Source organism: Ferribacterium limneticum, assembly GCF_020510565.1.
Classification (GTDB): domain Bacteria; phylum Pseudomonadota; class Gammaproteobacteria; order Burkholderiales; family Rhodocyclaceae; genus Azonexus; species Azonexus limneticus_B.
Genome location: NZ_CP075189.1, coordinates 682,988 through 738,781, shown reverse-complemented (window position 1 = coordinate 738,781; position 55,794 = coordinate 682,988). Strand labels below are relative to the sequence as shown.

Here is a 55,794-nt window from a genome sequence, read left to right as displayed (position 1 = left end):
CCGTAGCAAACCGTTTAATCGCGACCATTTATTTCTCCACCGCCCGGGCAAAGGCGTCGATGATCGGTTGCAGGGTGTCGCGCTTGACCTTGAGCGAGGCCTGGTTGACCACCAGCCGGCTCGAAATATCGACGATATGTTCCACCGCGACCAGCTTGTTGGCCTTCAGCGTACCTCCGGTCGACACCAGATCCACGATAGCATCGGCCAAACCAGCCAGCGGAGCCAATTCCATCGAACCATACAGCTTGATCAGGTCGATATGGACGCCCTTGCTGGCGAAATGTTCGCGCGCGATCTTGGTGTATTTGCTCGCCACCTTCAGGCGATTACCCTGACGCACAGCCCTGGCGTAGTCGAAGCCTTCCGGCACGGCGACCATCATCCGGCACTTGGCAATCTTCAGGTCCAGCGGTGCGTAAAGACCTTCACCGCCATGTTCGATCAGCACGTCCTTGCCGGTCACACCCAGATCAGCGGCGCCGTACTGGACATAAGTCGGCACATCGGAGGCGCGAACGATGACGACGCGCACATCCGGGTTGTTCGTATCAATGATCAGCTTGCGGGAGGTTTCGGGGTTTTCGGTCGGAACGATACCGGCTGCAGCGAGCAGCGGCAGGGTTTCATCGAAAATACGGCCCTTGGAGAGTGCGATGGTGATGCCGGTCACGGTATATCTCGTGGCAAAAGAATGATTTTACCGCAAAGCCGCAAAACGGCCGGCCACAAAAGCAAAAAGCCCGGCAAGCCGGGCTTTCTTTGAGTCAGGCGACTCCGCGGACTTATTCAGCCGGGCGGATGTTTGCAGCCTGCTTGCCCTTCGGGCCATTCACGACGTCGAACGTCACTTTCTGGTTTTCGGCCAGGGTCTTGAAACCGTTGCCTTGAATTGCAGAGAAGTGAGCGAAGAGGTCTTCACCACCTTCGGACGGGGAGATGAAACCAAAACCTTTGGAGTCGTTGAACCACTTAACGGTACCGTTTGCCATTTGATAGCTTCCTAAAATAAAAATACGGGCTTGCGCCACAAAAACACGAGAACCAAGACCGAGGAGAGCTGACAAACCGTGGTACGGCGCAGGAACAAAACACTGCCTGGAAATCCCGAGGCTCGGAGTATGGGCCAGCATTTGGAATACGCCAAGCCTTTTTTGCAACTTTCTGCAGCCAGGCGCAGAAAATTGCAAATTTCAGTCGCGCAACAACCGCCGCCTAATGAACGCGCCTGACCGAAGCGCCAAGCTTGGCGAGCTTTTCCTCGATGCGTTCGTAGCCGCGATCCAGATGGTAAATCCGGTCGATAACCGTCTCGCCCTGGGCGACAAGGCCGGCAATGACCAGCGACGCCGAGGCGCGCAGGTCGGTCGCCATGACCGTAGCACCTTCCAGGCGATCGACGCCACGCACGATGGCGTTGTTGCCTTCGATCTGGATGTTGGCCCCGAGACGCATCAGTTCGTTCACATGCATGAAACGGTTTTCGAAAATGGTCTCGCGAATCGTCGCCACGCCGTCAGCGATGCAGTTGATGGCCATGAACTGCGCCTGCATGTCGGTCGGAAAGGCTGGATACGGCGCCGTGCGCAGGCTCACCGCCTTCAGGCGCTGCGGCGCCACAAGGCGGATGGCATCGCGTTCGACAGTAATTTCGCAACCGGCATCCATGAGCTTATCGACGACCGTATCGAGATAGGCTGCCGAAGTTTTGAGCAGGCGGATATCGCCACCCGTTGCTGCGGCGGCACACAGATAGGTGCCGGTTTCGATGCGGTCCGGCATGATGGCATGCGTTGCACCATGCAATTTGTCGACACCCTGGATGCGAATGACGTCGGTACCAGCACCGGAAATGCGGGCGCCCATCGACACCAGGCAGTTGGCCAGATCGACCACTTCCGGCTCGCGCGCGGCATTTTCGATGATCGTTTCGCCTTCGGCCAGACAGGCCGCCATCATGAGGTTTTCGGTACCGGTCACGGTGACCATGTCGGTGCAGATGCGGGCACCCTTCAGGCGGGTCGCCTTGGCATGGACGTAGCCCTGCTCGACCTTGACCTCGGCGCCCATCGCCTGCAAGCCCTTGATGTGCTGATCAACCGGCCGGGCGCCAATGGCGCAGCCACCGGGCAACGAGACGCGCGCCTCGCCACAGCGAGCGACTAGCGGGCCGAGCACGAGAATCGAGGCACGCATGGTCTTGACCATTTCGTAGGAGGCGACCGCATTGGTCAGGCCGCCACCGTTGAGCTCCATGCCATCGACGCCATCCATCGTTACGCCGACGCCCATGTCGCCGAGCAGGCGCAGCATCGTCGAGATGTCGTTGAGGTGCGGCACGTTAGTCAAATGCAGCGGATCAGCGGTCAGCAGCGAGGCGCAGAGAATCGGCAATGCGGCGTTCTTGGCACCGGACATGGCCACTTCACCTGAGAGGACCTTGCCTCCTTCAATCAACAACTTATCCACGCTGGGAGCTCCATTCTTCCGGGGTCAATGTTTTGAAGGAAAGGGCATGCAACTCGCCCGAGTCGAATTTTTCCTTCAGTATTTTGTTCACATGCTGCTGCCGCTGCACGCGGTTCTTGCCGGCAAACTCGTTGCTCACCACGGTCGCCATAAAGTGCTGGCCGTCACCATCGAGTTCGAGGTGTTCGCAGGCCATGCCGGCGAGTATCAGTTGCTTGATTTGTTCAGGATGCATCATGTTCAGCCTCTCAACTTCCAGCCCAGCTTCAATAGGCGCAATGTCAGCATGGACACGGCGACGAAGCAGGCAACGACGACCGCCAGACTGATTTCCGGCGCCACGTCGGAGACGCCGAAAAAGCCATAACGGAAGCCGTCAATCATGTAAAAAACGGGATTGTAATGCGACAGCCCCTGCCAGAATGTGGGCAGTGTGTAAATCGAGTAGAAAACGCCTGACAACATGGTCAGCGGCATGATCAGGAAATTCTGGAAAGCCGCCAGCTGATCGAACTTCTCGGACCAGATACCGGCAATCATGCCGAGCGCTGCGAACAAGCCGCCACCAAACAGCGCAAAGACCAGCGTCCACCACGGCGCGACGACCTTCAGTTCGGCAAACCACACAGTCGCCAGCAAGACGCCGACGCCAACCAGCAAGCCACGCGCCACGGCTGCCAGCACGTAGGCCGCGAAAAAAGCACTGTACGGAATCGGCGGCAACAGAACGAACACGATCGAGCCGGTGATCTTGGCCTGGATCAGACTGGACGACGAATTGGCAAAGGCGTTTTGCAGCACCTGCATCATGACCAGACCGGGAACCAGAAAGCTGATGTAACGGACGCCATGGACCTGCACATGTTCGTCGAGGACATGGCCGAAAATCAGCAGATAGAGCAAGGCAGTCAACACCGGAGCGGCAACCGTCTGAAAGCTGACCTTCCAGAAACGCAGGAACTCTTTTTCGAACAGGGTCAGAAAGCCGATCATTGCTGCATCGTCCGCACAAAAACTTCTTCCAGCGAGGCACCGGGATACGCGGCCATGAGATTTGCCGTCGTATCGAGCGCGATCACCCGCCCCTGTTTCATGAGCGCGATGCGGTTGCACAAGGCTTCGGCCTCTTCGAGATAATGCGTCGTCAGGATGATCGTATGGCCTTCGCCATTGAGGCGGCGAATGAACTGCCACAGCCCCTGGCGCAATTCGACATCAACCCCGGCCGTCGGCTCGTCAAGCACGATAACGGGCGGCTTGTGCACCAGGGCCTGGGCCACCAGTACGCGCCGCTTCATGCCCCCCGACAGCCGGCGCATATTGACGTTGGCCTTGCTCGTCAGGTCGAGGTTTTCGAGGATCTCATCGATCCAGTCGTCGTTCTTGCGGATGCCGAAATAGCCGGACTGGATACGCAGCGTTTCACGGACATTGAAGAAGGGGTCGAAGACCAGCTCCTGGGGCACGACACCGAGCAAGCGACGCGCCTCGCGAAATCCACTGATAACGTCGTGGCCCATCACCTTGATCGTCCCGGAATCCGGACGGATCAAACCGGCCAGCGAGGAAATCAGCGTCGTTTTGCCGGCACCATTCGGGCCAAGCAAGCCGAAGAATTCACCCTGCTCGATGTCAAGCGACACTCCGGCCAGCGCTAGCAGCGAGCCAAAATGCTTGACGACGTCAACGATGGAAACGGCAGGAATCATGGAACGCCCCTCAGGCGAGGGGCAGCAGGTCGGTCACGCCGTACAGCTCAGCCAGCGAAACTACACCATTTGGAATTTGGGCAAATTTTACGGTTGACCGTGAGAGTGCAGCGGCGCGCAACCAGCCAAGCATCACGGCGAGCGCCGACGAGTCGGCCTCGGTCACTTCGGAAAAATCAAAGACCTGCTCGCCCGGCTGCAAAGCAGAACGGCCTGCTTCGAGCAGGCCGCGCGCATTCGCCATCACCAACGGCACCTTGATGACAAGGCGCCCCATTTCTCGTTCGATCATTTCTTCGAATTGGCTTCCAGAGACTTGTTCTTGGCAGCAACAGAAGCGATCAGACCATCAATACCGCCGTTGCGCACCTCCTGGCCGAACTGATCGCGATAGTTGGTGACCAGACTGATGCCGGCCACCACCACGTCGTAGACCTTCCAGCCCGACTCCAGCTTCTCCAGGCTGTAATCAAGCTGAACCGGCTTGCTGCCGGGCTGCAGCACCTCGGTCCGGATCAACACATCCAAATCTGCCGGTGCCATTTTAAGCGGCTTGTACACCACTTTCTGGTTCTTGTAGCCAGTCAAGGCGTTGGCGTAAGTACGCACCAGCAGCGTCTTGAACTCAGCCGTCAACTGCTGCTGCTGCTGCGCGCTGGCCTTGCGCCAATCCTTGCCGAGCGCCAGTGCAGTCATGTGCGAGAAATTGAAATGCGGCAGCACCTTCTTGTCGACCAGCTCAATGACCTTGTGCGTATCGCCGTTCTGAATATCCCTGTCCTTGCGAATAATCTCCAGCACATCGTCGGTTACGCGCTGAACCAGCACATCCGGCGCCTCCTGGGCATAGGCGGCGCTGGCAACGAATCCGGCAAACAACAAGGCAAATAACTTTTTCATCATCTATTCAGTGAGTAATCAATCATCCAGCCGCGGCGGGCGGCCATCGAAAATCTGGCTGCGACGACGTTGCAGATACGCGTCGCGAATATAAGCATATTTATCGAGCGCTGCTTCCTCGACCACCTTGTCGGACGGCAACAAACTTGCCCGGACGTCGACAAAACGCAACGCCGCCATGCTGTTGCGCACCGAGACCGGACGCACATACATCACCGGGTCGGCATAGGTACCAACCGCAAAACCGACCGTATCGCGCACATTGCGCGGCCCGATCACCGGCCAGAACAGGTAACCGCCACCGCCCACGCCCCAGACCGCCAGAGTCTGGCCGAAATCTTCATCGTGCCGCTCCAGGCCCAGTTCGCTGGCGACATCGAAAAGACCGAAGATGCCGACCGTCGAATTGATCAAAAGGCGGCCGATATCGATGCCGGCATCGCCAAACTTGCCCTGCAGGGCGCTATTGACACCAATCCACAGATCGCCGGCATTGCCGAAGAAGTTGCCAACGCTGGCCTTGACCGGCAACGGAACAGCGTTGTCATAGACTTGGGCAACCGGCTTGGCAGCATATTTGTCGATTGCTTCATTGACCGCGAACATCGGACGATTGAAGCCCTCGTAGGGGTCGTTAGGATTTCCGTCAGCCACTGCACCGGAGCAGGCAAAGGCGAGAGCCAGCGCGCCAACAACCCGGCGTTGAGCCCGACGCACTGCCGATGCGCAAAGATAATCCGTCATTTCTTGTCCTGTCCGTCCGCTGCCTTGCTGAATAAAAACTGGCTGATCAATTTCTCGAGAACAACTGCCGACTGCGTCTTGGCAATCGTATCACCGGCCAACAACATCTTTTCATCGCCACCCGCATCGAATCCGACGTACTGCTCGCCGAGCAAACCTGCCGTATTGATCGACGCAAAGGTGTCTTTCGGAAAGTGGTAACGGCCATCGATGGTCATGCTGACCACCGCTTCGTAAGTTGCCGAATCAAACTGGATATCGACTATCCGCCCAACCACGACCCCTGCACTTTTGACCGGACCACGCACCTTCAGGCCGCCAATATTATCAAACTTGGCCTTCAAAACGTATGATTCTGACAAATGTGACGACGAGAGGTTCCCTACCTGGAGCGACAGGAAGAGCAGGGCGGCCAAGCCGATTGCCACGAAAAAACCGACCCACAGGTCGAGGACAGTACGATTCATCAGGCTCCCCGGAACATGAACGAGGTTAGGACAAAATCCAGCGCCAGAACTGTCAGCACTGAAGTCACCACGGTACGCGTAATGGCGCGCGAGACACCCTCGGCTGTTGGCACCGAGTCATAACCTTCAAAAACGGCAATCAGGGAAACGGCGATCCCGAAGACAAAACTTTTCACCACGCCATTCCAGATGTCGTAGCGAAAATCGACGCTGGCCTGCATCTGCGACCAGTAGGAACCGTCATCGACACCGATGACCACGACACCGATCAACCATCCGCCAAGAACCCCCATGGCGGAAAAAATCGCAGCCAGCAAGGGCATCGAGATAACGCCCCCCCAAAAACGCGGTGCCACGACACGGGCGATGGGATTGACGGCCATCATGTCCATCGCCTTCAGTTGCTCGGTCGCCTTCATCAGGCCGATTTCCGCAGTCACAGACGAACCCGCACGCGAGGCAAAAAAGATGGCGGCCAGAACCGGCCCCAATTCTCGGGTCAGCGAAAGGGCGACCAGCGTCCCCAATGCTTCAGTAGAGCCAAAACGTTGCAGGATCTCATACCCCTGGAGCCCAAGCACCAAGCCAACGAACAGCCCGGAAACCATGATGATCAGCAATGACAGCACGCCACTGAAATAAATTTCGCGCAGGGTCAGCGGCAGGCGACGGAAGGAAGACCCCGAATGCATCAGCACGGCCCACAGGAATCGTGCAGCGAAGCCGAGCCGCCAAATACGGTCGACCGAAGCGTGGCCCAGCTTTCGGATAATGGAAACCGGATCAAACATGCGCAGCCACACCCAGAAACTCGTCGCGCACCAACAGGGCGGGATAATCAAAATGGACCGGGCCATCCGGCGCAGCGTGAACGAATTGATGAACGAAGGGATCGGTCGAGGCGCGAATTTGATCCGGCGTGCCTTCGGCAACCACCCGCCCGCCATTCATGAAATAAATGTAGTCCACGATAAGCAGGGACTCCTGAATATCGTGGGTCACCATGATCGACGTTGCCCCCAAGGCATCGTTCAACTTGCGAATCAGTTGCCCGATAACGCCCAGCGCAATCGGGTCGAGCCCGGTAAATGGCTCGTCGTACATCACCAGCATCGGGTCAAGCGCCAAGGCACGGGCCAACGCCACCCGCCGGGCCATGCCGCCGGACAATGCGCCCGGCATCAACTTGTGCGCACCGCGCAAACCGACCGCCTCGAGCTTCATGAGGACCAGATCGCGGATCATTTCATCCGACATGTCGGTATGTTCGCGCATTGGAAAAGCGACATTCTCGAATACGGTCATGTCGGTAAACAAGGCGCCAAACTGAAAGAGCATGCCCATCCGGCGGCGCAAACGATACAGCTCCGCTTCCGACATTCCACAGACCTGATGCTTTTCCAGGCGAACGCGTCCTCCGGTCGGCCGCAACTGGCCGCCGATGCAGCGCAGCAGCGTCGTTTTGCCACAACCGGAACCACCCATGATGGCCACCACCTTGCCGCGCGGAATCTTCATGTTGATTCCCTGCAGCACCGGCTGGCCATCATAGGCAAAATGGAGGTCTTCGATATCGACAAGGATGTCGTCAGACAAAGCGTATTCCCTGGAAAAAGTCGGGCGATTTTAGCAGAAAGCCCCACCATCACCGGGAAACGACGAGGCTATAATCGGTAAAATTTCACATGGAATGTTGTGCTCTTGCCATCAGCCAAGCCACTCTTGTTGATTGTCGATGATGATTTGCTCATCAGCGAATCGCTCAGTTTCGCTTTTGCGCAGGAATATGACGTTCTCACCAGTCAATCCAGAGGGCATGCCCTGACCCTGCTCCGGCAACTCAGGCAACCGCCTCAACTGGCCCTGGTCGACCTCGGCCTTCCGCCTCTCCCGCACCGGCCTGACGAGGGTTTTGCCCTGATTGGCGACCTGCTGGCCTTGTCGCCGGACATGAAGATCATCGTTCTTTCCGGCCAGAGCGACGAGGGCAACGCCCGCCATGCGCGCACCCTGGGCGCCGTCGACTTCGTAGCCAAACCATGCGACCCGAGCCGACTGACTGAACTTTTCCGTCAGGCGCTACGTTTTGGCAACGAGCCCCGGACCGCTCAGGCGGGTGGGCTGATCGGGGAAAGCCTGCCCATGCAGCGCCTTCGCCTGCAACTCGGCCAATACGCCAATCTGGCCTACCCGGTATTGATCGAAGGCGAGTCAGGCAGCGGCAAGGACATCGTCGCCAGCCACTATCTGCACCGCCTGACCGAGCGCCACGACAAGCCTTTTCTTGCCTTGAACTGCGCCGCCATTTCGCCAACGCTGCTTGAGCCGACTCTTTTTGGCTACGCCAAAGGTGCCTTTACCGGCGCCACCAGTGCCAAATCGGGCTATTTTGAAGACGCCGATAGCGGGACGCTGTTCCTTGATGAAATTGGTGAATTGCCACTCGATTTGCAGCCAAAACTGCTACGCGTTCTCGAAAATGGCGAATACCAGCGCGTTGGCGAAACGCAAACCCGGGTTTCCACAGCACGTATCGTCGCCGCCACCAATCGCGACCTACGCCAGGAAATGCGGGCCGGGCGCTTCCGGGCTGACCTTTTTCACCGACTTTCCGTGTTTACCGTAGCGGTTCCACCACTGCGCGAAACAGGCCTGGATCGCCTGCTTCTTCTCGAGCATTTCCGCAGAAGCTGCGCCACCAGCGTTCACGCCGATCCCTTCCTGCTCACCCCGCCCGCCCAGTCGCTCTGGCTGGATTATGGTTTTCCGGGCAATGTGCGAGAACTGCGCAATATCGTCATCCGACTGAGTGCCCGCTACCCCGGCCAAGGGGTAAGCGCCGACCAGTTGCGCGCCGAGTTCGACCACTTTGACAGCATCGAACCAGCGGCCAGCATGACCGGACTCGCCGCCGATGATCTCAAAGACGCCAAGCTGGCGGCCAGTAAGCACCTCGAAAAAGCCTCCCGTCTCAACCTCGACGCGACGCTTGAACTCTGGCAGCGCGGCTACATCGAGGCCGCCATCGAACTGAGTGGCGGCAACATGAGCGAAGCCGCCCGCCGCCTCGGCATCAATCGCACGACACTCTACAACCGCATGGAAAGCTGGACCCGCCGATGAGCCTTTACCTCGAACACTTCGGCCTGCGCGAGCCACCGTTCCGGATCACGCCGCACACCGACTTTTTCTTTACCGGGGCGAACCGCGGGCCGACGCTCGACGCCCTGATCTATGCCATTACGCAGGACGAAGGCATCGTCAAGGTCACCGGCGAAGTCGGCAGCGGCAAGACCATGCTCTGCCGGATGCTGCTCGAACGCCTGCCCGAGAACGTCGAAACACTTTACCTCGCCAACCCGTCGCTCTCCCGGCAGGAAATACTTGGCGCCATAGCCGACGAACTTGGCGTTCCGGTCGAGGGCAAGGCCACGCACTCGCTGACCCGCGCCCTGCAGGACGCACTCATCGAACGTTACGCCGGGGGCAAACGCGTCGTCCTGCTGATCGACGAAGCGCATGCGATGCCCGCCGAATCGCTCGAAGAAATCCGCCTGCTCTCCAACCTCGAATCCAAGGCTGCCAAATTGTTGCAGATCGCGCTCTTCGCCCAGCCTGAACTGGAAGAGCGCCTCGCCGCCACTGACATGCGCCAGCTCCGGGAGCGAATTACCCAACATTTCAACCTGGCGCCACTCAAACAGAACGACGTCGCGGCCTACATCGAATTTCGCCTGCGCGCCGCCGGGTACCACGGGCCCAATCCTTTCACCGCCGAAGCGGTGACGATGATTGCCAAAATCTCGGAAGGCTTGTCGCGACGCATCAACATTCTTGCCGACAAGGCACTGCTTGCCGCCTATTCCAGCGGCACCCATCAAGTAGGCAGCAATGAAATCAAGATTGCAGCCCAGGATGCGCGATTTTCGCCGCTCAAACCCAAAGCCCCCTTCAACCCCAAACCGCTGCTTTGGGGCGTGGCCGGAGCCGGCGTTGTTGCCCTGCTCGCCGCACTGATCGCAGGCTCGCCTCCCCAGGCCTTCCGGGAGGCCGATCCCGGCAACGCCTCGCCCCCCTCGGCGGTTCAACCCCAGCAAGCAGCCCAACCCGGCAAGCGCCTGCAACCATTAACCTTGCGCGCCGACGCCCAAGGCCCCGCAAGCACGCAGGACAAAATCCGCTTCGCCCCTCTGACTCGCCAGCATTTCAGTCAGTATGACCAGTGGATCGCAGATGCCCAAAACAACCATTATTTCATCCAGCTACTGGCCACTGACGCGTCGCAGACAGGAGAGATAGAAGGCTTCCTCAGTCGCGCGACAGCCGTACTCGACGCATCGCAGATTCGCGCCTACCGCTCCAGCCTTTCCGGGCGAGACCGGGTCGGCGTGATTTTTGGTGATTACGACAGCCGGGAAGAGGCCGTTGCAGCCATGCAGACCTTGCCGGAATCAATCAAGGCAGCCCAGCCTTTCCCAAGGCAGGTCAGCAAGTTACGCTAGCCTGCCAGGCAGGAGCCAAACCGTGTTGCCATGACAATTTACGTGCTAGCATCATAGCGATACGCCGCAACCCGTGACCGTGACTATCTAGCTCAGACAAGGCAAAACCCGATGAAAATCGGTTTCATCAGCACAACGCTCGTTTCTTTCCTGCTGGCCGCCTGCGCGGCACCCACCCCGCGCGAACCGCTGAAGGGGCATCTCAATACCGAAAGCACGGCACCATCAGCCGCTGCAAACATTCCCGCCCCGGTCCAGCAAACACTTGCCCTGCCCAAGCCGCGCACCACCCGCAAGGCAGAAACCTACAGTGTCGTCGTCAATAACGTTCCGGTTCGTGATCTGCTCTTCGCCCTGGCCCGCGACGCCAAGGTCAACGTCGACATTCACCCCGGCATCACCGGCACGGTCACACTGAATGCCATCGACCAGACCTTGCCGCAACTGCTGACCCGGATTTCAAAACAGGTCGACATGCGTTTTGAGCTGGATGGCCCCAACCTTGCCGTCATGCCCGACTCGCCCTTCCTGAAACACTACAAGGTCGATTACGTGAACATGGCGCGCAACGTCACCGGCACCGTCTCGACCAACACCCAGATTGCCACCGGAACCGCCGGCGGGAGCTCGGGCAGCACAAGTGCTCCTTCCACGGGCGGCGGTGGCAACATTTCGAACACACGCATTGAAAACACCTCCCGCAATCAATTCTGGGAGTCGCTGGAAAAGAACATCAAGGACATCCTGCGCGAAACCGACAAGGTCTTCCCGGAAGGGTCGAGCGAAACCGTCATTGAAAAATCCACTGCCCAAGCCTCGACCGGCGCCGCCGCCCTGCCTCAGGGAGTCGGGCAGCGAGCCGCCCAGTCGATTGCCAACGCCTTGCAGGGAAACCCCAATCCGAACTCGGCCAGCCAGGCGACCGGCACCTCCATTGAGCGCCGCAGCACTTTCCGGGAGGCGGCATCGGTCATCATGAATGCTGAAAGCGGTGTCATCACGGTGCGCGCGACGCAACGGCAGCATGATCGGATTCAGGAGTTTGTAGACCGCGTCAGCAACTCGGCAAGGAGGCAGGTGCTGATCGAGGCGACCATTGTTGAAGTCACATTGAAAGATGGTTACCAGCAAGGCATTAACTGGACTCAACTGGCTGGTGGCGGCACGATCAGTTTTGTTGGCAATGCACTTACCAAGAATGCGGCCAACCTTACCTACACTAGAGGCGGCAACCCTGACTCCCTGATTACGATGCTGGACACTTTCGGGACTACCAAGGTGCTCTCCAGCCCCCGCGTCTCGGTCATGAACAACCAGACGGCGCTATTGAAAGTTGTTGAAAACTACGTTTATTTCAGCGTCAAGGCCGACACGACTACCACTGCCAACGTCGGCACAACAACCACTTACACAACAACACCCCAGTCCGTTTCTGTTGGACTCGTGGTCAGCGTAACACCGCAAATAAGCGATGGCGATGCCGTGACACTCAACGTCCGCCCGACCATTACATCTGTCGCCCGTGAGGTGCTGGACCCCAACCCCGACCTCAAGAAAAACGAAATCAGCAATCTGGTTCCGGTTATCCGAACCCGCGAAATCGAATCGGTGATGCGCGTAGCCAGCGGCAACATCGCCATTCTCGGCGGTCTGATGGAAGACAAGATCGACTATCAGAACCAACGCGTACCGCTACTCGGACAAATCCCGCTGGCCGGTGAACTGGTCAATAACCGAAACAACGCAGCCCAGAAGACTGAGCTGGTCATTTTCCTCCGCCCCGTCGTCATCAAGGACGCCAGCCTGGACGGTGACTACTCGGCCTTGCGCGACCATCTTCCCGGGCAAAATTTCTTTGCTCAGCCGAATGAAGCCCAGCCCTTCAATATCACCCCGAGCCGCTGAGGGCCGCGCATGAGCCTGCTGATGGATGCCCTGCGACGGGCGGAAAATGCCAAGCAGGAATCGGCCCGCAACTCGCAGGACGGGATGTTGCCAACGGCCAGCGACCTGCTCAGCCTGGAACCGATTGGATCGGAACCGGCCAGAGGCACTGCCAATCCGCTGCCGGACCTTGCCTCGCACCTTGCGGCAGTCGACGCTGAACTGGCCAGTTCAGCGCTTCCCCAGCCCCGCCCGGCCGCTCCCCAAGCCAGTGAGACGCCGCAAGCCAGGCCGGCCGAACAGCGCGAGGCTGTGCGCAATGCCTTTGCCGCCAAGCAGCCCGCCGCGACGCCTTCACGGCTGCCGCTCTGGCTGGCCTTGGGCACGCTCGGCGTTGCCGGCATCGCCATCGGCGGCTATGTCTGGTATCAGATGAATGCAATGAACCGCGGATCGTTGGCCGCCGGCACACCGGCGGCGATGACGCAGCCAGCCCAGCCCTCGCCCCCCCGGGCGGCGCCGGCAGTGCAACCCGCCCCGTCTTCTGATTTTGCCCCTTTTTTCCGGTCGACCGTGGGAGTCCCCCCCGAACCGGCCGCGCCACCGCTTTTCCCGCGTCGGGAGGCGCGCCCGGCCCCGATGCCGGCGCCCGAAGACGAGGCCGCCCCCCAGATTCGCCTGACGCGAACCCAGCCGGAGCCTGACGCCAACCTCGCTCGCGGTCACGCCAGCCTGCAACGCGGCGAGACGGAACTGTCGCGCCGGGAGTTCGAACAGGCGCTGCAACGCGATCCGAACAACACCGACGCCCTGCTCGCCCTGGCCGCCATCGCCCATCGCCAGGGGCGTGCTGCGGACGCCGATGGTTTGCGCCAGCGGGCGCTGGTCGCCAACCCGAGCGATCCGGCAACCCAGGCGGCCGTCCTCAACAACCTGTCGGTCAACGCCGATCCGACCACAGCAGAAAGCCGCTTGAAGTCGCTGCTCTCCAGCCAGCCCGAATCGGCGCCGCTCAATTTCGCCCTCGGTAATCTGTATTCTCGCCAGGCCCGCTGGGCCGAGGCCCAGCAGGTCTATTTCAACGCCGTGGCGGCCGATGGCGACAACCCTGACTACCTGTTCAATCTGGCGGTCAGCCTCGATCACCTGCGCCAATCGCGCCTCGCCGCCCAGCATTACCGGCTGGCCTTGGAAGCGTCGGCCAAACGCCCGGCCGGCTTCGCGCACGACAAGGTCGAGCAACGTCTGGGCGAGTTGCAACCCGGGCTGCAACGCTGACCGCACCATGAGCACTTCCGCCCTCCAGCGCCGGCCACTCGGCCAGATCCTGATTTCCGAAGGCATCCTGTCGGAAGATCAGCTGCGTATCGCGCTGCTCGAGCAAATGAAGCAGAACCAGCCGATCGGCAAGCTGCTGGTTTCGCTCGGCTTCGTCACCGAGGCCACGCTGCGCCAGGCGCTCTCTGAAAATCTCGGCAAGCAGAGCATCGACCTCTCGCACGCTGTCGTCGACCCGCAGGCGCTCAAGCTGGTGCCGCGCGACATGGCCAAACGCCACCACCTGCTGCCGCTCGACTACGACCGCCCGAACCGCCGCCTGACGCTGGCCATTTCGGACATCAACGACATCGTTGGTCTCGACCGGGTGCGCGGTCAACTCGAAGAAGGCACCGAAATTGAAACCCTGCTCGGCGGCGAATCGGAAATCGACCACGCCATCGACCAGTATTACGGCCACGAGCTGTCGATAGACGGCATCCTGCACGAGATCGAAACCGGCGAAATCGACTGGCAGAGCCTGTCCGCCACCGATGACGAGTACAGCCAGCCGGTCGTTCGCCTGATCGATTCGATCCTCACCGACGCGGTCAAGCGCGAGGCGTCGGACATCCACTTCGAACCGGAAGCCAATTTCCTGCGCATCCGTTACCGCATCGACGGCATGCTGCGCCAGATTCGCGCCCTGCATAAGTCCTACTGGCCGGCCATGACGGTGCGCATCAAGGTGCTTTCCGGCATGAATATCGCCGAAATGCGGGCGCCGCAGGATGGACGGATCAGCCTCACCGTTTCTGGCCGCCCCATCGATTTCCGGGTTGCCAGCCAGCCGACCATCCATGGCGAAAACATTGTCCTGCGCATTCTCGACCGGCAAAAAGGCATTGTCCCGCTGGAAAATCTCGGTCTGGCCGAGGAGCACCTGCACCAGCTCAAACTCATGATTTCGCGGCCGGAAGGCATCATCCTCGTCACTGGCCCGACCGGCAGCGGCAAGACGACGACGCTCTATTCGGTGCTCAATCACATCAATTCCGAGGGCATTCACATCATGACCCTCGAAGACCCGGTCGAATACCCGATGGCGATGGTGCGCCAGACCTCGGTCTCGGAAACAGCCAAACTCGATTTCGCCAACGGCATCCGCTCCATGATGCGCCAGGACCCGGACGTCATCCTGGTCGGCGAGGTGCGCGATGCGGAAACGGCCGAAATGGCCTTCCGCGCCGCCATGACCGGCCACCAGGTGTACACCACCCTGCACACCAATTCGGCCATCGGCGCCGTGCCGCGCCTGCTCGACATCGGCGTTTTGCCCGACGTGATGGCCGGCAACATCATCGGCATCATCGCCCAGCGCCTGATTCGCCGCCTGTGCGATCACTGCAAGTCACCGTATCACGCCGAACCGCATGAGATCCGCCTCCTTGGCGACCTTGGCGAAGGGCCGCGGCCGGTGCTGTTCCGCGCTACCGGTTGCGAATTGTGCGATTTCCAGGGTTACCGCGGCCGCATCGCGATCATGGAACTGCTGCGCATCGACGCCGGCATCGACGAGCTGATCGCCCGCCGCGCGACCACCCACGAAATCCGCTCGCGGGCGTTGCTCCAGGGCTTCACCACGCTGGCCGACGACGGCATGCATCGCGTGCTCAACGGCACGACTTCGCTTGAAGAACTGGCCCGCGTCGTCGACCTGACCGACCGGATGTAGACGCGCCATGTTGTTCGATTACAAGGCGGTCAGCGTGGAAGGTCGGATGACCTACGGACGACTCGATGCGATCAATCTGGTCGACCTCGAAATGCGCCTGAAGCGCATGAATCTTGATCTGATCACCGGTTCGCCGATCAAACATCGCGCCCTGTTTGGCGCGCAGCGCGTGCCGCGGCCGGAACTGATCAATTTTTGCTTCCACCTCGAACACCTGACCCGGGCTGGCGTGCCCATCCTTGAAGGGCTCACCGACCTGCGCGACTCGGTCGACCATCCCCGCTTCCGCGAAGTGATGGCCGGGCTGATCGAAAGCATCGAAGGCGGCCAGACTCTGTCGCAGGCGATGAACGCCCACCCGGAAATTTTCAGCCAGGTGTTCTGCAACCTGATCCGTGCCGGCGAGGCGAGCGGCCAGTTGCCGGATGTGCTGGCCAGCCTGTCCGAATCGCTGAAGTGGGAAGACGAACTGGCCTCGCACACGAAAAAGCTGCTGATGTACCCGGCCTTCGTGGCAACCATCGTGCTCTCCGCCACGTTCTTCCTGATGATCTACATGGTCCCGCAGCTCAAACTGTTCGTGAAGAACATGGGGCAGGTACTGCCGCCGCATACCAAGCTGCTGTTTTTCATCTCCGACCTGCTGGTCAACTACTGGTATGTTTTTCTCGCCTTGCCGATCATCGCCGTCGTTGCCTTGCAGGCCGTGCTGCGCAGCAACCCGCTGGCGCGCTTTCGCCTCGACGGCATCAAGCTGCGCCTGCCGGTGATCGGTCCGATCCTGAAAAAAATCATCCTCTCCCGTTTCGCCAACACCTTCGCCATGCTCTACGCCTCGGGCATTCCGGTACTCGAATCGATCCGCACGACGCAGCATGTCGTCGGCAACCGCGTCGTGCGCAAGGCGCTTGAGCGCGTCGAGCAGTCGATCCGCGAAGGTCAGAATGTGGCCGGCGCCTTCCACGATGTCGGCATGTTTCCGCCGCTCGTCGTGCGCATGCTGCGCATCGGCGAAAGCACGGGCGGACTGGACAAGGCGCTGCTCAATGTCAGCTATTTTTACAACCGCGACGTCAAGGAATCGGTCGGCAAGGCGCAGGCGCTCATCGAGCCGATGCTGACGCTTTTCATGGGCGCCCTGCTCGGCTGGATTATGCTGTCGGTCATCGGCCCCATTTACGACGTCATCAGCAAGATCAAAACGTGAGCTGCCGCCTCCTCTATCTCAACACCCATCGCCTGTCGGCCCACGCCTGGCAGCAGGGCAGCCTGCGCGCCGAGGGCGTTTTCGACAACGACGAGGACGGCCTGCTGCAATTCGCCGAATATCTCAGGGAACACAGCAGCAGCCAGTTCTCGCTACTGGCCAATGTCGCCGAGGAAGGCCATGCGCTGGAAACCATCCCCTTCCTGCAGGGCGGCGACCGGCAAACGCTGATTACCCGCAAGATCGGCCAACATTTTCTCGGCACGCCACTCGCCGCGGCTATTTCGCTCGGCTACGAAAAAAGCCAGCGCAAGAACGAAAAGCTGCTGCTCTCCGCCCTGACCAACCCGGCCCATTTCGAGCCATGGCTGCGCCGGATCAGCGATGCCGCAGTGCCGCTGGCCGGCATCTACACCGTGGCCCAACTGGGCGGCCAGTTGCTCAAAAAGCTCGGCCAGGACAGCGGCCGCTGCCTGCTGCTCACCCTGCAGGATCACTCGATCCGCGAAACCTACCTGGTTGACGGCCACGCCCATTTTTCGCGCATGGCGCCGCTCACCGACAGCAGCATCGCCGGCATCGCCAGCGCCTTTGCCGCCGAAGCTGGCAAGCTGCACCAATACCTGATCGGTCAACGCCTGATCGGGCGCGACGAAAGCCTGCCCGCTTTCATCGTCGCCCATCCGCTGACCATTCCGTCCATCGAAAAGGCCTGCCCGGAACACAGCAAGCTGAACTTCACGCTGATCGACAGCCATGTCGCGGCGCACAAGCTCAAGTTGCACACGCTGCCCGCCGACAACCGCAGCGACCTGCTCTTCCTGCACCTGCTGGCGACAGCGCCGCCCGCCCAGCAATTTGCCGGCGAAACACATCGCCACCATTTCCGCCTGGCGCAAATCCGCCATGGCCTCTTCGCGGCCGGACTGATCGCCCTGCTCGGCGGCGTCCTGTTCGCCGCCAAGGAAACCTACGTGGCCAGTGAGCTGCGCGCCGAAGCCCGGGCGCTGGCGGCCAGCGAAGCCGATTTCACCCGGCGCTACCAGGAAATCTCGGCGACCTTCCCGCAACTCGGCATGGACAACGACACGCTGCGCCGCCTGACCGGCCGCTACGGCGAGCTACTGGCCCAGCAACGCCAGCCGACACCGAGCTACCGCATGGTCAGCCGCGTTCTCGACCGCATGCCGGCCATCGTTCTCGAAGGCATCGATTGGAAATTTGGGCAAAATTTCCGGTTGACCGTGGGAGTGCCTGGCAGCGAGCCGGAAATCACCACCGTCCGCGGCTCCATCCATCTGGAGCGGGCAACGACCCGGCAAACCCTGGCCGTCTTCGATCAATTTGTCGACGCCCTGCGCACCGATCCCGCCAACACCATCAACGTACTGCAACGCCCCTTCGACATCGAATCAGGACGGGCCCTGCGCGGCGGCGACGGGCTCGATGAAGAAACCCAGCCCCGGCAGTTTGCCGTCGAAATCGTCCGGAACGTCGCGCCATGAAACTGACCAGCCGCGATCTCCCGAAACTCTGGCTCCCCCTGCTCGCCGCGCTGGCCATGATCGCCGTCGCCAGCCTGCTCGTCTGGGGCAGCCAGCTCGACGCCGGCAAGGCCGAGCACGAACGCAACGCAGCAATGACGACCAAAAACCAGATCGAACAACGTCTGCGCCAGGTCCGCACCGAAGAACAGGAAATCCGCGAGCGAACGCAACTCCTGCAGCAACTGCAAAATTCCGGCATCACCGGCGACGAAAAGCGCCTCGACTGGATGGAAATGCTCCGCGAAACGCAGCGCGAGCTACGCATCCCGGGCATGAGCTACGAGTTCGGCGCCCAGACCAGCCTGGACAAGGCAGGCGACGCCAGCTACGCCTGGTTCAGCAGCCCGCTGCGCCTGCAACTCCGCCTGCTGCATGAAGAAGACCTGATCAATTTCCTCGCCCGCATTCAGAAAAATGCCAAGGCCCTGGTTATCGTACGCGCCTGCAAGCTCTCGCCTTTGCCGCGCCAGGCCGATGGCCGCGCCGCCATGGCCCAATTCGGGGCCGAGTGCGAAATGCATTGGCTGACCATTCGTCCGGCGAGTGACAAAAAATGAGCCGGATTCGCCTCCTCGCTCTCCTGCTGATTTGCTCCGCCAACCAGCCCGGTCAGGCCGAAGAAGCACCGCTCGGCCGCCTCTTCCTCGACCCGCAGCAAAGAGCCAGGCTCGACCTCCAGCGCCAGCACAACCCCGGCTTCCAGCCCAATGCCGATAGCGAAGCCAGCCAGACCATCAACGGAGAAGTCCGCAGCAGCGCTGGCCGCAGCATCCGCTGGATCAACGGCGAAGCCAACTGGGACGGGAGCGCACCGCCGCCACGTGTGCCCGTCGGCGACACCTTCAACCCGGCCACCGGCGAGCGCGAAAGCGTGATCGGCAGCGGCCGCATCGACATAAAACGCGGCAGCACAAAATGAAACGCCGCGCCCCACCCTCCGCGCAGAGGGGCGTTGCACTCCTCGCCCTGCTCGTCATGCTCCTGCTGGCCGGAGGCTATGCCTTCTATCGCAGCAGCAATCTCGGCGACACCCAGAACCAGGATCGCGATACCGTCATGCAACGCCTGGTGCGCGCCAAGGAAGCGGTCATCGCCCACGCCGTAAACGACACCACGCGACCGGGCAGGCTGCTTTGCCCCGACCAGATCGGCGATGGTATGTCCCCGCTGTTCGTCCTCAATGAATGCGCCAGCTACGGCGGCCTGCTCCCGTGGAAAACGCTCGATCTACCAGACAATACCGACCCTCAGGGCGGAAACTTTCGCTACCACCTTTCCCCTGCCTTCGGTGGCCAAAACCCGGCCGCCGTTCTCAACAGCGAAACAGCAACCACGCTTCGTCTTGATGTTCCGGCCGGCAGCAACAGCAACGACATCGCCGCCGTCATCATCGCCACCCGCGGCGTACCGGATGCCCGCAATGCCGACGGCAACGACTATTTCTACAACCATGACCGCACAAACGAACTCAGCACCTCCGAAGACAACGATATCGTCATCGCCATCACCCGCCAGGAATTGATGGCCGCCGTCGAGCAGCGCATTGCCAACGAACTCCGCACCTGCCTCGAGCAGCATTCCCGAAGCACGAACACCTACCCGTGGCCTGCCCCGTTTTCCCGTATTGCCGAACAAGTGCTGACCAATACTGCAAATGCGACAACGCGCATTACCAATGCCCCCGGTTTCATCGGATCACTATTCGGCATGCTCCCGGACACCCAGCCCGGCAATCCGGAGCAGGCACTGCAAGGCTCGACCCTTAGTTTGCGCGCACTGCAAACAACCCTCGCGCAGGCACAGATACCGACAACCAGTACTTTGTCGGCACTGCAGGCCGAAGCGGCCAACGCCCTGGCACTTTACGACCGCATTTTCCTGGCCGCCGTCGCCCTGTACGATTCTGCCTTCCGTGCTGGACAAAGCCTGGTTCAACTGGAAGGCATTTTCGATACAGCCACCGCCAGCAAGGAGAGCTACAGCGCGCTGTCGCAAACCATTCCTTCCGCCATCACGGCCAACCAGGCCACACTCGACGCATTCCGGACGGCGCTCGCCGACAGCGGCTTCGACTTATTCGTCGGCAAGTTGAGTCTGTTGAACCAGAACATCGAGAGCAAACTTTCTCAGCTTCCCGCTCAGCCGACCAGCGCGCAGGTCCGAACGGTTCTGGATGCGGTTACCCCATTGAGAAATGGTCTGCTGGAGAATAGCCAGTCATCTGATCTCGCCATCGATAATGCAATCTCTGGCACTTATGCGCTGGCCACATCGGCAGTCAGCAGCCTGAATACAGCCCGCAAGCAACTTTCCAGCGAAGCCGTCGCCCAAGCCAGAGCGGACACAGTAGCCTTGCTGACCGCCAGCCAGTCCATCGAACCTATCGTGCTAGCCAGTCGCGCAGTAGCAACACCTGGCAGCACAGCAGACAATGTCGCACTCGAATCGATCATCGCTACGATGAATTTGCTCGCCACGGCACAGAATACAGCGCCTGCCAAGGTGACTGCGGCGCGGGAACTGGCCAAAACGATCAATATTCTGCAGGCTTGGATTTCGATTGCCATCGAACTGACGCCCGACCTCGCCGGCAAGGCGCGCAAGGGAATCGTCGGCGGACAGGTCGCTCTGGAAAACCGCGACAGTTCAGCCTATACAGCGGCCAGCCAATTGCTGAACAGCCTCGCTGGCAGTGGTGGCGCCATCGCGGTATTGAGTAATGCAACTTCCAGTAGCGAGGAGATTGCAGCCGCCATCGACAACCTGCGTTACCGCCTGAACGCCTTGATCGCTGCGGCCGATGCCCTCGACGACAGCTTGCGGACAGGTTTCGCCCAGGCCGCCATCCCGACCCGCTGGTCCAGCGCCGAATGCGCCTTTCTGACACCTACCAGCAGCCAAGGCAACTGGTGGACGCAAGGCAACTGGAAATCCCTGTTTTTCTACCAGATCAGCGCACAAGTGCGGCCACCAAGCGGCACGCTGACCGTCAATGGTGCCGGCAACTACCGTGCAGTTGTCATCGGCGCTGGTCGCTCTTTATCCTCGCAACTTCGTCCAAGCTCCGATGTCCGGAATTATCTGGAGAAAGGCAATGGCGATCTGTCACGCAATGGCGACGCCTTGGCGCCAACGCCCCATTTCGTTGTTGAGACCGTTAGCCCCTCGTTTAATGACCGCCTTGCCTACTGAGCCAGCCACCTTCCGTCGCTCCATGACCTCCTTGGCGCGCCACGGCGGTTTTTCCCTAGTCGAACTGACCATCGTCCTGGTCATCGTCGCCCTGCTGGCCGGCGGTCTCATGTTCGGACTGTCGGGCCAGCGCGAGCAAATCCAGAACAAGGAAGCCCGGCAGCAGCTGGAAACCGTTCGTGAAGCGCTGATCGGCTACGCCATGACGAACGGACGCCTCCCTTGTCCGGCCCCCGCCAACCTGCCCAATACCGATCCTGCAGCAGGAAGGACACGCACCCCGCCGTGTGCAGACGACTTGCGTTTTGGTGTCGTCCCCTGGGTGACGCTGGGTTTATCCGAGACCGACCCGTGGGGAAATCGCTTTACCTATTTTGTCAGCGCCAAATTTACAGCGGCCCTGGCGGCCGATGCCCAGGCCAGCTTCACCCTCTCAACGGGAAGCGCAACCGCAGTGCCAGCCGACAATGCGGGCACTGCCAACGTCATGGATAACGGGCTGGTCATTGCGTCTGATGTCCCTGTCGTCATCGTCAGCCACGGTAGCCGAGGCGTCGGCGCCTTTCAGCCAAGCGGCGCCCAGTTACCCGGCGCAATTGGCGACGAAGCAGAAAATGCCGATGCCGATCTGACCTTCATCGCCCACACGCCCACCGATAATTTCGACGATCTCGTCACCTGGGTCATCCCCACTGTGCTCAAATCACGCATGGTCGCTGTCGGCAAACTCCCCTAGATATCGGTCAAGCAAACTGTTCGGCATATTGACCGGGGGCAAGCCGACTGCCAAACTGAATGACTTGGACATTCTGCCTCCAGCAAAGCATCCCGTGAACCGCCAACCATTTCTTGTTGCCCTGCGTACCGGTGGCGTTCTTCCTGAAGACGATGCCGAGACACGTCTGAAGAAATCACTGCTGGTGTTCGCCACGGGCCTGGTTTGCACCGGCTCAATGCTCTGGCTCTTCCTGTATGGCCAGATGGGGCCGCAGTTTTCGGCCAATGCGCCCTTCGTTTTCCAGTTGTTGCTGGTTGGTAACCTGCTTTACTACTTTCGCAGTGGCAATTTCGATCTATTCCGCTATTCGCAACTGGCCCTCTTCCTGTTCGCGCCGTTTGCCGTGCAGTGGAGCATCGGCAACTTCATCACAGCCAGCGGCACCAGCCTGTGGGGATTGCTCGCCCCCATCGGCGCAGTTCTGTTCTTTGGGGTTCGCGAATCGCTGGCGTGGTTCATTGCCTACATTTTCCTGACTGCGCTTTCCGGATTTTTCGACTATTTCCTGGCCGATAGTCTGGCCAGTAGCGCCCCGAAAATCTCGATCCGGACCAGCGTCTTTTTCTTCGCGCTCAATTTCGCTGCCATTTCGAGCATCGTCTACCTGTTGCTACGCTACGCGGTTCAGGAAAAAGCCAAGACGCAAGCCAGCCTGGAAGAAACCCACCGCCTGTTACAGGACGAACAGGAGCGTTCCGAGCGCCTGCTGCTCAACATCCTGCCCGGCCCGATTGCCGAACGTCTGAAGCACGACAGCCAGGCCATCGCCGATGGCTTTGCCGACGTTACGATCATGTTCGTCGATATCGTCAATTTCACGCGGATTGCCGAAGGGCTGACGCCACAGCAGGTCTTTTCCATGCTCAACCGGATATTTTCGTCTTTCGACGAATTGGCCGAGCAATATGGGATGGAGAAAATCAAGACCATTGGCGACGCCTACATGGTCGCCGGCGGACTGAACAACGAGCAGACCAACTACACGCGGTCGATCGCCGAACTGGCCATCGCCATGCGCGACCTGCTGCATCGCGACTTTACGGTCAACGACATGCACCTCGACGTTCGCATCGGCATTGGCACCGGCCCCGTCGTTGCCGGCGTTGTTGGCAAAAAGAAATTCATTTATGACTTGTGGGGCGACACCGTCAATCTCGCCAGCCGGATCACCAGTGAAGGCACCCCCGGCATGATCCAAGTCGATGCGACCACCCACCTGCGGCTGGCACAGCACTTTTCATTCGATGAACCACAGACGCTACACCTCAAAGGCAAAGGCAATACGCTCGTTTATCGATTGAATGACTTGCGGGAAACGCAGGCTACCGGCGAACCGACAGCGTAAACGCGACACGTCCCGGCCGATTTTCAGCCAGAACCAGCGAATAACCGACCCCGTCAGCCTGCCGTGCAGCGTGATACAAACCGATTCCGAGACCATCTTCGGAGTTGACCGGCTCCTTGAGCAAGGCGCCGGCCAGCGTGAGGCTGATGGCCTGACCATCATCAGAGACTGTCAGGCTGCCATCGGCAAAAAGTACGCCGATACCCAGGCCCGGTTGGCGCAAGCGTTTGGCCAGCGCATTCTGTAACAGGTTCTCGGCCACGCTATCGAACAAGGGCCCAGGCAAGAAATGGCCGGCGCTGGCTTCGCCCAGCCAATCGACCTGCACGTGGGCATTGCGCTCCTTGAACTGGCGCCACCAGACGCCGGCCTCTACATGTTCCAGACTTTCAATTTGGGGCGATTGCAGTTTGTCCAGCGTCACTTTCAGGCGGTCGGCGATTTGCGGCAACTGCCGGCCCAGCAAGGCTGCCACCTCGGCTGGATCACCCGGCTGATTCGCGGCATAGCAGAGCGTTTGCAAGGACTGGAGCAGATTCTTGACATCGTGCGTTACCCGCGCCCCGGTTTCGTAAATGGCCTGAACATAGCCCATACGCTGCAGCTGGTGAGTCTGGAGTTTGACCAGGTAAAACTCGACAGCCAGTCGCAGCAGCCACTCGACATGCCAGCGCATGGCCGGCGAAGGTGAATGATGAAAATGGACAGACAGCGCAAGTTCGTTCACCTGGTAAGTATGTGCGTAGATGGTCTGTTCACCGGATTGCCCCGCTCGCTCTCCCATACGCCACGAGACGCCGACAACCCAGGGAATGCCACGCAAACGCTGCATGACCGCATCGAGAAACAGTGCCGGATCGGCGTGCCGCTCGCTCTCCTCCGAAAGCTGCATCAGCCACTGCTCGAGAGGCATGCCCAGCGACAACATATAACGTGAAATCGCCGAGCCGATGCCGGAAAATCCGCCGCGCGGATTCCACGCCCAGGCCACCACGAGCAAGGCGCCAGCAACCGCCAGCGAGGTCTTGAACAAGGCCTCGACATAGCCACCTCCACCGACCAGCATGTAGGCCAGTGTACCGAGCACGAAAACAGCAAGGACGAGGAAAACCATGACCCCATAGAACAGGTCGAAGGCTTCACCGGACTTTCGCTCAGGCGCCCGCGCCGGAAAAAACAGCAGAAATGGCAGAACCAGCGGCATGAAGCGGGCAAGCAGCCCGCGCAACAGCGGGTCGATGGCGACAGCCGGAGAGATTTCCGGAACCACGCCCAGAACGGTAATGCCCACCAGATAGCCAAAAGCCAGGAGATAACCCGAACGCTCGCTATGCCTTTCGGTCCCCAGCACCCGCCCGCCGATAGCCGCGGCCAGCGCCCCGCACCAGATCAATAGCAGCCATGGCCCAAGCAGTAGCGTCGACACCAGAACCGCGCCGAGCAACACCCCCCCTTGCCGCAACTCGATCCGGCGCTCGCCTGCGACAAAGGGTTGCCAGATCAGGAAAAGCCCGAGCGCAACCACCCATAGCAGGCGAACGGCAGGAATTTTCCAGCCACCAAATGCCAGCGTGTGCAGCATCAACAAATGGGAAGCCAACAGAAAATGCGGCCAGCCAGCCAGCCGGCTGGCAATTTTGCCAACTATTGCGGTGTTCATATTTCAGACAACCTGTCCATATTTCGACACTTACCACTCACTCTTCGCCAACTATTGCCAAATCTACGCCTAAATGCATAGGCACGGAATTTGCGGAGGAATACTCAAAACTCAACCGGAGCATGCCATGAAACACCATCAAAAGGGCTTCACCCTTGTCGAAATCGCCATTGTCCTGGTCATTATCGGCCTATTGCTGGGGGGCGTTCTGAAGGGGCAGGAGCTGATCAACAGCGCCAAAGTCAAAAACATGGTGAATGATTTCAGAACCACTTCTGCCCTGGTTTACGGCTACCAGGATCGCTTCAAGAGCTTTCCTGGAGACCAGACCCAGTTGCAACTGACCGATGCCTTTGGTGCTGCAGCTAATGCAACGGCATGCGCCCCGGCCAATACTGCAGGCCAGTGTGTCAGCAATAATGGCCGCATCGACGGCAACTGGAACGCCGGCGCCGTCACCGACGAGACTTTTGTCTTCTGGCAGCATGTCCGCCTGGCCAATCTGGCGACAGGAGCCATCAACACCGGCGACCAAAACTACCGCCCTCGCAACGCTGATGGCGGCTTTATTGGCATTGAAAGCGGCATCAGCGGCGCCGGCGTAGCAGCCCCCTTCATCGCCGGTATGCGCGGTGCTGTTTTTGTCTGTTCAGATGGCATTCTTGGCCGGTATGTCCGGCAAATCGACACGACGATGGATGACGGCAATACGGCAGGAGGGTCAGTTCAGGCGGTTCCAATGGGTTCCGCGCGCGGCACGGCAGCAACATTGACGGCGGACATTGTCGAGGGCCAGCAATACACCGTCTGCGCCAGCCTGTAAAAATCTGCTCCGTTCAGAATCAAGCCCGCCCCGGCGGGCTTTTTCATTTCTGCAGCAGGCGTTCCTCTGCGGCAGTCACCGCCTCCGGCAGACCGAGGACGACGACAACATCGCCCTCTTCCAGCCGCGTTTCCGGGGCTGGCTCCATGGCCCGGATGCCGCGCCGGCGGACAGCGCTGACTTCGCAACCCAGATCGTCAAGATTGAGATTGTCCAAGGTCTGCCCAATGCCAGCTGCACCGGAAACCAGCAGCACGGAATGGAGTTGCGGGTGATGTTCATCATCATCATCGTAATCGCGGTCTGATATGCCGCGATAAAAGCCGCGCAACAGGCTGTAACGCCGGGAGCGTGTCTGACGAATGCGCTTGAGCACGCGATTGATCGGCACGCCGACCAGCACCAGGGCGTGCGAGGCAAGCATCAGGCTGGCTTCCAGTGCCTCCGGAACGACTTCGGCGGCGCCGGCCTTGGTCAGGCGATCCATATCGCGCTCATCGAAGGTACGGACAACCACCGGCAAGTCAGGACGCGACTCCTGTACGTGATGCAGGACTTTCTCGGCCAACGGGGTGTCACTGACAGTGACGATCACCACGCTGGCCCGCATCAGGCCGGCAGCCAGCAAGGCTTCTTTTCTACCGACATCGCCATAAACAACGTTTTCGCCACCTGCGGCGGCTTCCCGGACGCGGTCCGGATCAAGGTCTAGGGCGACATAGGTGATGTTTTCCTGACTCAAAAAGCGGGCAAGGTACTGCCCGCTCCGACCGAAACCGCAGAGAATCACGTGTTTTTCGGCGCCCATCGACTGAGCGGCGATCTTGGTCAATTGCATCGAACGCACCATCCATTCGCTGGCGACGAAGCGCACCACAATCCGCTCGCTGTACTGGACGATGAATGGCGCAATGAGCATCGACAGTACGAGCACGGTCAACGCCACCTGCTGGATCTCCCTGGGCATGTTGATGATTTCGCCGAGCAGCACGAAGCCGAATTCGCCACCGGCGCACAGCCACAAGCCGGAACGGATGGCATTGCCCGGCGACGAGCCCAGGCGCCACGAAAGCAGACCGACGACCAGCGACTTGACCAGCAGCAAGGCGAGCAACGCCAGCAAGACCTGCCACCACAAGCCAACCAGGATATGCAAATCGAGCTTGACGCCGATGGTCACGAAGAACAGCCCCATCAGTACATCGCGGAAGGGTTTGATGTCTTCTTCCACCTGCATTTTGTATTCGGTTTCCGAAATCAGCATGCCGGCGACAAATGCACCGAGCGCCAGCGACAGCCCGGCCAGCTCGGTCAGGGTGGCCAGGCTCAGCGTGATCAGCAGCACGTTGAGGACAAACACTTCGGAAGACTTGGCGCGCGCGACGAAATGGAACCATTTGCGCATCAGTTTCTGCCCGAAAACAAGGATAACGGCAAGCACGACGACGGCCTTGAGCAGCGCGATGCCGAGCAACATCGCCAGTTTTTCCGGCGGCTGGGTCAGCGACGGAATGATGACCAGCAGAGGGACCACGGCCAGATCCTGGAAGAGCAGGACACCCATGATTTCCCGCCCGTGCGCCGAATCGAGTTGCTGGCGCTCGACCAACAGTTTGGTCAGGACAGCCGTCGACGACATGGCGAAAACACCGCCGAGGGCGATGCCCAGCTGCCAACTGACGCCGAAAAGCATGATCAGCCCGGCAACCAGGGTCATGCTCAGGAGAACCTGCAGCATACCCAGACCAAATACGATGCGTTTCATCGCATACAGTTTGGGCAACGAGAATTCGAGGCCTATCGAGAACATCAGGAAAACGACGCCGAATTCGGCGAGGTGCTCGGCCCGATAAACGTCGTTCATCAGGTTCAGGGCATGCGGACCAATGACGCTGCCGACGAACAGGTAGCCGAGGACCGGCGGCAGATTGAACCGCCGAAAGATGACCACGGCCAGAACCGAGGCGCCGAGCAGAAGAAGGACGAGGGAGAGTGCGCTCAAGGTCGTTGCGTGAAGTCGGGTATACTTCGGCCATCATAACCTCAGCAAGCCCATGAACCCAAGCCAATCTACCGCCCGCTTCTCGCCGGAACGCGCTCTGGAACTGGGTCGCCAGACCCTGAGCATCGAGGCTGCGGCGGTCGACGCTCTAAAAAGCCGAATAAACGGCGACTTTGCCCGAGCCGTTGAATTGATCCTGAACAGCCACGGCCGCCTGATCGTCAGCGGCATGGGCAAATCCGGCCACATCGCCCGCAAGATCGCCGCCACCATGGCCAGCACCGGCACCCCGGCCTATTTTGTCCATCCGGCCGAGGCCAGCCACGGCGATCTCGGCATGATCACCCGCGACGATGTCCTGCTTGCCCTCTCCAACTCCGGCGAGTCGGGCGAACTGCTCAGCATCCTGCCGGCCCTCAAGCGGCAGGGCGCCAAGATCATTTCGATGACCGGCGTGCCGACGTCAACGCTGGCCCGCGAGGCCGACATCCACCTCGATGCCGGCGTTGCTCAGGAAGCCTGCCCGCACAATCTCGCGCCAACCGCCAGCACGACGGCGGCCCTGGCCCTCGGCGATGCACTGGCCGTTGCGCTGCTCGACGCCCGCGGCTTCGGGCCGGACGACTTCGCCCGCTCGCATCCCGGCGGTTCGCTCGGACGCCGTCTGCTCACCCACGTTCGCGACGTCATGCGGGCCGATGACCGGGTACCGGCCGTGGCGCCCAACACCCCGATCACCGACGCCATCATCGCCATGTCGCGTGGCGGCCTGGGGCTGGTGGCGATTACTGATCCCGCCAACGTCGTGCTCGGCATCTTCACCGACGGCGACCTGCGCCGCGCCTTCGAAAAACGCATCGACCTGCAGCAAGGCGACATCGCCTCGGTCATGTACGCCGCGCCGCGCACCATCGGCCCCGACCGCCTCGCCGTCGAGGCCGTCGAAATGATGGAGCGCCTGCGCATCAATGCGCTGCTCGTCGTCGATGCCGACAATCACCTGATCGGTGCATTGAACATGCACGATCTCTTCACCGCCAAGGTCATCTGATGGACACCAACGCCCGCGCCGCCAACATCAAGCTCGTCGCCTTCGACATCGACGGCGTGATGACCGATGGCGGCCTGCATTACACCGACGATGGTCACGAGCTGAAGACCTTCAACGTCCAGGACGGCCTCGGCGTTGTACTGCTGCGCCGCGCCGGCATCAAGGTGGCCATCATCACGGGGCGCACTTCGAACGTCGTCAATTGCCGCGCCAAGGATCTTGGCGTCGAACACGTATTCCACGGGGTGGGCGACAAGGGTGCCGTTTCCGGCCAGCTACTCGAACAACTGGGGCTGCAATGGTCAGAACTCGCCTTCATGGGTGACGACCTGATCGACCTGCCAGCCATGACCCGCTGCGGGCTGGCCATCGCGCCGGCCAACGCCCGCCCCGTCGTCAAGGAGCGCGCCCACATGGTGACCGGCGCGAGCGGCGGCAAGGGTGCCGTGCGCGAAGCCATTGAATTCATTCTCGCCGCCCAGGGCAAGCTCGATGCGGCCTTCGCGCCCTACCTCGGCACGAAATGAAACACTGGCCCAGCCAACTCTTTCCGGTCGTCGTTCTGCTGGTCCTGGCCGGGCTCAGTTTTTGGCTGCAAAGTACCGTTGACCGTGGCGAAACGCATAACGACGGCAAATTCCGGCACGATCCGGATGCGACGGCCGAGAACTTCACCGTGCGTCGTTTCGGCCAGGATGGCCAGATAAAATATCGCCTCACCGCGCCGTATCTTGTGCACTACCCCGACGACGACACATCCGAACTGAAGTCGCCGACGCTGATCAGCTATCGCCCGGAAGGTGCCACTGTCACCGTCACCGGCGATCACGCCAAAGTCACAGCCAAGGGCGAAACCATCTTTCTCTGGGACAATGTCAGCGTGGTCCGGGCAGCCACGCCGGACCGCCAGGAAATGGTTGCCCGCATGCCCGACCTGACCGCCCAGCCCGACGCCGGGATCGCCTTCACCGGCAGTCCGGTGGAAATCACCCAGGGGCAATCCTGGGTCAAGGGTACCGGCATTCATATCGACAACAACAATTCGACCCTCGTCCTGCAATCGCAGGTCCGGGGACAGCTCATTCGACCCAGGGCCGCGCCATGACCATTCGACTCGCCACGCTCACCCTCTGCCTGCTGATCAACCTGCCGGCCTTCGCCGAGCGGGCTGACCGTGACAAGCCGATGCTGCTCGAGGCCAACCGCGTCTCGATCGACGACGCCAAGAAAATCCAGATCCTCGAAGGCGATGTCCTGATCACCAAGGGCACGATGACCCTGAAAGCCGACCGCGTGGTGATCAAGGAAGACCAGTACGGCTTCCAGAAGGGAACGGCCTTCGGCGGCAAAAACGGGCTTGCCCGTTTCCGCCAGAAGCGCGACGGCAAGGAGGAATACGTTGATGGCGAGGGCGAGCGCATCGAGTACAACACCAACAGCGAAGTCGTCGAACTGTTCCACCGCGCCTGGGTCAAGAGCGGCGAGGATCAGGTTCGCGGCGACTACATCTGGTACGACGCAGTCAGCGAAAAATATCTGGTCACGGCCGGCGAAACCCGCGATCCGAAGGCGCCGCCGGGTCGCGTTCGCGTCGTCATCCAGCCCAAGGGCAAGGACAGCAGCGAAACGAAGCCGGCTGGCCGCGGTGAACGACTGGAGCTCAAGGGTTCCGGCAATCTGGGGTCGCAAAACGCACATTAGCAGTGCGCCGCGGCGTTCAACCCACTGCAAACGCCGCTGCTTACCGCCCCGACAACGGACGCCAAGCCCATGATTTTCATGGGCTTATTTATTTTTGTGCAGTGCACAAAAATAGTATTGACAATACGACAATGATCCCTATAATAAAGGTCATGGTGCAGTGCAACATCGTTTCATGGGGTAGCGCTGCTACGGTTTAGGACTGTTCTGCATAACCTTTTAATTCTGGAGATAACCCATGGCTTTCAACTTCACCACCCCTGAGCAATTTGCTTCCGCCAACAAGGCAACCGTTGATTCGCTGCTGTCGCTGGCCAACACCGCTCTGGCCTCTGCCGAGCGCATCGCTGCCCTGAACCTGAACACCGCCCGTTCGTTGGTTGAAGATTCCGTTTCCGGCGCCAAGGCCCTGATGGGTGCCAAGGACGTCCAGGAAGCCCTGTCGATCCAGGCTTCGCTGGCCCAGCCGAATGTCGAGAAGGCTGTTGCCTACTCGCGTTCCGTGTATGAAATCTCGGCCCAGACCCAGGAAGAACTTTCCAAGATGGTCGAAGGCCAGTTCGGCGACTTCCAGAAGACCGTTGCCGGCCTGCTCGACAAGGCTGCCAAGTCGGCCCCGGCTGGTTCTGACGTTGCCGTTGCTGCCGTCAAGTCGGCCATCGCTGCCGCTACCTCCGCTTTCGACAACATGAACAAGGCTGCCAAGCAGGTTGCCGAGATCACCGAAGCCAACGTCGCTGCCGCCACCAACGCCACTGTCAAGGCTGTCGGCGCTGCCTCTTCCAAGACCAAGAAGTAATCTGCCTGTCACCCCTGCTTCGGCGGGGGTTTTCGTTTCGTCCGCAGCACACAACCAAACTGGAGATGACAATGAGCAACCCGAATTTCGAACAACTGACCGCCGCCCAAAAAGCCAACGCCGAAGTCATGACGACCCTGCTGCGCACCGCCTTTGACGGTGTCGAGCGTCTGACCGCCCTGAACATGGCCGCTTCCCGCGAGTTCTTCAACAACACCATGGCCGGTACCCAGCAGCTGCTGAGCGCCAAGGATGCCAACGCTGTCGCCAAGCTGAACACCGAACTGGCCCAGCCGAACGCCGCCAAGTGGATGGACTACTCGCGTAGCGTCTACGAACTGGTCGCCGAAATGCAGAAGGAAGTCACTTCGGTCATGGAATCCCAGTACGGCAGCTTCACCAAGAACATCAACAGCGCCGTCGAAAAGGCCAAGACCTCCGCACCGGTCGGTGGTGACGTGTTCGCCGCCACCATGCAGTCGATGCTGAATGCCTCGACCAAGGCTTTCGACAATATGACCGGTATGGCCAAGCAACTGTCCGACATCGCCGAAGCCAACATGGCTGCCGCCGGCAAGGCTGCCGCACCGGCCAAGACCAGCGCCACTGCTGCTGCTCGCAAGTCCGCTGCCAAGTAATTCCAGCGCCCAGCGCTGACGAAAAAGCCCGCGAATTTCGCGGGCTTTTTTACGTCTGTCAGTTTTGAGATTTCAATTTTGGCCGTTTTTTCCAGTTGACCGTGGCAACCGGAAAAACCGATCAGGGTCGCCAAACCCACGTAATTCCGCGGCTTTCGACTTCGACGCGGATTTCTTCCATCGCCTTGTCGACCAGTTCGGGTTCGCCTTCGACGCCGAGTTCCAGATGCTTGCGCTCCTTGCCAACCAGTGAAGGCAGCGAGAACAGGCGCAGCATCGGGTAATCCTTGACGATGCGCTCCATGAGGTCGAGCAGGGCGCTTTCGTAAGCCGTTGGGCCGGTCAGCAGGAAGGCCTTTTCGATCGTGCCGTCGATGGCCTTGAACTGATCCCGATGGAAAGTATCGAGCGCCCATTCGATCATCGGATGCGCCATCTGCGGGAAGCCGGGCACGAAATAGTGGTCGTTGGCCATGAAGCCGGGAATGCGGTTGAAGGGGTTGGGAATGATCTGGACGCCGGCCGGGAAGGTGACCAGTTGCTTGCGCTGGTCGGTGATTTCTTCGCCGGCGAAACGGACTTTCAACTCCTCGAAGCCCTCGGGATGCAGTTCCAGCCCGACGCCGAGCGCCGCCGCTACCGCTTGCCGCGTGTGGTCGTCGGGCGTATTGCCGATGCCGCCGCAGGAAAAAACCACGTCGCCGGCAGCCATCGTGCGCTTGAAGGTGGCGGCGAGACGTTCCCAGTCGTCACCGAGGTATTCGACCCAGCTCAGGCGCAAGCCGCGCGCACCGAGCAGTTCGGCGATTTTGGCGAAATGCTTGTCCTGCCGTTTTCCCGACAGGATTTCGTCGCCAATGATGACGGCGCCAAAGGTGCGGTTCATACACGTTCTCCTTCGATGGTGACAATCGCCCCGCCGCGCGAGCGGCGCAGGGCTTCCAGCCCGTAATGAACAAATGACAGCGCGGCCAGCGCCGGCACCAGCAGGCCGACGAGCGGAATGTGGGCAAGCAGCGCCATGGTCAGGCCGAGCATGAAGAGCGGCGTTTTCTGGCCGCTGCGGACTGCCTGCCACTCACTTGTCGTGGCGTGCATCGACAGCGCATCATAGGCAAACGTCCGGCGATTCAGCCAGCCCATGAGCAGCAGCGGAATGAGCAGAGAGAAGCCGGGAATCAGCCAGAGCGGAATGGTAATCAGCCAGGCGGCGATGAAGATGACCGAAGCCAGCACGCTGTTGACCGCTGCTGCGACAAAACTGTCCTTACCCATCGCCGCGACATCGCGGTATTCTGTCTCGGAAAGGTGCTTAAGCATCAGCGGCATGATGACGATGGCCGCCAGCAGCGAGGCCGTCAGGTAGGCGACGGCGAAGATCGCCATCCAGCCGCCGAGGTAAGCCAGGATATGCGCCACCCAGACCAGGCCCCAGCCGACGAGCAGGGTCATCGGCGGGTAGTCCATCATCTGCTGCACCATCCATCCCAGCCCCCAGACGGCGAGGGCAATGGTCAGCAACAGCGAGAACAGCGCCGGGGTCAGGACATAGAGCCAGACCTTGCCGTTTTTGAGGTTGGCGAAGGTTCGTGCCAAGGCCAGCATGACTTCATTCATTCTCGTCACCCATTCTTGATTCCTTCCCATTGTTTTTGCAGGCGCTTGGAGGAAACCGGCACCGGCGTCCGCAACTCCTGCGCGTAGAGGCCGACGCGTAATTCCTCGAGCAACCAGCGGAACTGTTCGACCTGCGGATCGAGCGTGCCGAGCTTGGCGAGTTGGATGGCGCGGCGTTCGTAGTTGGTCCATAGCGGCGTGTATTCGACCATCAGTTGCGCATCGCGCCCCGGGTTGGCCTTGAGCTTGTCGAGACGCACCACGATGGCCTTGAAGTAGCGCGGATAGTGCTGCAGGCGATCGAAGGGCGTGTCGACCAGAAAATTCTTGCCCATCAGCCGCTTCAGTTGCGCCTCGATGTCGGCGACCGCTGCAGCTTGCGCCTTGAAGGCCGGCAGCTTCTTGATGACGGCCTGCCATTCGGTCAGCACGGTGCCGACCAGCCGGCAGACCTCCTGCATGATCAGCCCGAGCCGCGCCTTGCTGTCGCCGCAACGGCTCTTGAAGGCATTCGGCGTCGTCGGCAGCGGCTCGGTCAGGCAGGCGCGCTCGAAAGTCAGGGCGACGATCTGGTTCTTGAGGTCGTCGGCGCTGCCCAGCGCCATGTATTGCATGGCCATCTGGCTCAGGCCGGGGATGTTCTTGTCGAAATACTTCACCTGATCGCGGAACTGCAGCATGAACAGGCGGAGCAGGCCGGCGCGATGGGCGGCGGCAGCTTCCTCGGCGGAGTCGAAAACCTTGAGGCTGACGCTCTCGCCATCGTCGGTCAGGCCCGGGTAGCCGAGCACAGTCTGGCCGGCGACCGGGACTTCCATAAGCTCCGGCAACTCGCCGAAAGTCCAGTCGGTCAGGTTGGTGAATTCGGACGGCGTTTCGTGCAACTCGGCGAACTCGTCCTTGGCCTGCTTGCCCCACTCGGCGCGCAAGGCAACGAGGCTGCGGTTCATATCGAGTTGGCGGCCGTGTTCGTCGATGAGTTTGTAGTTCATCGAGAAGTGGGCGGGCAACGCGTCGGGCCGGAAGGAGTCGGGTGTCACGGCCCAGCCGCGGGCATTTAGGCCGCGCGCTTCGAGGATGTGGTCGATCAGCGGCGTGATCAGGCCCTGATTCATCTTCTTTTCGTTGCCGGCTACGGTAGCCATGAATTCTTCAACGAATTCCGGCACCGGCACCACTTTCGCCCGGATTTTCTGCGGCAAGGTCTTGATCAGCTGCACCAGCTTTTCCTTGAGCAGCCCGGGCACCAGCCACTCCATGCGGAGCACGGGAATCTGGTTGAGTTGCGCCAGCGGCAAGGTCAGCGTCACGCCATCGCGCGGCGAACCCGGCTCGAAGTGGTAAGTCAGCGTGTAATCGACGCCACCGACTTTGAGGTGATGCGGGAAAGCCTCGGTCGTCACGCCGGCCGCCGAGTGGCGCATGAGGTCGTCTTTCGACAGGTAAAGCAGCTTCGGCGTCTCGCGTTCGGCTTCCTTACGCCAGTGGTCGAAGGTGGCGCCGTTGTGGATGCCTTCGGGGATGATCGAGTCGTAAAACGCAAAAATCAGTTCGTCATCGACCAGCACGTCCTGCCGGCGCTGCTTGTGTTCGAGGTGCTCGATCTCGCGGATCAGCTTCTGGTTGTGCTGGAAGAAGGGCCAGCGTTTGGCGAACGCCTCGTCGATCTCCTCGCTGACCAGCCCCTGGCGGATGAAGATTTCACGGGACTCGGCCGGCGCCATCGGGCCGTAATGGATGCGCCGTTTCGGGTTGATGACCACGCCGTAAAGCGTCGTGCGCTCCCAGCCCGACACCTGCATCGACTTCTTTTCCCAGTGGGCGTCGAAGTACTGGCGCTTGATTAGGTGAGCGCCCACTTTCTCCAGCCAGTCCGGTTCGATGCGGGCGACGCAGCGGCCGAACAGCCGCGTCGTCTCGGTGATCTCGGCAGCCATGATCCACTTGCCTGCCTTCTTTTGCAGTGGCGACGAGGGGTGAATCAGGTAGCGGATGCCACGCGCGCCGAGGTAGAAACCGGACTCGTCGGCCTTGCAGCCGAGATTCCCCAACAGGCCGGCCAGCAGCGCCTGATGGATGGCATCGTAGGTGCCGGGCAGTTCGCTTTCCTTCCAGCCCAGTTCCGTCACCATCGCATGCAACTGGCCGTGCACCTCGCGCCACTCGCGCAGGCGCAAATAAGAAAGGAAATGGGCGTGGCAGGTATCGATCAACTGCTTGTTTGATTTCTTGTGTTCGACGGCGTTCTGGAACCAGTTCCACAGTTTCCACCAGCCCATGAATTCCGACTTTTCGTCGGCAAACAACTTGTGCTTTTCGTCCGCCGCCTGCTGTCTATCCTGCGGCCGTTCGCGCGGGTCTTGCGCCGACAGGCCGGCGGCGATGACCATGACTTCCTTGAGGCAGCCGAGATCGCGCGCCGCGACGAGCATGCGGCCGATGCGCGGGTCGAGCGGCAGCTTGGCCAGCGACGCGCCGATTGGCGTCAGCACATTGTCGTCATCGAGCGCACCGAGTTCCTGCAGCAGCGCGTAGCCGTCGGCGATGGCCTTGGCCGGCGGCGGCTCGATGAACGGGAAGCTCTCGACATCGGTCAGGCGCAGCGACTTCATGCGCAGGATGACGCCGGCCAGGCTGGAACGGAGGATTTCCGGATCGGTGAAGGGTGGCCGGGCATTGAAATCCGGCTCGTCGTACAAACGGATGCAGACACCCGCCGCCACCCGGCCGCAACGCCCGGCCCGCTGGCGCGCCGCGGCCTGCGAGACCTTTTCGATCTGCAACTGCTCGACCTTGTTGCGGTAGGAGTAACGCTTGACCCGCGCCAGCCCGGTGTCGATGACGTAGCGGATGCCCGGGACGGTCAGCGAGGTTTCGGCCACATTGGTGGCCAGCACGATGCGCCGCTGGCCGCCGGAAGGCTTGAAGATACGGTCCTGATCACCTGCCGACAGGCGCGAGAAAAGCGGCAGGATTTCCGGGGCGTGGGCGCTCGACAAACCGGGGCGAGCCAGCGCATGTTTTCTCAATGCCTCCGCCGCCTCGCGGATTTCCCGTTCGCCGGGCAGGAAGACGAGGATGTCGCCGCTACCCAGCCGCGCCACTTCGTCGGCGGCATCGACGATGGCGTCGTAGAGATCGCGCTCGTCGTCTTTCGTTTCGAGATCTTCGACCGGGCGGTAACGCACTTCGACCGGGTAGAGCCGGCCGGAGACTTCGATAATGGGCGCTTTTTTCCCGTTGACCGTGAAATGCGTCGAAAAACGGTCGGCATCGATGGTCGCCGAGGTGATGATGACCTTGAGATCCGGCCGCTTGGCCAGCAACTGCTTGAGATAGCCGAGCAGGAAATCGATATTGAGGCTGCGCTCGTGGGCCTCATCGATGATGATCGCCTCGTAGGCGTTCAGGTAGGGATCGGACTGCGACTCGGCGAGCAGGATGCCATCGGTCATGAGCTTGACCCAACTCTCCGGGGACGACCGATCCTGGAAGCGGATTTTGACACCGACACCGGCGCCAACCTGCGTCTTCAACTCCTGCGCCAACCGCGTCGCCACCGAACGTGCCGCCAGCCGGCGCGGCTGCGTGTGGCCGATCAGGCCGCGGGCGCCAAGGCCGAGATCGAGACAGATTTTCGGCAACTGCGTCGTCTTGCCCGAGCCCGTTTCGCCGCAGACGATGACGACCTGATTTTTAACAATCAAGTCGGCAATGTCGGCCCGCCGTTCATTGACCGGCAGGTCGCTCTGGAACTCCGGCTTCGGTAGCCGGGCCCGGCGTTCAGCCACGGCCGCGCGCGAACGTTCAAGCAAGGCTGCCAGATCGGCTTGCAGTTTTTCGCGTTTATTTCCGGTTGACCGTAGCAATTCGCGCTGCATGCCGCGCAGGCGCTTCAGATCGCTGCTCAGACAAAGGTTTTCGGCGAGTTCGGCAGCGCGGGCGGGTTTCTCTTGTTTCATTCATCGGAACAGCAAAGCGGGGCACTGATTTTACCGCGCCAATTCGATGTGCCACTGCCGGTCGTCCGGATTGCCACGGTCAACCGGAAATTTTGCCTAAATTTGAAATGTCCCGAACCGGGCGTTGCCGCGCCCCAAAAAGCAAAACGCCGCCTCGCAAGGCGGCGTCTGGCATAACAAAGGGGCGATTACTTCTTGACGCCCATCCATTGAGCATTCTTGCCGTCGCTGGTCTTTTCGCAGGTAACCTTGACGCCGGAAATCGTCGTCATGGTGCCCACGGCTTCAAACTTGCCGGAATCACCGTTGTAGCACTGCGGGGCAGGCTTCGGGGCCGGGGCCGGTGCCGGGGCGGCAGCGGCAGCCGGCGCGGGCGCTGCGGCGGGCGGGGTAGACTGGGTGGCGCAAGCGGTCAGGGTAAGGGCGACGGCAGCAGCAATAAGCAGGGAACGCATGAAAATCTCCTGAAGGTGGTTAGGCGGTAACGGGGCCATTGTCTTACGCCAATGTTTCAGTTTCGTTTCACTTCCAGCGACGCCGCCCTGCCCCCACCCGGTTTATACTTTCCGCATATCCTCTTTCGACAACATCATGGCCATCATCCGCTGCAACAAATGCACCCTGCTCGCCGAGCAGCCGGACAATCTCGCCGGGCAGAGCATTGCCTGCCCCAAATGCGGCGAACTCGGCGGAGCCCGACATCGATCTGGCCAATACCGACTTCCTCGCCACTAAAATGCAGCACGGACCAATCTACTTTCGTCAACGAACGAGGTCTGGCCGGGCATCTCGGCCGACTTTTCTAAACCATCCGACAGCCAGTTCGCCGACGTTGGATGCACAAACCGGAACTGTTTGCCAAAGAAACAACCTAAGTCCAGTACCCGATTCGAAGATTCGGGCTACTGTCGGAACAATTTGGCCGCAGCTCCGGGCTGCAATGTTTTCCTGAAAGGAAACAAAGTCATGCCAACGAATGGTGAAGAAGCGGTCAACAAAATCCGCCGGGATCACGAGCACATGCTGCATCTGATCGATCGCATCCGGTCGGAATGCACCGAGCGCGGCAAAATCGACAATTGCAACGACTGTAGCGCCAGCCGCAAAGGCGTCTGCCACGGCAACATCGAACAAATGATCCGTTCCTTCGTCGAGACCACGCTCAAACACAACCTGATCGAACTGATGTTCATGGAAGACCAGGTGCCGTCGGCGCATCGCCTTGCCCACAATCAGGCGCACATGGACATTGCCCAGCAACTGAAGGCGATTCGTGTCATTTTTTCAGAAGATGGCAATTGCGTACTGGCGATTGAAGGCATCGACCATATCCACCAGACCCTGCTCGAGCACTTCAAGGACTACGACCAGCAACTCGAGGCTTATCTCATCGAGCCCGCCCTGGCGCCCCTGCGCTAGGCCTGCGACAACACCGGCGATGTATCACGGAGAGCGCTTCAACGCCTGGACCCACCTGTTTGGTGCACTGCTAGCCCTGACCGGGGCGATCTGGCTGATTGTCGCCGCCGCGCTCAGCGGCGATACCCTGAAGACCGCCAGCGTCGTCGTTTATGGCGTCACGCTGGTCATGCTCTACAGCATCTCGACGATCTACCACAGCGTGCGCGGGCCGTTCAAACGCATCCTGCGCAAGCTCGACCATCTGTCGATCTACCTGCTCATCGCCGGCAGCTATACGCCGTTCTGCCTGATCAGCCTGCGCGGCCCGTGGGGCTGGTGGCTGTTCGGCATCGTGTGGACGCTGGCCGTCGTCGGCATGCTGCAGGAAATCAAGCCGCGCTCCGAAGCGCGCGTCATGTCGCTGGTCATTTACGCCGTCATGGGCTGGATCGTGCTGGTCGCCATCGAGCCGCTGCTGGCCAGCCTTGGGCTGGCCGGCTTCCTCTGGCTGGCGGCCGGTGGCGTGTTTTACACCGTCGGCATCATCTTCTTTGCCTTCGACGAGCGCTTTCGGCACTGGCACGGCATCTGGCACCTCTTCGTGATCGCCGGCAGCCTCATGCACTTCATCGCGATACTGTTTTACGTGGTCTGAGTCTGCCAAAATGCCATTGGCTTTTTGACCAATGGAACTCACCATGCCCCTGCTCACTGCCTTGCTTCTTGCCATCTGCGCCACCGTTGCCCATGCGGCAGGCGCCCCGACGCTGAGCGATATCGCCTACGGCACTGACCCCGATCAACGCTACGACCTCTACCGGCCGGCGACCAGCGACAACGCTCCGCTCATCCTGATGGTCCATGGCGGCGGCTGGCGGCGTGGCGACAAGGACATGAGTCGCGTCGTCAACAACAAGGTCGACCGCTGGTTACCGCGCGGCATCGCCTTCGTTTCGATCAATTACCGCATGCAGCCCAAGGCACAGCCGCTGGAACAGGCGCGCGACGTGGCACGGGCGCTGGCCGACGTGCAGCGAAATTGGCAAAAATTGGGTGTTGACCGCAGCAATATCGTTTTAATGGGCCATTCGGCCGGCGCCCACCTGATCGCGCTACTTGGCGCCCGCCCGGAACTGCTGACCGAGGCTGGCGCTCAGACACCGCGAGGTTTCATCCTGCTCGACAGCGGCGCGCTCGATGTGCCGGCCATCATGAATGCCAAGCATTTCCGCCTGTACAACCGGGCTTTCGGCAACAACCCGGCCGATTGGATAGCAGCCTCGCCGATTCACCATCTGCAGCAGGCAACGCCGCCGATGCTTGCCGTCTGCTCCAGTCGCCGCGATGACGCCTGTCCGCAGGCTCGTGCTTTCGTCGCTCGGGCGCAGCATGTGGGAACACAGGCCGAAGTCCTGGCGCTCGACAAAACGCATGGTGAAATCAACAGCGAGCTCGGCGAAGCGACAGATTACACCGTCGCCGTCGAAGGCTTTCTTGGCCGGCTATCGCCACAGCTGGCCGAACGCCTGCGCTAACCCTGATTCAGGAGCGGCGTTCCTGCGGATTCCACGAAAACAGCGCCCGCACCACGTTATTCAGGCGGGCAAAAGCGGTCTCAATAGACGGCGTGTGCGACACCGGTCTGGTCTGCGGATTCCAGGCAAACAAGGGGCGGAGCGTTTCACCAAGAGCACGAGCGCCAGCCAGGGCACTGCCGGTCGCCAGTTGGAGCAGCAACGCCGAACGCTCGGCAAACAGTCCGTGCAGACGGCGAATTTCTGCAGCACGAAGCTCACGCGCTTGACGTTCAATGGTCGGGATGTCGATGGGGGTCATGATTCACTCCTTATTTGTTGCAACGCAACATTGCACAAATCGAAGTCTAATTGCCGTCAATTCGAATAACAATTAGGCTTACTGGCAAAACATTTGTGAATTTTCATCCATAATAAAATCATGGATCGCGCCGCCGAAATGACCGCTTTTGTTCGCACCGTGGAAACCGGCGGATTCTCCGCGGCGGCCCGGGAAATGGGGCTGACCCCGTCGGCGCTGTCCAAACTGGTCACTCGCCTGGAAGACCGCCTCGGCGCCCGCCTGCTCACCCGGACGACCCGCCGCCTGCAGCTAACCGTCGAAGGCGAGGCCTTCTTCAACCGGGCCCGGCCGATCCTCACGGCAATGGACGAAGCCGAGGCCGAAGTAGCCGAAGCCGGCACCCATCCGCGCGGCCTGCTGCGCCTGCATTGCGGCTCTGCCTTCGGCATGCACCAATTGACGCCGGCCATCCCGCGTTTTCTCGAAAAGCATCGAGACATCGAGCTCGAAGTCACCATCAACGACGTACCGCCGGCTCCGGCCGATGACCATTTCGACCTGACCATCCGCATCGGCGCGCTCGACGACTCCTCCAGCGTGGCCCGCCGCATCTGCAACCTCGAACGCGTCATCTGCGCTGCCCCGAGCTATCTCGAACGCTTCGGCACGCCGCGCACACCGGACGACCTGCAACAGCACAACTGTCTGTGGATCACCACCCTGCCCGCCTTGCGCCGCTGGCCCTTCGATACCAACGACGGCATCCGGGTCGTCCATATCGGCGGCAACGTCGTCGCCAACAATGCCGAAACGGTGCTGCAACTGGCCGTCGCCGGCGTCGGCATCACCCGCCTGACCGATGTCATCGTCGGCCAGGCCATCCGCCGCGGCGCCCTGGTCCCGATTCTCACCGACTGGCACCACGTCGAACCGGTCCCGCTGTTCGTCACCTACCCCAGCGGCCGCCACCTCGCGCCCAAGGTCCGGGTCATGGTGGACTTTCTCGTTGAAGAGTTCGGGCGCGCGCCCTGGCGGGTGTAGGCGTCCCGGCTCGTATCCGGCCGCAAGGCGCCAACGGGTGGACTTTTTCGAGTTCCACGGTCAACCGGAAAAAACACCCAAATTTCAAAAGGCAGCCAACACCCCATGTTCCAGGCAACCCCTCCCCTCCGATCCAAATGGACTATTGCACAGAACAACCAAACGCGAAAAAATGCCAACATCAACGTTTATGCATTCTGGCTCAGGCCACCCAACTCTTCACGAGGATTCCAATGAACTCCATCAAAAAAGCAATCTGCATCGCAGCGATCGCTGCCAGCGCAGGTGCTCAAGCCAACGCACCCATCGTTATCAGCGAAGTAGAGTCCAACGATACTATCGCCACTGCTCAGGACCTTGGTTCGTTAGTTAGTGGATCCGAAGTGAATGTGGTTGGCCTTCGCTTTGACTTCCCTCCGTTTCTGAACAGCTCAGTCGATTACTACAAGTTCTCGACTGCCAGCACACTGAACTTCACCTTTTCAGTCGCCACGCTTACTGGCCCAGCCGGCGAGAACGACCCCATGGTCGGCCTGTTCAGCAGCACCGGTAATCTGATCGACATGAACGACGACATTAGCGACGACAATTATGACTCGCACCTGACGCGCAGCGTCTCTGCCGGAACCTACTACGTCGCCGTCACTGGCTACAATCTGGCCCAAGATTTTTCCGGGACCGGCGATAAAAACTGGCCTTACACTCTCACCATTTCAGCGGCTCCTGTTCCTGAACCTGAGTCCTACGCAATGTTCTTGGCCGGTCTGGGCATCATTGGCGCGGTTGCGCGCCGCAAAGCCGCCTGATCAGGCCTTCTGCCTGAAAAAAAGCCCTTCGGCTTGCCGAAGGGCTTTTTTTCGTCCGACGTATCGGAGCCAGCCACGCTGGCTGATAGAGATCAGGACCAGATACGCGTCGCGCCAACCGTCAGCAGTCCAAGATAGGTCGCCGTCAGCGAACCGGCCAGATGCACCGAGGCGAGGCCAATGGCCCAGGCGGGCTGACCGGCCAGCAGGCGCTCGACCACTTCGGCTGAGAAGGTCGAAAACGTGGTCAATCCGCCGAGAAAGCCGGTAATCGCGAACAGCTTCCAAGCCAGCGGAAAATGGGTGTTGAGGTGAAAGATGCCGACTGCCACCCCGATCAGGTAGCCGCCAATCACATTGGCCGCCAGGGTACCAAGCGGCAAGGCGACGAATAGCGGATTGAGCGCCAAGCCGAGAAACCAGCGCGACCACGCGCCCAGGGCTGCACCAAAGCCGATAGCCAGGAAGTTGAGCGCGGAAAGGTTATGCAATGCAGACATTCCGTGAATTTTAGCGGTTTATGGGCCCCAACCGTTAAAATGGCGAGATTGAAATCAGAGGTTTTACCGTGAGCAGCCCCAACCAGCCCGCCAGCACCCCGGCCCCCGCCGCCAATTTCATCAAGAACATCGTCGAAGCCGATCTCGCCGCCGGCAAACACGCCCAACGCCGCTGGGCTGGCCATCCTGGCACGGCTGCCGACCACACCGCAGCGCCGCTCGATCCGGCCAAACTGCGCACCCGCTTCCCGCCCGAGCCGAACGGCTACCTGCATTTCGGCCACGCCAAGTCCATCCTGCTCAATTTCGGTCTTGCCGAGCAATACGGCGGCCGCTGCCACTTGCGTTTCGATGACACCAATCCGGAGAAGGAAGACCAGGAGTACGTTGATTCCATCATCGATGCCGTCAAATGGCTCGGCTGCTCATGGGAGAACGACGGCGAAACCAACCTCTACTACGCCTCGAACTATTTCGACTGGATGCTGCAATCAGCCGAGGCCTTGATCAGCGCCGGCCACGCCTACGTCGATAGCCAGTCAGCCGACGAAATGCGCGCCAACCGCGGCACGCTGACCCAGCCCGGCAAGAACTCGCCCTTCCGCGACCGCTCCGTCGCCGAGAACATGGATTTGTTCAAGCGCATGCAGGCCGGCGAGTTCGCCGATGGCGCCCACATCCTGCGCGCCAAGATCGATATGGCCGCGCCGAACATCAACCTGCGCGACCCGGCGATTTACCGTATCCGCCACGCCACGCACCACAACACCGGCGACAAGTACTGCGTCTATCCGATGTACACCTTCGCGCATCCGATCGAGGATGCGCTGGAAAACATCACCCATTCGATCTGCACGCTTGAATTTGAAGACCAGCGCCCGTTCTACGACTGGCTACTCGAGCGTCTGGCCGAAGCCGGCCTGCTCCAGCGCCCGTTGCCGCAGCAAATCGAGTTCTCGCGCCTCAACCTGACCTACGTAGTTTTGAGCAAGCGCAAGCTCATCCAGCTCGTTGATGAAAAGCACGTCAGCGGCTGGGACGATCCGCGCATGCCGACCCTCGTCGGCGCCCGTCGCCGCGGCTATTCGGCCGGCGGCTTCCGCCTGTTCATGGAGCGCGTTGGCGTTACCAAGAACGACTCGCTGATCGATTACGTGCTGTTCGAAGACGCCATGCGCGAGGTGATGAACGAATCCGACCTGCGCCGCATCGCCGTACTCGACCCGGTCAAGCTGATCATCGACAACTACCCGGCCGACCAGGTCGAGGAGTGCCACGCGCCGAATCACCCGCTGCACCCGGAACTCGGCCAGCGCACCGTGCCTTTCAGCCGCGAATTGTGGATCGAGGGCGAAGACTTCATGGAAGTCCCGAGCAAAGGCTTCCGCCGTCTGTTCCCCGGCAACATGGCCCGTCTGCGCTACGGCTACGTGGTCGAATGCACCGGCTGCGACAAGGATGAAAACGGGAAAATTACTGCGGTGCACTGCAATTATTTGCCCGAAACCAAGTCCGGCACGCCGGGTGCCGACAGCGTCAAGGTCAAGGGCAATCTGCACTGGGTCTCTGCCGCCCAGTCCTACGCCGCCGAAATCCGCCTCTACGAGCGCCTGTTCAAGGTGCCCGCCCCCGGCGCCCGGCGCGAAGGCGATGCACCAGACCTGGAGCGCGATTTCCTCGACGACATGAACGCTGATTCCGCCCGGACCATTACCGCCCAGCTCGAAGCCAGCCTGCGCGAAGCCAAGCCGGAAGAACGTTTCCAGTTCGAGCGCCACGGCTACTTCGTCGCCGACCGTGTCGATTCGAAGCCGGGTGCCCCGGTCTTCAACCGGGCCGTCACGCTCAAGGATTCGTGGGGCAAGGCGAGCTAAGGCCATGGCAGGAGGATGGGGCTGCCCGCACGAGATCAATGATCATTGTCTCAAGATCAATAATCTGCCGTGCGATCCCGGCATGAAGGGTTGCGAGCTTTACGGGCGCTACCGCTTCGCCGACGAGAGCAAGAACACGCGCTACTGGGAAAAGAAGGGGCGCGCTGACATGCCCAAAGCCGCCCCCGACCAGCCCGCCAAAGACGGCCAGCCGGACTGAGCCATGCCCCGCGACGTCGAACAACTCGGCCAGGTCTTCACGCCGCCCAATGTGGTGGCCTTCATGCTCGATCTGTGCACAAACAAGGGGCGGACGCTCGAACCGTCGGCCGGGGACGGCGCCTTCTTCAACGAGTTGAAGGCCCGGCAAGCCGATTGCGTCGGCATCGAGGTCGACCCGCGCGTTGCCCCGGAAGGTGCTCAGGTCTGTGACTTTTTCGCCTACCCGCTCAGCGAGCAGTTCGACAGCATCATCGGCAACCCGCCCTATGTTCGTTTTCAGGATGTCACGGTCAACACGAAAAAACGCCTGAAATCGGAATTATTCGATGCGCGCAGCAACCTCTTCCTGTTCTTCATCGAAAAGTGCATCCGCCACCTCAAACCGGGCGGCGAACTGGTGTTCATCGTGCCGAGAGAGTTCATCAAGCTGACCGCCGCCCGCAAGCTCAATCGCTGGCTGTTCGAGCAGGGCAGCATCACGCATTTCTACGAAACTGGCGATGTTCGCGTTTTCGACGGTGCCACGCCCAACTGCTGCATCTTCCGCTTCGAAAAAGGCCGCACGGACCGCCGCATGGCCGATGGCCGCTGCTTCGTCGAGGCCGATGGGCAGTTGATGTTCCTGCGCGATGATCACAGCCTGCGCTTCGCCGACGTCTTTTCAGTCAAGGTCGGCGCCGTTTCCGGGGCTGACCACATCTACACGCACCCCAAAGGCAACATGGAATTCGTTTTCTCGAAGACCGTGGAAACCGGCGAAACGCGGCGCATGCTGTACGGCATCAAGCATCCGCACCTCGACAAGCACAAGGATGAACTGCTCGCCCGCCGCGTCAAGGCCTTCGACGAGCGCAACTGGTGGCAGTGGGGCCGCGCCTTCCCGGTCAGCGAACTGCCGCGCATCTACGTCAATGGCCGGACGCGCAAGCCGGAACCTTTCTTCCTGCACGACTGCCACAGCTTCGACGGCGCCATCCTCGCCCTGTTCCCCAAGAATACGCGGATCGCCCGCCGCGACCTGATCGAATGCACGATGATGCTCAACAAGGAAGTCGACTGGCAGCAGCTCGGCTTCGTCTGCGACGGCCGCTTCCTGTTCACCCAGCGCAGCCTGCAGAATTGCCTGCTGCCGGAAAAATTCTCCCGCTATTTACCGTCTGAAAAGCACAAGGACGTCGCATGACCTTCATCAAGCAACTGGCCGCCGCCTGGCAAAAGAACAACTCGCTGCTTTGCGTCGGCCTCGACCCCGACCCGGCCAAGTTCCCGGCCCACCTCAAGGGCCGCAATGACGCGATTTTCGAGTTCTGCGCCGCCATCGTCGACGCCACGGCCGACCTCGTCTGCTCCTTCAAGCCGCAGATCGCCTACTTCGCCGCCCGCCGCGCCGAAGACCAGCTCGAAGCGCTGATCGCCCACATCCACGACAAGCATCCCGGCATCCCGGTCATCCTCGATTCCAAGCGCGGCGACATCGGCTCGACTGCCGAGCAATACGCCGTCGAAGCCTTCGAGCGCTACCAGGCCGACGCCGTCACGGTCAATCCCTACATGGGCCGCGACTCGGTCGATCCCTATCTGGCCTACCCGGACAAGGGCGTCATCCTGCTCTGCCGGACCTCCAACCCGGGCGGCTCCGACCTGCAGTTTCTCGATGTCGGCGGCGAAAAACTCTACGAACGCGTCGCCCGTCTGGCCTCGCACGAATGGAACACCTCCGGCCAGATCAGCCTCGTCGTCGGCGCCACCTTCCCGGCCGAGATCGCCCGCGTCCGCGCCATCGTCGGCGACGTGCCGCTGCTCGTCCCGGGCATCGGCGCCCAGGGCGGCGACATCGAAGCCACCGTCAAGGCGGGTCGCACGCAAAATGGAACCGGCTTGATGATCAATTCGTCGCGTGCCATTCTCTATGCCGGCAAGGACGAAGGCTTTGCCACAGCCGCCCGCCAGGTGGCAATCGAAACCCGCGACGCCATCAATCAATACCGCTAAGGAAAACTGCCATGCGCATGGACGACCAACGCGAAAGCGACAACCTCGAAGACCGCCGCGGCAGCGGTGGTGGCGGTGGCTTGCGTCTGGGTGGCGGCCGCATGGGCCTGGGCACCATCGCCATCGCGCTGGTCGCCAGCTATTTTCTCGGCGTCAATCCACTGACCGTGCTCAACATGCTGAGCGGCGGCGGCATGCCGGCCATCGAGCAAAGCTCACCTGAAGCACGGCGCCCGCCGGCCGATGACCAGATGGCCAAATTCGTCTCCAAGGTGCTGGCCTCGACCGAAGACACCTGGAACGAAGTCTTCCGCGCCAACGGCCGCCAGTATCAGGAACCCAAGCTCGTGCTGTTCACCGGCGCCACGCCGACCGCCTGCGGCACCGGCCAGTCGGCCATGGGTCCGTTCTACTGCCCGGGCGACCAGAAGGTTTACATCGACCTCGCCTTCTATCGTGACCTCAAGGATCGCTTCAAGGCACCCGGCGAATTCGCCCAGGCCTACGTCATCGCCCACGAAGTTGGCCACCACGTGCAGAACCTGCTCGGTATCGCCGACAAGGTGCATCAGACCAAGCAACGCGTCAGTGAGCGCGAAGCCAACGCCCTCTCCGTGCGCATGGAACTGCAGGCTGACTGCTTGGCCGGCGTCTGGGGCAAGCGTACCGACACCATGAAAAACGTGCTCGAACCTGGCGACCTCGAAGCCGCCCTGACCGCCGCCTCGGCCATCGGCGACGACCGCCTGCAGCAACAAGCGCAGGGCCGCATCGTCCCGGAGAGCTTTACCCACGGCAGCTCGGAGCAACGCGTCCGCTGGTTCCGGAAGGGCTTTGAAACCGGCGACATGAACCAGTGCAACACCTTCAAGACCGACCGCCTGTAAGCCGGGCGGCCGCTTGACCGAGACAACGCCCGGCAAAAAAGCGGTGCCACGCTGGCGCCGCTGGGCGCTTGAAGCGCTCATCTTCGTCGTCCTGTTCGCTGCCTTCCAGGCCTGGCAGATGCGCAACACGCCGCACGGCCCGGCGCCGCAGTTTGTCGGACAGCAGATCGATGGCCAAGCCTTCGACCTGACAATCTGGCGCCAGCAGCATCCCGGCCAGGCGCTCTTGATCTACTTCTGGGCCGACTGGTGCGGCGTCTGCAAAGCCAACGCCGGCACCATCAGCAGCATCAACGCCGACTGGCCGCTCATCACCATCGCCATGCAGTCCGGCCCCACGGAAAAAGTCGCCGAAACCGTGCGCCAGCGCGAATACGCCTGGCCGACCATCGCCGATCCGGCCTCCGAAATTTTCCGGCAATACGGTTTCCAGGGCGTTCCAGCTTTCGTCATCGTCGGCCCCGACGGCAATATCAGCAGCACCGCAATGGGCTACACCAGCGAAATCGGACTGCGCCTGCGTTTGTGGTGGGCCAGCCGGAGCCACTCATGAAAATCACCCGCTTTGCCCTCGCCCTGCTGTTGGGCTACGCCGCCAGCGCTTTCGCCCTGCCCAAACATGCGCCGGTCCCGGGCGGCGTCGCCGTCATCGATCTCGGCCCGGCCAGCCAGACGGTCCCGACCGCCCGCTGGGGTGAACAGCAGATTGCCGTCGTCCGCGACAACGGACGCTGGTTCGCCCTGCTCGGCATCCCGCTCGGCACCCTGCCCGGCGATTTCGAAATTAGCGTTTTTTTCGGGTTGACCGTAGCAACCAAGCAAATCAGCGTCCAGATAAGGAATTACCCGGAACAGCGCCTGACCATCAAGGACAAGCGCAAGGTCGAACCCAACCCGGACGACCTTGCGAGAATCGAGCGCGAGAAAAAAATCACCGAGGCCATCAAGCGCCACTTTTCCGGGACACCGCCAGCCACCGATTTTTCCCTGCCAGCCAAGGGGCCGCTCTCATCACGCTTCGGCCTGCGCCGCATCTTCAACGGCCTGCCACGCAACCCGCACGCCGGCCTCGATGTCGCCATCGGCACCGGCGCACCGGTCACCGCTCCAGCCGACGGTGTCATCGCCAACGTCGGCGATTATTTTTTCAACGGCAACACCGTTTTCATCGACCACGGCCAGGGGCTCATCACGGCCTACATGCACCTTTCGCGCACCGATGTGCGCGCCGGCCAGACCGTCAAAAAGGGAGAACCGCTGGGCGCCGTCGGTTCCACCGGCCGTGTCACCGGTCCACACCTGCATTGGGCCGTGATTCTCAACAACACCCCGGTCGATCCCGAACTGTTCCTCTCCCGGCCGTAAACGCAAACAGGCGACCGAAGCCGCCTGCGCGCTGGCAAGAACCACTAAACCTTGGGCTTGGCCGGCGTACTCATCTGTTTTTCATCTTTCGCCTTGTCACCACACGCCAGGGCAGAAACGCTGGTCAGTGCAAACACCGCAGCGAGCAATGCAGAAATCAGTTTGGTCATCATGGGCTCCTTTCAAAAAATTGCAGGAGTTTGATCAATTTGGCCAGACATGGTTCATTACGCAACGTGCAAGAACAAACCATTCACCTCCACGCTGCCGCCCCCAAAAAACCGCCTGAAGGCCAGCCCTGCAATGGCTGCGGCGTGTGCTGCGCGCTGGAAACCTGCCCGGCCGCCCGCCTGCGCTTTCTAAAAATAAAGGGGCCGTGCCCGGCACTACAGTGGTCAGATGCAGAACAACGCTATCACTGCGACTTTCTAGTCAATCCGCGAACTTACCTCGGCCTGCTTCCGGCAAGCGTCGAACCCTTTGCCCAACGACTGCTCGCCCGCTGGATCGCGGCCGGCCAAGGCTGCGACTGTAGCGCCGACGTTCAGCCCTGAGCTACGGCTGCGGTCAACGCCATTTCCACGCGATATTTCGGATTGGCCAGTCTGGCCTGCACACAGGCGCGGGTCGGAGCGTGGCCGTCCGGCACCCAAGCATCCCAAACCGCGTTCATCGCATCGTAATCGGCCATGTCTGCCAGGTAGATCGTCACCATCAACAAGTGCGACTTGTCGCTGCCGGCCTGAGCAAGCAGCCGGTCGACGCTGGCCAGGAGGTTTTCGGTCTGGGCGGTAACGTCGGCATCAAGGTTGGCCGGCACCTCGACAAGATAAACTGTGCCAGCGTGAACAACGCTGTCGGAATAGCGGCGAGTCGTGCCATAACGTTGAATCGACATTTTCAATCCCTGAAAAAGTGAAGCCCATGCTGTTCAGGCACGGGCTTCGTTTACTGCGACCCCGGCTCTTTCGGCTGGGGCATTCGGCTATTCGCCGTTACGGAGTACTACACGGTAATCTCAAGAAAACTTCTATTGAATACGGCCATAGAATCTCCAGCAGCGTAGCGGGCACTACCACTTCATGCCGGGCTTGCTACAAACCACAACACGAATTCAGCTTATCACTCCGGCAGAAAAAAGCTAGCGAGTTAACGCCTGAAAATCACATTTCCGCCGGGTGGTACTTTCGACAAAGGGACGTAACCGACGGCCCCCGGCGTAGCCAAAACATGGGCCACAACCGCATCGACATCCGGCAGCACAAGGGGGGGCGCGCCTTTGCCAACATAACGGCGAACCAGCCAATAGCCGGTGTACTGCTCCTCACTCTGCCCCATGATCGTTGCCAGAAATCTTTCGCGCAACGGATGTCCGGCCGGGTAATTGATCGGTGTTGCCGCCTGCTCGCCAATGGATACCACTCGCCCGGTATAAAGCCGTTGCAGGGTAGACTGCTCCGTCTTGGGAAGGCCACCATAAGCGATGAAGGCAAGCGCCTCCTCAGCCTGGGCGAGAGCCGGCAAGCACGCAAACAGGAGGAAAAGAAGAATACGGCGCATCAAGCCGCTCAGAAGGTGAAATTGTAGGAAAGAGAAAAGACGTTGATAGTCTGGTGCGAACTATCACTGCCCGAAGGCGCATCGACCAGACTGGATGCGACCCCGGTATTAGCCTGCGACCATTCGGCCTTGAGCAGGGCACTCGGTGTCAGCCGATAGGTTGTCCCAAGCGCCACGGTCGATTGATCGTAGGGAATGATGATGTCAGCAAAAAACTTTTGGGATGCCACGTAGGGAGCCGGTACAACATTGCCATTAATTGCCTGATATTTGGCTAGTGCCGAATCCTTGGATTTCGCTTTGGCGTAATAGACATAGGGCGTCCACGCGCCCATCCGCTTCGACAAAGAAAGGTAGGCCCCCCAGCGATTCAGGCCCTCGCTGGAACTATCGATCTTGATCCGGGCATACTCGCCGCTCATCTTGATATCTGCCGGCAAAAGGACGCTTGCCCCGACAGTAAACAGCGGAATTACGACCTTGTCGTCACCACCATTTCCAAACTGATAAATGCCGCCAACGTTGACGATCGGCATCCCGATCTTCGCACCATCCCTCGATGCCTCAACACGATGTGCTCCGATACGAAAAGTATTCTCCAGGCTCCGGGCCATCAGGACCAAGCCAGTGCTCTTGATGTTGTAAGTAAGAAACCAGCTTCCGGGCGAGCGCTGTTCGGGCGTCATTTCTCGCCCGTAATATCGCCAATTTGTCTCAACCTTACCGGCATAAACTTCAGCAATCCAGTCCATGCTCTCGCCAAACCAGGTCTTGCTGACCCCCAGCCCCACGAGGTCGGTCAACGGTGAAACCGAGTACACCTCTTGCGGCAGCCTGGCGAAATCGAAGGTTGCTCCCACGTCGTGATTTTCCGTGTTGAGCATCAACGGCAGGCGAATCTTGCCGGCACGAATCAGCCAGTCGTCACTGGGCCGCCATGAGATAAAAGCCCAGGCCAGCGAAGCCTGCCAGTCGGTGTCACTGTGATCGGAGGGGGCCACTTTGGCCTGAATAGTGGCGCTCCACTGTGGCGACAAGCGGGCATCGAGCTGGCTACCGAGAATGGTGTCGCGTTTAAAAGTGCCGCGATTGTCGATAAAACGCTGGTAGTTGTAGGATTGATCGGACACGGCAAAACCAACGGTTCCAAAGCCGGACCAAGTCAAATCGACCGCCTGTGCCGGCAGTGCCAGCGCAGCCAGAAAGGGCAGCAGCCCGATATTGGGAAGTTTGGGCGACATCATCAATAGCACTTGTTTGTCATGACAAATTCACTCGTCCGCCAGCTTGATCGCAATCTCGGCAAATGAAGCCTCCAGGGCAATGAAGGCATCGATCAGCAATGGGTCAAAATGTTTGGCGCGGCCTTCACGCAGAACATCGGCCGCTTCGGCATGGTCAAAAGCACGCTTGTAGGGACGGCGGGAACGCAGCGCATCGTACACATCGGCAACGGCCATCAGTCTGGCCGGCAAGGGGATGGCCTCGCCCGCCAGTTGATCGGGATATCCGCAGCCATCCCACCGCTCGTGATGGCTACGGGCGATCTGCGCGGCGTAAAGCAGCATCAGATTTTCCTCCCCGAGTTCATGTTGCGAGCGCAACAGCATACCTTCACCCTTGATGGAATGCGTCTTCATGATTTCGAACTCTTCCGGCGTATGCCGGCCCGGCTTGAGGAGGATATGGTCGGGAATGGCGATCTTGCCAATATCGTGCAGCGGCGCCGCCTTGGCGATCTGGTCGATATGCTCCGGTGTCAGGAATTCGCGATCGCGCTCCTGCTTGCTCAGGTATTCGGCGAGCAGCCGGACATAATCCTGGGTCCGCCGAATATGGTTGCCGGTGCACTCGTCGCGAAATTCGGCCAGCGAAACCATGACGCGAATCGAAGCCTCCTGGAGACGCAGGACTTCGTTGACCCGGCGCTCGACCTCGCTTTGCAGCCAGGCGCTCTTGTCCTCAAGAAAAGTTTGCCAAGTCCGTATTTGGAGATGGGTCCGCACCCGCGCCAGGACAACGGATGGCGCAATCGGTTTGCGGATGAAGTCGACAGCCCCCATGGCCAGGCCATACTCCTCGTCGTCCGCTCCCGCCTTGGCGGTCAGGAAGATGACCGGCACCGCCGCTGTCACCGGGTCAGCCTTCAGGCGCTTGCAGACTTCGTAGCCGTCCATGTCCGGCATCATGATATCGAGAAGGATCAGGTCAGGCTGGGCACTCGCCGCCAGTTCCAGGCCCTTGGCGCCGCCGTTGGCCAGCTTGACCTTGTAGTGGGTACGCAGCAACTGATTGAGCAGGCTGAGATTGGCCGGGGTATCGTCGATCACCAGTATCGTTGCATTATTTCTCATTACTGTCCGCCCCCACCCTGATTTGCGTTATCCAGAATATGCAGCGCCTCATCAAAATCCCATTGTCCAATAGCGTGATCAATGGCCGCCACCTGCCGCGGTGAATACACCCCGACCAAACGCCCCTTGTTCATGCGCCATATTTCTTCGGCCTCGCCGTCGCCCCCACCCAGCTGCTCGCGCAACAAAGCAAGCACCACCTCAATCGGCCGATCATCGGCGGCGGCTACCGAATCCGACAAGCTGACCGGCATCCGTTCAAGGCCAACCAGCAAGGGCTGCAATTGAGCATCGACTTCAGCTATTTCACCGAAGGGCTCGACGACGCCACCTTTAATGACATTTTCAAGATCATACAGCGCGGACTGCAAACGGCCCATGGCGAACGTGCCGGCCAACCCCTTGAGCGAATGGACCTGACGCTGCGCAGCCTCAAGATCACCGCTGACCAGTGTCGCATCCAGCCGGTCGGACCAACCATGACAATCTTCGGCGAAACGGCGCAAAGTTCGCGCCAGAAACGGCAGACGACCTTCGAAGCGCCGCAAGAGTACCGCCGATTCGATTTGCGGAATGGCTGCAATAGCAGCGATGAAAGCCCGATCTGCCTCTCCCGAATCCGCCGGAGGCAGGGTATGCCCCAGCAAGCCGCGCCAATAGGGTTGCACCATGGCCAGGAGTTCTTCCGGTTCGAAGGGCTTGGCGATATAGCCATTGACCCCTTTCGCCAGCCCGTCTTTCATGCCCTGCCCGGCGACGTGCGCCGTCATCGCAATAATCGGCAAATCCTGGAAACGCTCCTCTTCGCGCAAGCGACGGGTTGCTTCCCGGCCATCCATAACGGGCATCTCGAGATCCATCAAGACCACCGCGTAGTGGCCAGCCCCCTCGTTGGACAAGATATCGAGCGCAATTCGCCCGTTGGCCGCGACATCGACGCTTGCCCCCCAGCCCCTGAGGATTTCTCCGGCAACCTGCTGATTGAGTTCATTGTCTTCTACCAGCAGTATCGACATTCCCTGCAGACAACCAGGATGGGGGATGAGGTGTTCGAGCCTGGCCATCGGCTCCATCTCCATTCCCGAGCCAAAAATCCGGCGCAGGACATTTGGCAACAGGGGTTTCTGAACCACATCAGCCACCCCCGTGTGGTCGACCTCCTGGCGCAGCAGGGAAGCATCGGCCACCGAAACAACGAGTGTCCGGGCCGGCAAAGAAATTCCTCGCGAGTGCAGCGCCTCTATCAGCTCACCGCCAGACATGTCGGGCATCAGCCAATCAAGCAACAACAAGTCGTAAGCCCATCCGTCATTACTCGCTCTCGTCAGACGTGCCAAGGCATCCAGCCCCCCCGGCGACTGATCGACGGCGGCGCACCCCATCGCCAGCAGCATGGTCGCCATGCTCTCCCGGGCCGGCGGGTAGTCGTCAACAACGAGCGCCCGCTTGCACTCGATCAGTGCTGCAGCCTCACTGTTTTCCTCGCGGGATGGCTCCAGCGGCAACTGCATGGCGAAATGGAAGACAGTGCCGCGGTCAACCTCGCTTTCGACTCTAATTTCACTACCCATGGCCGCCAGCAGCCGCTTCGAAATGGCCAATCCCAGCCCCGACCCACCGTAGCGCCGGGTTGTCGAGCCATCGGCCTGGGAAAACTCCTGGAACAGACGACCGATCTGTTCTGCAGTCATCCCGATGCCCGTGTCTTCAACCCGACAGACAATGGTCGACGACAGCTTGTCGCTCGACCGTTCGCCGACGATCAGACGAACATGACCGGTTTCAGTAAATTTGACCGCATTGGATAGCAGGTTGATCAAGACCTGCCCGAGTCGCAACGGATCGCCTACCAGGTGCTGCATGTTCCGGGTTGGCTGAAAATCGAGGATCAGCTCGATATGCTTTCCCTCGGCCCGCTGCTGCACCATGAAGAGTGCGTTCTGGACAACCAGCTCGAGATCGAAGGGAACGGCCTCCAGCGCCAC

At 60.5% G+C, this 55,794-nt stretch carries 59 protein-coding genes and 1 pseudogene (2 of these 60 only partly in view); 32 read left to right on the top strand and 28 right to left on the bottom strand.

The window, feature by feature from the left end:
- From hisD to KI610_RS03485, 13 genes and pseudogenes are all read right to left on the bottom strand, one after another.
- Positions 1-28, bottom strand: the 5' portion of a protein-coding gene (gene hisD / locus KI610_RS03545) for a histidinol dehydrogenase (protein WP_226497315.1). It extends 1,274 nt beyond the left edge of the window; the window shows 28 of its 1,302 coding nt (coding positions 1-28); its start codon is at positions 26-28; its stop codon lies beyond the left edge, outside the window.
- The gene (gene hisG, locus KI610_RS03540; RefSeq protein ID WP_226497314.1) at positions 29-673 is read right to left on the bottom strand and encodes an ATP phosphoribosyltransferase; all 645 of its coding nucleotides are present in this window, start codon (positions 671-673) and stop codon (positions 29-31) included. It abuts the gene before it with no gap.
- A gap of 112 nt (positions 674-785) precedes the next feature.
- Positions 786-992, bottom strand: a complete 207-nt coding sequence (locus KI610_RS03535; RefSeq protein WP_011289117.1) for a cold-shock protein — start codon at positions 990-992, stop codon at positions 786-788.
- 223 nt (positions 993-1,215) lie between these two features.
- Entirely contained in the window at positions 1,216-2,469 is a 1,254-nt protein-coding gene (gene murA, locus KI610_RS03530) for a UDP-N-acetylglucosamine 1-carboxyvinyltransferase (RefSeq protein ID WP_226497313.1), read from the bottom strand.
- Positions 2,462-2,707, bottom strand: a complete 246-nt coding sequence (locus KI610_RS03525) for a BolA family protein (protein ID WP_226497312.1) — start codon at positions 2,705-2,707, stop codon at positions 2,462-2,464. The genes murA and KI610_RS03525 overlap by 8 nt, the downstream gene beginning before the upstream one ends.
- A gap of 2 nt (positions 2,708-2,709) precedes the next feature.
- Positions 2,710-3,462, bottom strand: a complete 753-nt coding sequence (locus KI610_RS03520; RefSeq protein ID WP_226497311.1) for an ABC transporter permease — start codon at positions 3,460-3,462, stop codon at positions 2,710-2,712.
- Positions 3,463-3,491: 29 nt separating this feature from the next.
- Positions 3,492-4,178: pseudogene (locus KI610_RS03515) on the bottom strand (ABC transporter ATP-binding protein); the annotation flags it as partial.
- 10 nt (positions 4,179-4,188) lie between these two features.
- Positions 4,189-4,455, bottom strand: a complete 267-nt coding sequence (locus tag KI610_RS03510; protein WP_226497310.1) for an STAS domain-containing protein — start codon at positions 4,453-4,455, stop codon at positions 4,189-4,191.
- A gap of 11 nt (positions 4,456-4,466) precedes the next feature.
- A complete protein-coding gene (locus KI610_RS03505; protein WP_226497309.1) occupies positions 4,467-5,081 on the bottom strand; it encodes an MlaC/ttg2D family ABC transporter substrate-binding protein in 615 nt (204 codons plus the stop codon).
- Between the two features lie 15 nt (positions 5,082-5,096).
- Entirely contained in the window at positions 5,097-5,822 is a 726-nt protein-coding gene (locus KI610_RS03500) for an MlaA family lipoprotein (protein WP_226497308.1), read from the bottom strand.
- Positions 5,819-6,289, bottom strand: coding sequence for an outer membrane lipid asymmetry maintenance protein MlaD (gene mlaD / locus KI610_RS03495; RefSeq protein WP_226497307.1), 471 nt, complete (start codon positions 6,287-6,289; stop codon positions 5,819-5,821). The genes KI610_RS03500 and mlaD overlap by 4 nt, the downstream gene beginning before the upstream one ends.
- A complete protein-coding gene (gene mlaE, locus KI610_RS03490; protein ID WP_226497306.1) occupies positions 6,289-7,080 on the bottom strand; it encodes a lipid asymmetry maintenance ABC transporter permease subunit MlaE in 792 nt (263 codons plus the stop codon). Before mlaE ends, mlaD begins: the two co-directional genes overlap by 1 nt.
- Positions 7,073-7,885, bottom strand: a complete 813-nt coding sequence (locus KI610_RS03485) for an ABC transporter ATP-binding protein (protein WP_226497305.1) — start codon at positions 7,883-7,885, stop codon at positions 7,073-7,075. The genes mlaE and KI610_RS03485 overlap by 8 nt, the downstream gene beginning before the upstream one ends.
- Before the next feature lie 126 nt (positions 7,886-8,011).
- Here KI610_RS03485 and KI610_RS03480 point away from each other — a divergent pair, with 126 nt between their 5' ends.
- From KI610_RS03480 to KI610_RS03425, 12 genes are all read left to right on the top strand, one after another.
- The gene (locus KI610_RS03480) at positions 8,012-9,412 is read left to right on the top strand and encodes a sigma-54-dependent transcriptional regulator (protein ID WP_226497304.1); all 1,401 of its coding nucleotides are present in this window, start codon (positions 8,012-8,014) and stop codon (positions 9,410-9,412) included.
- On the top strand, positions 9,409-10,791 hold the full coding sequence (locus KI610_RS03475) for an ExeA family protein (protein WP_226497303.1): 1,383 nt from the start codon (positions 9,409-9,411) through the stop codon (positions 10,789-10,791). The genes KI610_RS03480 and KI610_RS03475 overlap by 4 nt, the downstream gene beginning before the upstream one ends.
- 111 nt (positions 10,792-10,902) lie before the next feature.
- Positions 10,903-12,696, top strand: coding sequence for a pilus (MSHA type) biogenesis protein MshL (mshL, locus tag KI610_RS03470; protein ID WP_226497302.1), 1,794 nt, complete (start codon positions 10,903-10,905; stop codon positions 12,694-12,696).
- A gap of 9 nt (positions 12,697-12,705) precedes the next feature.
- A complete protein-coding gene (locus KI610_RS03465; protein ID WP_226497301.1) occupies positions 12,706-13,953 on the top strand; it encodes a tetratricopeptide repeat protein in 1,248 nt (415 codons plus the stop codon).
- A 7-nt stretch (positions 13,954-13,960) separates the two neighbouring features.
- Positions 13,961-15,667 (top strand): GspE/PulE family protein, encoded by a 1,707-nt coding sequence (locus tag KI610_RS03460; protein WP_226497300.1) that lies wholly within the window; start codon positions 13,961-13,963, stop codon positions 15,665-15,667.
- 7 nt (positions 15,668-15,674) lie between these two features.
- Positions 15,675-16,874 (top strand): type II secretion system F family protein, encoded by a 1,200-nt coding sequence (locus tag KI610_RS03455; RefSeq protein ID WP_226497299.1) that lies wholly within the window; start codon positions 15,675-15,677, stop codon positions 16,872-16,874.
- Complete coding sequence (locus KI610_RS03450) at positions 16,871-18,379, top strand: hypothetical protein (RefSeq protein WP_226497298.1); 1,509 nt, start codon at positions 16,871-16,873, stop codon at positions 18,377-18,379. Before KI610_RS03455 ends, KI610_RS03450 begins: the two co-directional genes overlap by 4 nt.
- The gene (locus KI610_RS03445) at positions 18,376-18,978 is read left to right on the top strand and encodes a hypothetical protein (protein WP_226497297.1); all 603 of its coding nucleotides are present in this window, start codon (positions 18,376-18,378) and stop codon (positions 18,976-18,978) included. The genes KI610_RS03450 and KI610_RS03445 overlap by 4 nt, the downstream gene beginning before the upstream one ends.
- Complete coding sequence (locus KI610_RS03440; RefSeq protein ID WP_226497296.1) at positions 18,975-19,340, top strand: hypothetical protein; 366 nt, start codon at positions 18,975-18,977, stop codon at positions 19,338-19,340. The genes KI610_RS03445 and KI610_RS03440 overlap by 4 nt, the downstream gene beginning before the upstream one ends.
- Positions 19,337-21,613, top strand: coding sequence for a hypothetical protein (locus KI610_RS03435; RefSeq protein ID WP_226497295.1), 2,277 nt, complete (start codon positions 19,337-19,339; stop codon positions 21,611-21,613). The genes KI610_RS03440 and KI610_RS03435 overlap by 4 nt, the downstream gene beginning before the upstream one ends.
- Before the next feature lie 22 nt (positions 21,614-21,635).
- A complete protein-coding gene (locus tag KI610_RS03430) occupies positions 21,636-22,349 on the top strand; it encodes a type II secretion system protein (protein WP_226497294.1) in 714 nt (237 codons plus the stop codon).
- 94 nt (positions 22,350-22,443) lie between these two features.
- The gene (locus KI610_RS03425) at positions 22,444-23,736 is read left to right on the top strand and encodes an adenylate/guanylate cyclase domain-containing protein (protein WP_226497293.1); all 1,293 of its coding nucleotides are present in this window, start codon (positions 22,444-22,446) and stop codon (positions 23,734-23,736) included.
- Here the strand turns inward: KI610_RS03425 and KI610_RS03420 are convergent.
- Positions 23,714-25,396, bottom strand: coding sequence for an ATP-binding protein (locus tag KI610_RS03420; protein ID WP_226497292.1), 1,683 nt, complete (start codon positions 25,394-25,396; stop codon positions 23,714-23,716). The two genes, KI610_RS03425 and KI610_RS03420, sit on opposite strands and share 23 nt — an antisense overlap.
- Positions 25,397-25,523: 127 nt before the next feature.
- Between KI610_RS03420 and KI610_RS03415 the strand changes: the two genes are divergently transcribed.
- Entirely contained in the window at positions 25,524-26,219 is a 696-nt protein-coding gene (locus KI610_RS03415) for a prepilin-type N-terminal cleavage/methylation domain-containing protein (protein ID WP_226497291.1), read from the top strand.
- 43 nt (positions 26,220-26,262) lie between these two features.
- On the opposite strand, the gene KI610_RS03410 is transcribed toward KI610_RS03415, so the two are convergent.
- The gene (locus tag KI610_RS03410) at positions 26,263-28,221 is read right to left on the bottom strand and encodes a monovalent cation:proton antiporter family protein (RefSeq protein ID WP_226497290.1); all 1,959 of its coding nucleotides are present in this window, start codon (positions 28,219-28,221) and stop codon (positions 26,263-26,265) included.
- Positions 28,222-28,273: 52 nt separating this feature from the next.
- On the opposite strand from KI610_RS03410, the gene KI610_RS03405 reads away from it, so the two are divergent.
- The 6 genes from KI610_RS03405 to KI610_RS03380 all read left to right on the top strand — a co-directional run bounded on the left by KI610_RS03405 (position 28,274) and on the right by KI610_RS03380 (position 32,410).
- On the top strand, positions 28,274-29,272 hold the full coding sequence (locus tag KI610_RS03405; RefSeq protein ID WP_226497289.1) for a KpsF/GutQ family sugar-phosphate isomerase: 999 nt from the start codon (positions 28,274-28,276) through the stop codon (positions 29,270-29,272).
- Positions 29,272-29,799, top strand: a complete 528-nt coding sequence (locus tag KI610_RS03400) for a KdsC family phosphatase (protein WP_226497288.1) — start codon at positions 29,272-29,274, stop codon at positions 29,797-29,799. The genes KI610_RS03405 and KI610_RS03400 overlap by 1 nt, the downstream gene beginning before the upstream one ends.
- Positions 29,796-30,377 carry an LPS export ABC transporter periplasmic protein LptC gene (gene lptC, locus KI610_RS03395; RefSeq protein ID WP_226497287.1) on the top strand — a complete coding sequence of 194 codons (582 nt, stop codon included), beginning with the start codon at positions 29,796-29,798 and terminating at the stop codon, positions 30,375-30,377. Before KI610_RS03400 ends, lptC begins: the two co-directional genes overlap by 4 nt.
- Positions 30,374-30,973 (top strand): lipopolysaccharide transport periplasmic protein LptA, encoded by a 600-nt coding sequence (gene lptA, locus KI610_RS03390; RefSeq protein ID WP_226497286.1) that lies wholly within the window; start codon positions 30,374-30,376, stop codon positions 30,971-30,973. The genes lptC and lptA overlap by 4 nt, the downstream gene beginning before the upstream one ends.
- A gap of 238 nt (positions 30,974-31,211) precedes the next feature.
- Positions 31,212-31,772, top strand: a complete 561-nt coding sequence (locus KI610_RS03385) for a phasin family protein (protein ID WP_226497285.1) — start codon at positions 31,212-31,214, stop codon at positions 31,770-31,772.
- A 71-nt stretch (positions 31,773-31,843) separates the two neighbouring features.
- Positions 31,844-32,410 carry a phasin family protein gene (locus KI610_RS03380; protein WP_226497284.1) on the top strand — a complete coding sequence of 189 codons (567 nt, stop codon included), beginning with the start codon at positions 31,844-31,846 and terminating at the stop codon, positions 32,408-32,410.
- Positions 32,411-32,531: 121 nt separating this feature from the next.
- On the opposite strand, the gene KI610_RS03375 is transcribed toward KI610_RS03380, so the two are convergent.
- The 5 genes from KI610_RS03375 to KI610_RS03355 form a co-directional block, all read right to left on the bottom strand.
- Positions 32,532-33,296: a competence/damage-inducible protein A gene (locus tag KI610_RS03375; RefSeq protein ID WP_226497283.1), complete on the bottom strand. Its 765-nt coding sequence runs from the start codon at positions 33,294-33,296 to the stop codon at positions 32,532-32,534.
- On the bottom strand, positions 33,293-34,027 hold the full coding sequence (locus KI610_RS03370; protein WP_226497282.1) for an EI24 domain-containing protein: 735 nt from the start codon (positions 34,025-34,027) through the stop codon (positions 33,293-33,295). The genes KI610_RS03375 and KI610_RS03370 overlap by 4 nt, the downstream gene beginning before the upstream one ends.
- 5 nt (positions 34,028-34,032) lie before the next feature.
- The gene (hrpA, locus tag KI610_RS03365) at positions 34,033-37,989 is read right to left on the bottom strand and encodes an ATP-dependent RNA helicase HrpA (protein WP_226497281.1); all 3,957 of its coding nucleotides are present in this window, start codon (positions 37,987-37,989) and stop codon (positions 34,033-34,035) included.
- 188 nt (positions 37,990-38,177) lie between these two features.
- Positions 38,178-38,444: a hypothetical protein gene (locus KI610_RS03360; RefSeq protein ID WP_226497280.1), complete on the bottom strand. Its 267-nt coding sequence runs from the start codon at positions 38,442-38,444 to the stop codon at positions 38,178-38,180.
- 67 nt (positions 38,445-38,511) lie between these two features.
- Positions 38,512-38,691: a hypothetical protein gene (locus tag KI610_RS03355; RefSeq protein ID WP_226497279.1), complete on the bottom strand. Its 180-nt coding sequence runs from the start codon at positions 38,689-38,691 to the stop codon at positions 38,512-38,514.
- A gap of 264 nt (positions 38,692-38,955) precedes the next feature.
- Between KI610_RS03355 and KI610_RS03350 the strand changes: the two genes are divergently transcribed.
- From KI610_RS03350 to KI610_RS03340, 3 genes are read left to right on the top strand one after another with little or no spacing between them, the layout of a single operon-like run.
- Entirely contained in the window at positions 38,956-39,408 is a 453-nt protein-coding gene (locus tag KI610_RS03350; RefSeq protein WP_226497278.1) for a hypothetical protein, read from the top strand.
- 19 nt (positions 39,409-39,427) lie between these two features.
- Positions 39,428-40,045: a PAQR family membrane homeostasis protein TrhA gene (gene trhA / locus KI610_RS03345; protein ID WP_226497277.1), complete on the top strand. Its 618-nt coding sequence runs from the start codon at positions 39,428-39,430 to the stop codon at positions 40,043-40,045.
- A 43-nt stretch (positions 40,046-40,088) separates the two neighbouring features.
- Positions 40,089-40,925 carry an alpha/beta hydrolase gene (locus KI610_RS03340; protein WP_226497276.1) on the top strand — a complete coding sequence of 279 codons (837 nt, stop codon included), beginning with the start codon at positions 40,089-40,091 and terminating at the stop codon, positions 40,923-40,925.
- A 7-nt stretch (positions 40,926-40,932) separates the two neighbouring features.
- Here KI610_RS03340 and KI610_RS03335 read toward each other — a convergent pair whose 3' ends face one another.
- On the bottom strand, positions 40,933-41,226 hold the full coding sequence (locus tag KI610_RS03335) for an RSP_7527 family protein (protein WP_226497275.1): 294 nt from the start codon (positions 41,224-41,226) through the stop codon (positions 40,933-40,935).
- A 120-nt stretch (positions 41,227-41,346) separates the two neighbouring features.
- Here KI610_RS03335 and KI610_RS03330 point away from each other — a divergent pair, with 120 nt between their 5' ends.
- Entirely contained in the window at positions 41,347-42,249 is a 903-nt protein-coding gene (locus KI610_RS03330) for a LysR family transcriptional regulator (protein WP_226497274.1), read from the top strand.
- Between the two features lie 233 nt (positions 42,250-42,482).
- Positions 42,483-43,055 (top strand): FxDxF family PEP-CTERM protein, encoded by a 573-nt coding sequence (locus tag KI610_RS03325; protein WP_226497273.1) that lies wholly within the window; start codon positions 42,483-42,485, stop codon positions 43,053-43,055.
- Positions 43,056-43,147: 92 nt separating this feature from the next.
- On the opposite strand, the gene crcB is transcribed toward KI610_RS03325, so the two are convergent.
- Positions 43,148-43,555, bottom strand: coding sequence for a fluoride efflux transporter CrcB (crcB, locus tag KI610_RS03320; RefSeq protein WP_226497272.1), 408 nt, complete (start codon positions 43,553-43,555; stop codon positions 43,148-43,150).
- Between the two features lie 68 nt (positions 43,556-43,623).
- On the opposite strand from crcB, the gene KI610_RS03315 reads away from it, so the two are divergent.
- From KI610_RS03315 to KI610_RS03285, 7 genes are read left to right on the top strand one after another with little or no spacing between them, the layout of a single operon-like run.
- Positions 43,624-45,429, top strand: coding sequence for a glutamine--tRNA ligase/YqeY domain fusion protein (locus tag KI610_RS03315; protein WP_226497271.1), 1,806 nt, complete (start codon positions 43,624-43,626; stop codon positions 45,427-45,429).
- Positions 45,430-45,433: 4 nt separating this feature from the next.
- Positions 45,434-45,649, top strand: a complete 216-nt coding sequence (locus KI610_RS03310) for a hypothetical protein (protein WP_226497270.1) — start codon at positions 45,434-45,436, stop codon at positions 45,647-45,649.
- 3 nt (positions 45,650-45,652) lie between these two features.
- The gene (locus tag KI610_RS03305) at positions 45,653-46,834 is read left to right on the top strand and encodes an Eco57I restriction-modification methylase domain-containing protein (protein WP_226497269.1); all 1,182 of its coding nucleotides are present in this window, start codon (positions 45,653-45,655) and stop codon (positions 46,832-46,834) included.
- The gene (gene pyrF / locus KI610_RS03300) at positions 46,831-47,643 is read left to right on the top strand and encodes an orotidine-5'-phosphate decarboxylase (protein WP_226497268.1); all 813 of its coding nucleotides are present in this window, start codon (positions 46,831-46,833) and stop codon (positions 47,641-47,643) included. The genes KI610_RS03305 and pyrF overlap by 4 nt, the downstream gene beginning before the upstream one ends.
- Before the next feature lie 11 nt (positions 47,644-47,654).
- Positions 47,655-48,530 carry a KPN_02809 family neutral zinc metallopeptidase gene (gene ypfJ / locus KI610_RS03295; RefSeq protein ID WP_226497267.1) on the top strand — a complete coding sequence of 292 codons (876 nt, stop codon included), beginning with the start codon at positions 47,655-47,657 and terminating at the stop codon, positions 48,528-48,530.
- A gap of 13 nt (positions 48,531-48,543) precedes the next feature.
- Positions 48,544-49,083, top strand: coding sequence for a protein disulfide oxidoreductase (locus KI610_RS03290; protein ID WP_226497266.1), 540 nt, complete (start codon positions 48,544-48,546; stop codon positions 49,081-49,083).
- Positions 49,080-49,895 carry a peptidoglycan DD-metalloendopeptidase family protein gene (locus KI610_RS03285; RefSeq protein ID WP_226497265.1) on the top strand — a complete coding sequence of 272 codons (816 nt, stop codon included), beginning with the start codon at positions 49,080-49,082 and terminating at the stop codon, positions 49,893-49,895. Before KI610_RS03290 ends, KI610_RS03285 begins: the two co-directional genes overlap by 4 nt.
- Before the next feature lie 44 nt (positions 49,896-49,939).
- On the opposite strand, the gene KI610_RS20005 is transcribed toward KI610_RS03285, so the two are convergent.
- Entirely contained in the window at positions 49,940-50,068 is a 129-nt protein-coding gene (locus KI610_RS20005) for a hypothetical protein (RefSeq protein ID WP_264179173.1), read from the bottom strand.
- A 27-nt stretch (positions 50,069-50,095) separates the two neighbouring features.
- Between KI610_RS20005 and KI610_RS03280 the strand changes: the two genes are divergently transcribed.
- Positions 50,096-50,449, top strand: a complete 354-nt coding sequence (locus KI610_RS03280; RefSeq protein ID WP_226497264.1) for a hypothetical protein — start codon at positions 50,096-50,098, stop codon at positions 50,447-50,449.
- Here the strand turns inward: KI610_RS03280 and KI610_RS03275 are convergent.
- The 5 genes from KI610_RS03275 to KI610_RS03255 all read right to left on the bottom strand — a co-directional run.
- Complete coding sequence (locus KI610_RS03275) at positions 50,440-50,793, bottom strand: RidA family protein (RefSeq protein ID WP_226497263.1); 354 nt, start codon at positions 50,791-50,793, stop codon at positions 50,440-50,442. The genes KI610_RS03280 and KI610_RS03275 overlap by 10 nt on opposite strands.
- Positions 50,794-51,044: 251 nt before the next feature.
- Positions 51,045-51,455 (bottom strand): hypothetical protein, encoded by a 411-nt coding sequence (locus KI610_RS03270; protein WP_226497262.1) that lies wholly within the window; start codon positions 51,453-51,455, stop codon positions 51,045-51,047.
- Between the two features lie 8 nt (positions 51,456-51,463).
- Positions 51,464-52,699, bottom strand: coding sequence for a hypothetical protein (locus KI610_RS03265; protein WP_226497261.1), 1,236 nt, complete (start codon positions 52,697-52,699; stop codon positions 51,464-51,466).
- A gap of 27 nt (positions 52,700-52,726) precedes the next feature.
- Positions 52,727-53,809: a response regulator gene (locus KI610_RS03260; protein WP_226497260.1), complete on the bottom strand. Its 1,083-nt coding sequence runs from the start codon at positions 53,807-53,809 to the stop codon at positions 52,727-52,729.
- Positions 53,809-55,794, bottom strand: partial view of a hybrid sensor histidine kinase/response regulator gene (locus KI610_RS03255; protein WP_226497259.1) — the 3' portion only. Its footprint extends 1,173 nt past the window's final position; the window shows 1,986 of its 3,159 coding nt (coding positions 1,174-3,159); its start codon lies beyond the right edge, outside the window — the gene reads right to left on this strand; it ends in the stop codon at positions 53,809-53,811. Before KI610_RS03255 ends, KI610_RS03260 begins: the two co-directional genes overlap by 1 nt.

What these genes read in the sequence shown, in the direction of transcription:
- KI610_RS03535 (WP_011289117.1), bottom strand. Translation starts at nt 992, where the DNA reads ATGGCAAACGGTACCGTTAAGTGGTTCAACGACTCCAAAGGTTTTGGT.
- KI610_RS03525 (WP_226497312.1), bottom strand. Translation starts at nt 2,707, where the DNA reads ATGATGCATCCTGAACAAATCAAGCAACTGATACTCGCCGGCATGGCC.
- KI610_RS03520 (WP_226497311.1), bottom strand. Translation starts at nt 3,462, where the DNA reads ATGATCGGCTTTCTGACCCTGTTCGAAAAAGAGTTCCTGCGTTTCTGG.
- KI610_RS03510 (WP_226497310.1), bottom strand. Translation starts at nt 4,455, where the DNA reads ATGGGGCGCCTTGTCATCAAGGTGCCGTTGGTGATGGCGAATGCGCGC.
- KI610_RS03505 (WP_226497309.1), bottom strand. Translation starts at nt 5,081, where the DNA reads ATGATGAAAAAGTTATTTGCCTTGTTGTTTGCCGGATTCGTTGCCAGC.
- KI610_RS03500 (WP_226497308.1), bottom strand. Translation starts at nt 5,822, where the DNA reads ATGACGGATTATCTTTGCGCATCGGCAGTGCGTCGGGCTCAACGCCGG.
- mlaD (WP_226497307.1), bottom strand. Translation starts at nt 6,289, where the DNA reads ATGAATCGTACTGTCCTCGACCTGTGGGTCGGTTTTTTCGTGGCAATC.
- mlaE (WP_226497306.1), bottom strand. Translation starts at nt 7,080, where the DNA reads ATGTTTGATCCGGTTTCCATTATCCGAAAGCTGGGCCACGCTTCGGTC.
- KI610_RS03475 (WP_226497303.1), top strand. Translation starts at nt 9,409, where the DNA reads ATGAGCCTTTACCTCGAACACTTCGGCCTGCGCGAGCCACCGTTCCGG.
- mshL (WP_226497302.1), top strand. Translation starts at nt 10,903, where the DNA reads ATGAAAATCGGTTTCATCAGCACAACGCTCGTTTCTTTCCTGCTGGCC.
- KI610_RS03465 (WP_226497301.1), top strand. Translation starts at nt 12,706, where the DNA reads ATGAGCCTGCTGATGGATGCCCTGCGACGGGCGGAAAATGCCAAGCAG.
- KI610_RS03460 (WP_226497300.1), top strand. Translation starts at nt 13,961, where the DNA reads ATGAGCACTTCCGCCCTCCAGCGCCGGCCACTCGGCCAGATCCTGATT.
- KI610_RS03455 (WP_226497299.1), top strand. Translation starts at nt 15,675, where the DNA reads ATGTTGTTCGATTACAAGGCGGTCAGCGTGGAAGGTCGGATGACCTAC.
- KI610_RS03445 (WP_226497297.1), top strand. Translation starts at nt 18,376, where the DNA reads ATGAAACTGACCAGCCGCGATCTCCCGAAACTCTGGCTCCCCCTGCTC.
- KI610_RS03440 (WP_226497296.1), top strand. Translation starts at nt 18,975, where the DNA reads ATGAGCCGGATTCGCCTCCTCGCTCTCCTGCTGATTTGCTCCGCCAAC.
- KI610_RS03435 (WP_226497295.1), top strand. Translation starts at nt 19,337, where the DNA reads ATGAAACGCCGCGCCCCACCCTCCGCGCAGAGGGGCGTTGCACTCCTC.
- KI610_RS03430 (WP_226497294.1), top strand. Translation starts at nt 21,636, where the DNA reads ATGACCTCCTTGGCGCGCCACGGCGGTTTTTCCCTAGTCGAACTGACC.
- KI610_RS03420 (WP_226497292.1), bottom strand. Translation starts at nt 25,396, where the DNA reads ATGAACACCGCAATAGTTGGCAAAATTGCCAGCCGGCTGGCTGGCTGG.
- KI610_RS03415 (WP_226497291.1), top strand. Translation starts at nt 25,524, where the DNA reads ATGAAACACCATCAAAAGGGCTTCACCCTTGTCGAAATCGCCATTGTC.
- KI610_RS03405 (WP_226497289.1), top strand. Translation starts at nt 28,274, where the DNA reads ATGAACCCAAGCCAATCTACCGCCCGCTTCTCGCCGGAACGCGCTCTG.
- KI610_RS03400 (WP_226497288.1), top strand. Translation starts at nt 29,272, where the DNA reads ATGGACACCAACGCCCGCGCCGCCAACATCAAGCTCGTCGCCTTCGAC.
- lptC (WP_226497287.1), top strand. Translation starts at nt 29,796, where the DNA reads ATGAAACACTGGCCCAGCCAACTCTTTCCGGTCGTCGTTCTGCTGGTC.
- lptA (WP_226497286.1), top strand. Translation starts at nt 30,374, where the DNA reads ATGACCATTCGACTCGCCACGCTCACCCTCTGCCTGCTGATCAACCTG.
- KI610_RS03385 (WP_226497285.1), top strand. Translation starts at nt 31,212, where the DNA reads ATGGCTTTCAACTTCACCACCCCTGAGCAATTTGCTTCCGCCAACAAG.
- KI610_RS03380 (WP_226497284.1), top strand. Translation starts at nt 31,844, where the DNA reads ATGAGCAACCCGAATTTCGAACAACTGACCGCCGCCCAAAAAGCCAAC.
- KI610_RS03375 (WP_226497283.1), bottom strand. Translation starts at nt 33,296, where the DNA reads ATGAACCGCACCTTTGGCGCCGTCATCATTGGCGACGAAATCCTGTCG.
- KI610_RS03370 (WP_226497282.1), bottom strand. Translation starts at nt 34,027, where the DNA reads ATGAATGAAGTCATGCTGGCCTTGGCACGAACCTTCGCCAACCTCAAA.
- hrpA (WP_226497281.1), bottom strand. Translation starts at nt 37,989, where the DNA reads ATGAAACAAGAGAAACCCGCCCGCGCTGCCGAACTCGCCGAAAACCTT.
- KI610_RS03360 (WP_226497280.1), bottom strand. Translation starts at nt 38,444, where the DNA reads ATGCGTTCCCTGCTTATTGCTGCTGCCGTCGCCCTTACCCTGACCGCT.
- KI610_RS03355 (WP_226497279.1), bottom strand. Translation starts at nt 38,691, where the DNA reads ATGTCGGGCTCCGCCGAGTTCGCCGCATTTGGGGCAGGCAATGCTCTG.
- KI610_RS03350 (WP_226497278.1), top strand. Translation starts at nt 38,956, where the DNA reads ATGCCAACGAATGGTGAAGAAGCGGTCAACAAAATCCGCCGGGATCAC.
- trhA (WP_226497277.1), top strand. Translation starts at nt 39,428, where the DNA reads ATGTATCACGGAGAGCGCTTCAACGCCTGGACCCACCTGTTTGGTGCA.
- KI610_RS03340 (WP_226497276.1), top strand. Translation starts at nt 40,089, where the DNA reads ATGCCCCTGCTCACTGCCTTGCTTCTTGCCATCTGCGCCACCGTTGCC.
- KI610_RS03335 (WP_226497275.1), bottom strand. Translation starts at nt 41,226, where the DNA reads ATGACCCCCATCGACATCCCGACCATTGAACGTCAAGCGCGTGAGCTT.
- KI610_RS03330 (WP_226497274.1), top strand. Translation starts at nt 41,347, where the DNA reads ATGGATCGCGCCGCCGAAATGACCGCTTTTGTTCGCACCGTGGAAACC.
- KI610_RS03325 (WP_226497273.1), top strand. Translation starts at nt 42,483, where the DNA reads ATGAACTCCATCAAAAAAGCAATCTGCATCGCAGCGATCGCTGCCAGC.
- crcB (WP_226497272.1), bottom strand. Translation starts at nt 43,555, where the DNA reads ATGTCTGCATTGCATAACCTTTCCGCGCTCAACTTCCTGGCTATCGGC.
- KI610_RS03310 (WP_226497270.1), top strand. Translation starts at nt 45,434, where the DNA reads ATGGCAGGAGGATGGGGCTGCCCGCACGAGATCAATGATCATTGTCTC.
- KI610_RS03305 (WP_226497269.1), top strand. Translation starts at nt 45,653, where the DNA reads ATGCCCCGCGACGTCGAACAACTCGGCCAGGTCTTCACGCCGCCCAAT.
- pyrF (WP_226497268.1), top strand. Translation starts at nt 46,831, where the DNA reads ATGACCTTCATCAAGCAACTGGCCGCCGCCTGGCAAAAGAACAACTCG.
- ypfJ (WP_226497267.1), top strand. Translation starts at nt 47,655, where the DNA reads ATGCGCATGGACGACCAACGCGAAAGCGACAACCTCGAAGACCGCCGC.
- KI610_RS03285 (WP_226497265.1), top strand. Translation starts at nt 49,080, where the DNA reads ATGAAAATCACCCGCTTTGCCCTCGCCCTGCTGTTGGGCTACGCCGCC.
- KI610_RS20005 (WP_264179173.1), bottom strand. Translation starts at nt 50,068, where the DNA reads ATGATGACCAAACTGATTTCTGCATTGCTCGCTGCGGTGTTTGCACTG.
- KI610_RS03275 (WP_226497263.1), bottom strand. Translation starts at nt 50,793, where the DNA reads ATGTCGATTCAACGTTATGGCACGACTCGCCGCTATTCCGACAGCGTT.
- KI610_RS03270 (WP_226497262.1), bottom strand. Translation starts at nt 51,455, where the DNA reads ATGCGCCGTATTCTTCTTTTCCTCCTGTTTGCGTGCTTGCCGGCTCTC.
- KI610_RS03265 (WP_226497261.1), bottom strand. Translation starts at nt 52,699, where the DNA reads ATGATGTCGCCCAAACTTCCCAATATCGGGCTGCTGCCCTTTCTGGCT.
- KI610_RS03260 (WP_226497260.1), bottom strand. Translation starts at nt 53,809, where the DNA reads ATGAGAAATAATGCAACGATACTGGTGATCGACGATACCCCGGCCAAT.